This is a genomic window from Lyngbya sp. PCC 8106 (genome assembly GCF_000169095.1).
In the GTDB taxonomy this organism is placed as follows: Bacteria; Cyanobacteriota; Cyanobacteriia; order Cyanobacteriales; family Microcoleaceae; genus Capilliphycus.
Genome location: NZ_AAVU01000038.1, coordinates 1 through 57,671, shown reverse-complemented (window position 1 = coordinate 57,671; position 57,671 = coordinate 1). Strand labels below are relative to the sequence as shown.

Genomic DNA, 57,671 nt, shown 5'->3' with positions numbered 1-57,671 from the left:
ATTTTCCGATGTTTCTACCATATGGGTGATTGCATTCGCGGTTTAGTTTTATATGCTGAAAATTAGATACATAAAGCATGATTAAACTTAAATGAAATGGAAAAAATAATAATTGATAGCGACGGCGTTCAGCGCGAAAGCGAAAATCAAACGGCCAAAAATCAAACTCCCGAAAATCAAACCCCCAAAAATGAAGCAGGTGATACCGAACGTTGGGCTTCCCTGGTTGGCGGGGGCGCACTGGTATTAATGGGCTTAAAACAGCGATCGCTTCGCGGTATACTAACATCATTAGTTGGGGGCGGTTTAATCTATCAAGGTGCGAAAAATCAAAGCACCGTCAAGCAAGTTCAGCAGAAACTTGGCGAAGCAACAGAAGCGAGCAAAGACCAGCGCATCACCGCCGAAAAAACAGTAATTATCGAAAAATCACCTGAAGAACTTTACAACTATTGGCGCAATTTCGAGAATTTACCAATTTTTACAGATTATCTAGAGTCAGTCACAGTATACGACCAACAACGCTCTCATTGGGTGGCAAAAACACCCGTTGTTGATCAGGCTGTAGAATGGGATGCGATGGTTATTCAGGATCGCCCCAATGAGTTGATTGGTTGGACTTCGGCAGAAAATGCGGACATCGATCACTCGGGGTTTGTGCGGTTTCGTCCCGCAAGCGGCGGACGGGGAACCGAAGTTAAAGTTGTGATGGAATATAGTCCCCCTGGCGGTGCAATGACGGCGAATATTGCCAAGTTATTTGGTACCGAACCCGAACAACAATTGGGTCAGATGTTGAGTCGCTTCAAACAACTGATGGAAGCCGGAGAAATTGCGACAATAGAAGGGCAACCGCAAGGTTCATAGTAATATGAAATCGCCGAATTTTGCTACAGAAGATTGATGGGGAGATAGTCACCAGTCACCAGTGTTCAATGGGTAACTTTTGATTGTTGCCTATTGCCTTTTACCTTTTGTAGCATTATTTTTTCGATTTCATATAAGTTCAATGGATTGTAGACGCAACAGCGCAAAAAGATTAATCAATACTTACGGAGACAAGAGGTTATGAAAGCAGTTTGTTGGCACGGTTCCCATGATGTTCGGGTTGATACGGTTCCCGATCCTAAAATTTTAAATCCCGGTGATGCGATTATTAAAATTACTTCAACGGCGATCTGTGGTTCAGATTTACACCTTTATGATGGTTATATTCCCACAATGAAATCGGGGGATATTTTAGGCCATGAATTTATGGGAGAAGTGGTGGAAGTCGGCCCTAATGTTAAAAAGCTGAAGGTTGGCGATCGCGTTGTTGTGCCGTTTACGATTTCTTGTGGAAATTGTTTCTTTTGTAAGCGGGATTTATGGTCATTGTGTGATAATTCTAACCCGAATAGTGGGTTGGTTGAGAAAATGTACGGCCATTCTCCTTCGGGTTTATTTGGTTATTCTCATCTGTTGGGCGGCTACGCAGGTGGACAGGCTGAATATGCCCGTGTACCGTTTGCGGATGTGGGGCCGTTGAAGGTGGCTGATGGCCTCAGCGATGAACAAGTTCTGTTTTTAACGGATATCTTTCCAACAGGCTATATGGCGGCGGAAAATTGTGATATCGAACCGGGCGATACAGTAGCGGTTTGGGGATGCGGCCCGGTTGGACAGTTTGCCATTCGCAGCGCCTTCATGTTGGGGGCCGAACGGGTGATTGCTATTGATCACATTCCGGAACGATTACAATTGGCTGAAAAGGCCGGCGCCGAGATTATCAACTTTGAAGAAGTGGACGCAGGAGTTGCCTTAAAGGAAATGACAGGCGGACGTGGCCCTGATCGCTGTATTGAAGCGGTGGGTATGGAGTCGCACGGTATGGATGCGATGGGAGTCGTGGATAAGGTCAAACAGGCGGTGCGCCTCGAAACAGGACGACCCCATGCACTGCGACAGGCGATCGTGGCTTGTCGGAAGGGAGGAACGGTTTCTATTCCCGGTGTTTATGGCGGTTTTGTTGATAAAATACCGATGGGAGCGATTGTTAATAAAGCGCTTACATTAAAGTCTGGACAAACTCATGTTCATCGTTATCTGCGTCCGCTGATGGAACGGATTCAAAAGGGTGATATTGATCCCACTTTTGTGATTACCCATCGTCTCAATTTAGAACAGGCTTCTCACGGTTATGAGATTTTCAAGCATAAGAAAGATAACTGCATTAAAGTTGTTTTGAAGCCTTAGTTTAGACTTCCCGCACCTCAAAATGCGGGGATTCTTCTCAAAAAGAACGACTATTAAACCAAGTTGTATCTAAATAATCAATCCTCGCGAGTGGACTCAACGCAGCTAAGACTTGTTCTCCATAACTACGATGTAAAACCCGACTATCAAACAACGCCACAATCCCTTGACAGTCTCGCACAGGGGCAACTGCCCGTTGCAACTCATTTAAGGCTGTCGGAAGGAGATAAAGCCGAAACCAGTCGAGATGATTTTGTTTGTAATAACTCACTCGCCCCGCAACAAGTGGATGTTCTAACGAAGGTAAAGGTAAAGTGGCGATCGCTAACAAATGAGGCGGGGGAAGTTTTCCCTGATGTTGTCGCCAAAATTCCCAACCTGTGACTAAAATTCCTCGCCCATCAACTTTGGTCGTTTCGACTTGGACTCGTGAACCAAACTCTGCTGCAAACACAGCGCCGATCTGAGTTTTTAGGGGTGTATCCTCAATCAGTAACACAGTCAATCCCTCTAAGGTTGTACTCATGCAAAGTAAGCCGCGAATTTCCTCAATTAAAGCCGCTTGAAATTTGGGTGTATTCGGGAGTGGAAGGCGTGAGGGAAGATAAAGTTGAATCAGTTGAGAATTGCGATCCGGTGAAAACTTCACACCCGTAATTTCTCCGAGTCCCACTAATTGACGATAAGTAGGGGCGGCTTTCTGCAAGTCTAACGCCCCCCCAATCAAGACAACAGGTTGTAACAGCCAAATCTGACTCAAGGATGAACTCACTTCTGCCGGACTACAATACAGAGAAAAAGTACCTTGTTCTCGATTAACTTTTACCCATCGCAGTTGTTCTGACGCTTGCCATTGATGCCAAAATTGAGTCCAAGCGTCGGGAACCGCAGGAGAGACAATCTTGACTAAATCTTCGTAGAGTTGCTCTAAAATAGCTTGTTCAGCTTGATCTAATAAATGACAGTGGTAGGGATTGGCTGGACGTTGAAAAATGGCTTGGGTGAGGTTAATTTTTGCCTCGCGGATGATATCTGTGTGTTGGGGTGCTTGTTGGCGGAGTTGTGTCCAATCTTGCGGTTGAATACAGGTGGTTAATTGTTCTCGTGTCCAGGTTTCTAAGTCATCAACTCCATCAATAATTGTAGGAATATTGGGCGGAAACCGTCGGAACCTGCCTAAGCGATCACTTAACCATTCTTCGGGAGTGGTGAGTAAGATACCGTGAAAGTTGGATTCTTCGGGCCAGCGATCGCCTCGAATGATCGGTTGAGCGAGGTTTACGTCGAGTGCTTGGGATTCAAACAATTGGGGAATTTCTTCTTGTTGGAGTTCTGTTAACAACCACTGGGGAGCAACAATTAAGGCAGGTTCCGGCCAAATTAAAACGGGAATGAGATAGCTAAACCGATAAGAATGATGGTGACTCACTGGACTGACCCCAGTTTGAATCAAAGCACTGCGGCCAAGTCGCAACGCTCGCGCTACTAATCGGGCCATTGTTAAATAGTGAGGCCATGAGACTACACCTGGCGATTTTCCGACGGAAACACTCCGCGATCGCAGAAAGCTTTGTAGTAAATTATGAGCTTCTACCTCGATCAAGAGAATTAAAGCCTTAGCGAGTGGAGAACTTGGAAAATGGACAAGAGCGGACTGTTTAAGAGAGCAACAGGTGAGCGGAGCATCTAAAATAATTTCACTGAACAACTCCAACTCAATTGATCAAGCTTAACTTTTAACTAAGATAATCAAAACTATCGACAAAATCAATCACCTGTTCTCCATCAAAGAGGATGGGTTCGATCAATTTACTCGAGTGATTTTCTCGTTCTCGATCAAGAATAGAGGGTTTAAAGCGCTTACCGAAATCGCAATGGGTGTGGACAGTTAACTTTTTTTGACTGGTATTCGTTAAGATCGTTTGAGTGGGACTGTGAAAAAAGTCAGGGATTTGTTCAGAGCGAATCGATTTGACCACTTGTTTGAGATCGTGAGCTTTAGAAATCACTTCTCCCATCGCCGCTAAGACTCGGAGTTGGTTCTTATTTTTTTCGCTGCGGTCTTGCAAATTGCGAACTAAACTGACAATATTTTTTTGAGTTTTACTGGCATCATCAAAGGGAAAAATTGCCAAGCATCCCATTGAAAACAAATATTCTTCGCGATCAATCCGAAAGGTGATTACGGTGCGTCGGAGATCAGTATCAATACTGGGAGGATGTTTGAGAAGGGGATACTCTTTGGCGATGTGATGGTAGGTTTCAGCCAGAATTAGATTGGCTTCAAGATCGAGGGGAGCATCCACAATCACTTGTACAGTCGGCAGAGCTTGATTAAAAAACTTTTTGAGGGTTTCGGGGTTAAATTGATAAACCTCGCTATGATCGCCATTTGCACTGAGATCAATCCATTCACAGGTAATATCTTCGGCTTTTAAGTTAAAGCGGGGAACTTCGTAGAGTTTGGCTCCGGTTAACGTCGCGCCGGAAATATCAGCCCCCATCCAATCGGCTTTAATTAAATTCGCTTGGGTTAAATCGACATGAACCAGACTGGCTTTTGCTAAAGTCGCCCGACTGAGATTAGCCCCTGACAAGTTGGCTCCCGATAAGTTTGCCCCAGATAAATCGGCTCCCAACAAATTCGCCCCGCGCAAGTCAGCCCATCGGAGATTAGCTCCACTGAGGTTAGCTTGGCGCAAATCTGCATAGGTGAGGTTAGTTTGTCGCATCTCGGCGTGACTAAAATCGGCTTTGGGTAAATTGGCTTTCACCAAATTTGCTCGTCGTAAGTCCGCTCTTTGCAGGTTTGTTGATGCTCCCGAAACACCTCGGAGATTGGCTCCACTGAGATTCGCTTGAGAAAAGTTGGCTTGTCCGACTCTTGCTTCTCGTAAATCAGCGCCATTGAGGTTGGCTTTAGTCAGATTGGCATTATTGAGTCTGGCTCTAATCAGTTCTGAACGAATGGCTAAGGTTTCGACTAGGATGGCATCGCTCAAATCTGCTCGTACTAAATTGGCAACATTGAGGGTGGCTCGACTGAGATTTGCTCCGGTGAGATTAGCTTGACTCAATCGGCTCACATTGAGATTAGCGCGACTCAAGTTAATACCACTAAGATTTGCTCCACTTAAATTGGTCACACACAGGGACGCATCGCTTAAATTGGCTTGACTCAAGTTAATCCGACTCAAATTGGCTTCATTGAGATTAATACCCGTAAAATTCCGTTCCCCTTCTTTGTATTTTTTGACTAAGTTGTAGATTTTTACGAGTTCCTGTGCCATTATCACCCCTGCATCCTGTACGAAATGACTAAAAAGACTGAAGTGTAAGTCTCATTAGAGTTTCTCCTCAACAAATTTAGTATGACATCTCTATTTAGTCTGAGATGAACAGAAAGTCTGAGAGATTGTCTAATGAGGGAGCCATCATCTGAAAATATTTCTCTTGGGAATATCCCGAGGAGTTCATGAGTTCAGGCACATTGAGTAGGCTTCTTCCGAATTGAGGATGGCTATGAATTTTGAGGGTTCGATTGTGAAAGTTTCTCAGCGTTGTACGAGTGGGAGAGGCAAAGAAAGCTTGATAACTTTCGGGTTCGGATAGGGATTTGGTGTGTAATTTCAAGTCGGTGATCTGATCGAGTTGTTGCTTGATTTCACTCACCAATTTTCCGATTTGATGGGAGTGCCGAACGCTTAAGCCGATGAAGTTCTCTGATCCGAGCATTTGAACCAGATTCCGAATACTTTGTTGAGTAAGATCTGCATCTTTAAACGGAAGAATGACAATATAGGCGGTGGAGAACAGTTGTTCGTCTCTTTCTATCCTAAACGATAAAGTGGTTCGACGAGGACTAACCTCTATACTGGGCGGGCGATTGATGATTGAGGTCTGGCTGATGATGTCGCGGTAAGCATCGGCTAAGGCGCAGTGAGCTTCCGCATTGAGTGCCATATCAATGCTAATTTCCACCATTGGGGAGGTGGCGTTAAAAAATTGGTAGGCTTCTTGAGCGCTAAAGCGGAGAACTTTGCTCCCATCACCGTTCGGACTAACATCAACCCAATCACAGGTGATTTCGTCGGCTTTGACTTCAAATCGAGAGACGTCATAGAGTTTGGCACCAGTCAGGGCGGCTCCGGTGAGTTCGGCTCCTGTCCAGTCAGCCCCCGTCAGGTTGGCTTGGGTGAGATCAGCATGAATTAAATGGGTGTATAGTAAGCTGGCATGGCTGAGATCGGCACCATACAAACTGGCTCCACTTAATCGGGCTTGTTCGAGGTTGGCTCCTCTGAGATCGGCTCCGTTGAGATCGGCCCAACGCAAATTTGCGCCTTTGAGATTGGCACCGCTGAGATTGGCTTGGGAAAGATTTGCCTGTCGGAGTTCCGCGTTGACTAGATTCGCCCCTCGCAAATCGGCACGAGTCAGATCCGCCCCGTGTAAGTTGGTTCCTTCGAGGTTACTGGCGATCAGAACTGCGTCTCGCAGATTGGCGCTTTTGAGGTTCGCCTGTCGTAGATCAACTTGTCGTAGGGTGGCTTCTCGCAGATCGGCTTCACTGAGGTTCGCGGCGGTTAAAATGGCATGACTGAGATCCGCACGGATTAACTCCGAACGGATCGCAGAGGCATTGATCAGAGTGGCATGACTGAGATCGGCACGAATCAGATTGGCAACATTGAGAATTGCGCCCGTCAGGTTGGCTCCGCTGAGATTGGCTCCGCTGAGTTTGGCGACATTCAGTTTGGCTTGGCTGAGGTTCGTCCCTGAGAGATTTGCACCGCTGAGATTGGTAATGCTGAGGACAGCTTGAGAGAAGTTAGCACCGGAGAGATCAGTTCGACTGAGATTGGCTTCGCAAAGCAGGATCGCACTAAAATCTCTGATGCCGGATTGATAACTTTGAATCAGTTCTTCGGCATTCATGCCTTCAAGTTTTCCGAATAAAAAACAGGTTTTAATCTAATATCTACTATATCAAAATTTTTTCACTGCCTACCGGGAAATAGAGATTCTAGATTATTCTTTGATCATTTTGTTTAAACATACGTTAAATTGAACCAGATAAACTACGATGAAAGCTAAACAGTCTCACATGAATATTGGTCTAGTTGGGTTAGGTTTAATTGGGGGTTCTATCGGGTTGGATTTATGTTCAATTCAACCAAAATTGATACAATTACAAACTGAAAATAATTCCTCAAATGAGCAAACCTATCGAGTTTTAGGGGTGAGTCGTCGTCAAAGCACTTGCCAAAAGGCGATCGCAATGGGTGCTGTTGATGAGGCGAGTGTTGATTTATCTTTGATGGCGAGTGCAGATGTTGTGTTTATTTGTACACCGATTGGGGCGATTGCTTCTACACTTGAGGAGTTAATTCCTCATCTTAAACCCACTGCTATTATAACTGATGTGGGTTCAGTTAAGCAGCCTATTGTAGAAATACTTTCTCGACTTTGGCCCCATTTTGTCGGAGGGCATCCGATGGCAGGAACGGCTGAAAGTGGTATAGAAGCTGCTCAAAAAAATTTGTTTTTGGGTAAACCTTATGTGATTACTCCGACTGAAAAAACATCAGAGTTTGAAATAAAAACGGTTACTAAAATTGCTGAATTATTGCAAGCAAAAGTTTATCAATGTTCACCACAAGATCACGATCTTGCTGTGGCTTGGATTTCTCATTTACCTGTGACGGTGAGTGCGAGTTTAGTCGCCGCTTTAACCGCAGAAGAAGATGTAAAAGTTCAACAACTCGCCCAACAATTAGCAAGTTCTGGCTTTCGTGATACGAGCCGTGTGGGGGGTGGAAATCCGGAGTTAGGGGTAATGATGGCGCGATACAATCGAAAAGCTTTATTGCTATCTCTACGGGCTTATCGGAGTCGCCTTGATCAATTCATTGACATCATCGAACAAGAAGATTGGCAAACATTAGAACAGCAACTGATTCAAACTCAACAAGAACGTAAAAAGTTTAATTTTTAGCCAAAACCTGAGTTAAAAGTACAGTTAATTAATCTCAAACAATCAATTTATTTACGGTTTTTGATTTCATCTAGATGAGAGAATTAAAAGTTTTAACTCTTTTTCTCTCGTCTAGAAATCATGATTAACCATCAAAGAATAGGGTTATTTGTTGGGGAGTTCGTGAGAACCTAGATTGACAATAACTCTGATTATCTCTGATTTCCAGGCTTACTATCACCTCTTGAGGGGGCAGATTTTGGCTCTTTATTTTCTACACTTTGTATTGTGGCTGATCCTTGATTCAATACATCGAGTTGTTTGTTATCAAGTTCCAATGAATCATCAAGATGATATGCCATATTACCAATTAAAGATAAGTTTGTCATCATCATCTCAGTTTTCGGAAAAGCGACTGCTAAAATTGCAATAGTCGTCCAAGTAGATTGCTTCAAAACGTTATTCAGATTCATTGTTGACTCTCGCATTGATAGGGTTTCATCGGAGAGCGCCCTGACTTTAAAGTGATCAATAATTTGAAAGTTATTTGTTGAATTTTTCACTTTCGTTTCTATATTTATGTATAACGAATAATCTTTACAAAATGCAACATAGTAAAGGAGCTTTTACTCAATCTTCAACTTTTCTGGAGTCAGAGTTCCTTTTGTAAAGATTTAGTAAATTTTTGGGGAGACTGGAATTTAGACTCACTCACCTTGTCATAACCTCAGTTCAAGTCGTTTTGTTCAGAATAAGCTCAACAATATAAGCAGTAAGTATTGCGTTGCTGTTTGGCTTTGTAGAGAGCTTTATCTGCTCTACTCACTAATACTTCAAAGCGACTAAGGGGCTGTGGAATTATCGTTGAAATCCCAATACTAACGGTGACAAACTGACTAACCGATGAGCTAGAATGCTCAATAGCTAACTGTTGAATACTATCATGAATATCTTGTGTGATTTGTATTGCGCCTTCTGCTTTTGTATTGGGTAAAAGAATTACAAATTCTTCGCCTCCATAACGAGCAACTAAATCGCTAGAACGTTTTAGAGTTTCCTGAATCGCTTTCGCAACTCTTTGCAAACATTCATCTCCAGCTTGATGTCCGTAAGTATCATTATAAAGTTTAAAATGATCAACATCAAGTAATAACAATGATAATGAATGCTGTTCTCGTTGCGCTCGCTTCCACTCTTGATCTAAATATTGATCAAAATATCGACGGTTAGCAATTTGAGTCAAGCCATCGAGTATTGCTAATTGTTCGAGTTGTTGATAAAGTTCAGATTGTTGAATGGCAATCGCTAATTGATCAGCAACAGCACTAGCTAACTCGATTTCCCAGGTTTTCCAATCGCCATGAGAATTATTTCTCACTAACCCTAAGCTTCCCCAAACGATAGAATTTAAGTGTAAAGGAATGATTAACAAAGAACCTGGAGAAATGCCAGCATAATAGTGTTTAAATTCGTCAATACAATTATTTTTTTCCTCGATTTGAAATACTTCTAAATGTTTTAGGCGTGCTGTAATTTTATTGTTTTCATCGGTAATTTCTAAGCCCAATACACTGAATAAATCTGGAGATTGATGATAGTCAGCGACATGACGCCAGAGTTTTTCTTCACTCAAATAGCGAGCAATTACAGTTCGTTCGGCTTGAAGTAATTTACACACTTCTTCGGCTGCGGTTGAGAAGATAGTTTGTAAATCTAAAGAGGTACGAATTGCTTGAATAACTTGATTAAGAGCTTGTTCTCGTTGAGCTTGACGTCGTGTTTGTTCGTAGAGTTGACTTTGAGCAATTGCAATTCCGACTTGAGTTGCTAGTTGTTCGAGTAACTCTGTTTCATGGGTTTGCCATTGTCTCGGTTGAGTGCATTGATGAGCAATTAACAATCCCCATAAATGTTGTCCTTGTAAAATAGGAACAACGAGATTAGCCCTCACTTGAAACTGAGTTAATAAATCCACATAACATTGACTTAAACGAGCTTTTGAAATATCTTCTATGGCTCGAATTCGCCCCTGTTTATATTGCTCAATATAGGTTTGTGAAAAGCAGGGATCATAAATATTTGTATTTAAAATTGACAACTCAGGGATCACGACAGACTCTACAGATACAACACCACTCCAGTCAGCTTGAAAGCGAAAAATAACGGTTCTATCTACTTGCAAGAGTTGTCTAACTTCCCTCACTGTCGTATTCAGAGTTTGATCTAAATCAAGAGATTGACGAATTCGTTGAGCGATTGCGGCTAATAACTTTTCTCGTTCAATTTTTTGCTGTAATTTGGTTTCTATCTGTGTACGTCGGGCAATTTCCTGTTGCGCTTGTTGATAGAGTTCCGATTGTTGAATTGCAATAGCAACTTGAGTCGTGAGTTGCTTGAGGAAGCTAATTTCTAACGATTTCCACTCTCGGGAATCATTGCAGTTTTGAGCCACTAATAATCCCCATAGTTGATTATTATTAACAATAGGAATCGCTAAGTTTGCTCTGATTTTAAATTTTGCCATTAAGTCAATATAATCGGGATCAAGTTCGGCGGTATAAAGGTCAGAAATAGCTTGAATTTCTCTTTGCTGATAAAGTTGAATATAGAGTTCTTGAAAAGAGTGATTATCAATCACAAGATTGAGCATAGGGATCTCAGTTTCGCCAACAGATTCGGCAATGACAGTTCCCCCAAAATTTTGATTGAACTGATAAATAATCACACGATCACATTTGAGAAATTCTCGGACTTCAATGACGGTGGTATTGAGTCTTTCCTGAAGATCGAGTGATTGACGAATGCGATTTGTGATGGCGATGGTTAATTGTTCTTGTTCGGATTGATCTCGTAATATTTTTTCAGTATATTTAAGTTCTTCTTCTATGTTAGAAGACTTTTGTTGACGAGTAGAAGTTTTTGTGAGAATATGGTGATAGGAGAGTTTGAGTTTTTGAATTTTTTGCTTCTGGGATGTACCTCTCAATTTAGAGATTAATCGATGGATGGGATGATGTATTTTTTTTCTGGTTTTAGATTGAAAAGCTTTATTTTTGTTCATGGTTTTTAAGTTAATTGTTAAAAATAATTGCTTAAACTTGAGTTTAAAAATTTAGATTAAATTTCAAAAATAATCCTACCGATCATTTTCCTCACTTCCCCTGCTTCCCTTCGGTAGCAAATATTTAAGTATTTCATATTATTGGTACAATTTTAAAAAACGATAGCGAAAAGCAGATTAAATCTTAAAAATAGTTTCCAGTCAATGGAATAAAATATAGAGGGTTAGGTCGGAATCGAGAAAAAGATGGAAATCCTGATTTTAATTTACCAGAGTTTGAGTTGCATTAGAATATCCTATCTAGAAGAAAGTTTAACTTTTATTAAGTTTTCTTGCTAACATTTTGGCTTAATACGTTGAATAGAATGTATGGCTATCTATTAATTTGAATATGCTGATCTTCTATCATAAATTTATTTGATGAAAACTAAATCATTTCTGTTTTGAACTTAGTGATATCTTCAAGGACGACTCTTTACAGTGTAGCGCCCAGAGGCAGTCGAGTAATAGTCGGATTGATTTTGAGGCGCGAGGCGGGTGTATCTACCCAAGAAACCCCCGGCGATTGCCGAGGGCTAATGTGTTGTAGAATTTATTCAGGATTCAAAAATGATTATCGACGGAGTTTAGTCTGAACTCCCCAAACTCCAATGGCGAGCAAACCTAACACGGAAAACGGTTCAGGCACGGTTTGCGGAGGAATCTGTGTGGTAAAAGCGATCCCAATCGGACGGAGTAACTGATCATTAGTCGAAACAAAAACTGCACTGGTATTTCCCACTGAAGGCAACGCTTCTCCAGTCATACCATCGTATCGCAGAATTGCTCCAAAATTACTATTGGTAAAGTCAAAGCCAACTGAATAAAGGATGTTGTTGGGGTCAAAGGTTAAATTCCCGATAAAATTATTACTCGGGATTGTTTCTGTGTAGTTTGTGGGTAAAACACTGACTAAATTACCCGTTTCTAGATCATAGCGGCGAATATCATTGGCAAAATCACTAACAAATAAATCCCCTTCAAACCCCAACGCTAACCCCAATAAACTGACAAACCCAAAACCATCGGGTGAGGGAGTCGGTTCGGCAAATACCGTCGAGGTTTGTGTGGTAATATCAAAACGCAACACTTGACTGGGAAGACCTGCACTAAAGTCAGCCTGACCATTGATAGCAATACTCCCCTGAGTCGTCACATAAAGGCTGCCATCGGGCGCAAACAACAAATCATTAGGCCCGTTTAACCCGCCAGGGAGACCGTTACCGGATGCAAAAACATCAATAAATTCTCCAGTGCTATCAAAACGCAGAATTTCGTCACTCAAAAAACTGCTGACTTGACACACTCCCACCAGTAAACTCTTCGAGTTCTACTGGGGGATTCTAAATCTCACGACTTAGATTTACTGCTTTTACGGCACTTATCTGTTCGCTTTCGCTCACCCGACAGTACGCCAACGAGCGTCAATTTCTTGAACCACGATCTGCCCGACCGCAGCAATACCTCGATTACAAATCACTTGTGCTGCTGCAACATCGCGATTACATTCGTAGTTGCATTCAGGGCATTTATGTGTGCGCTCGGACAGGTCTTTTTTTCCTGTATGCGCCCCACAATGAGGACAAATTTGACTCGTATATCTGTAGTCAACCTTGCCAAAATAAACCCCCCGCTTCCAGCAAACCCAAGCTAATATATTGAAGAACTGACCGAACCCTGCGTCTAAGGTATGCTTGCCTAACATTCCTTTTGCCCAAGCTCTAAAGTCTAGGTCTTCAACAAATATCATTCCCGCTTGGTCGCACAAATGATGAGCTAATTTCAAGTGAAAGTCTTTTCGGGTATCTGATATTTTTTGATGAAGTCTTGCTATCTTCTGGCTAAGTTTGTGTCGATTAGCCGAACCCAGTTTCTTTAACTTTAATCTACGTTGCAGTAATTTCAACTCGCCGTGTAGCCGTGTTAAAAATTTGGGACGTTCGATCAACTCACCATCAGAGGTTGCCAAGAACTTATCAAGCCCAATGTCAATTCCTATCGGATGCCCGGAAGCTGGAGTATCTGGAATGCTTACAGGGCTTTGTAAAGATAGCATTGCAAAATACCCGCTAGCTTTTCTCACAACCCTCACCTGTTTAAGTTTAAATCCTTCTGGAATTGGGCGAGATAATCTCATCTCCAACCATCCAATCTGAGGAAGCTTTATCCAGTTATTTGAAACTGGATTGCTCTTCAACTGAGGGAACACAAAAGACCGCATTCGATACTTGTTTTTGAAGCGAGGAAAACCATAACCCTGCTCTTTCATGTTGTTGAATGCTCTTTCTAAGGTTTTGAGAACTTGTTGTAAAACTTGAGCATTGATTTTCTTGAGTTCAGGGTTGGTTTTCTTCGCTTTTGTCAAGCTAGCAGATTGTATGTTGTAGTTGGGATACGGAGCATCCGCTGGGACAATGTACTCTTGCTGCAATGAACAAGAGTTAACTGCACACTTTCTACTACTTATCCAGTCTTTTCGCTCTCTCAAGGCGTAATTCCACACCTTTCTACAGACCGCCAACATTTCTTCAATGGTGGCAATCTGTTCTTGAGAAGGAATCAACTTAAATTCGTAGGTTAGTGTTAACATTCTAAAAATATAACACAGTTCTATCTGGATTTTGTACTCGGCTAGAATTTCATCTTAAGAGGGTTGCTGTTGGTCGCAATTCATCTCGCCGTTAAGTCTTCGACTCTAACGGGAGTCAAGATTGCTTCATTTTTAGATAGAGGTTGCCATCGGGGCCAAAATTCAAGTCATCTGGAGAAACCAATCCCCCACTTCCCGGTGCGATAAATTCACCCAAAAATTCGCCCTTCTGTTCATCAAATAGGAGAATATTATTTCCTTCTGTATTCCCGACTAATAAAGCCGCTTGACTCGGTAAAGCACTCACACCTGGAAAGGCGAAAGCCCCGATAATAGCTACAATCGAAGCAATACGTGGCGTTTTTGTCATTGAGATTCTCAAGTTCTTAAGATTGAATAAATACAGTCAATACTCCCAAATCTGATTTAGAAGGGGGTTTGAGTTCGTACTGTCCCAATATAGAGAGCCTAAACCCCAGAAAACCAGTAGCTTGTGTAAAATCCAAGAGGGGTAGTTGTAAATATTGAGTAAATCTCTTGTTGTTGATTGATTATTCGTGACTTGACCCCGCGACCCGTCAAAAGATGGCTAATAAGGCTTAAAATACCAGAGAACCCTCTTGAGTCACCTTAACGGGTTAACTCGGTCTAAATTCGATCTCAACCAACTAAACCCGTGATGGTACTGCCTTAACTGTAAATTCGGCAGTCTCATTTCTTCAATTCACTGATCAACTTCACTGAAGTCTCACCCATAACTGCACCCAACTCAACTTGAACCCTGAGTTTAACCCCTCAAATCCATGAGTACCTCCATTTATCCGGGCCAAATTCTGCGAAACCATTATCACATTATGCGCCAGTTGGGGCATGGTGGTTTTGGGCGTACCTACTTAGCAGAAGATCAGCATCGGTTTAACGAACTGTGTGTGTTGAAGGAGTTCGCTCCGCAAGTTCAAGGAAGTTATGGCTTGCAAAAGTCTCAAGAACTTTTTGAACGAGAAGCCCAAATACTCTATCAACTCCAACATCCACAAATTCCTTGTTTTCGAGAACTATTCCGCGAAAAAATTAACGGTAAAGGCTATTTATTTGTTGTCCAAGATTATGTTAAAGGTTTAACCTATCGCGAACTGATCACCCAATACAAAAGCCAGGGAACCCGCTTCAGTGAACTTGAAGTCACACAACTGATGTTGCAATTGTTACCTGTGCTGGAATACATTCACTCTCATGGTGTTGTTCATCGCGATATCTCACCGGATAATGTGATTCGCCGTCAGACCGATGGATTACCCGTTTTGATTGATTTTGGCGGAGTCAAACAAATCAAAGCCAAAGTTGATTCTGAGTTGGGTGTGCGTCACCTTCCCCCGACTCCTGCAACTCGTTTGGGAAAAGTCGGTTACGCCCCGGAAGAACAAATGCAGATAGGAATTGTATCTCCTCACAGTGATTTGTATAGTTTGGCGGCGACGGTGGTGGTTTTGTTGACGGGAAAAGAACCTCAACACCTGATTGATAGCTATCATCTTACCTGGAATTGGCGATCGCAAACTTCAGTCAGTCCAAAATTAGCGGCGATTTTAGATAAAATGTTAGCCCACAAGCCGGGCGAACGCTATTCCCACGCCTCCCAAGTTCTACAAGCCCTCAATGATACCCCTGTCCTTCCTTCTATTCCCACACAAGCCCCACCAGAGATGGAAATCCGATCATCTCCTGTGTTGACACAGCCTCCTTCTGTAGAAGCCCAAATTCCAATTCCGATTGCGGCGACTCCCAATACAACACTGCAAAAAACCTCATATCCAAAGCTGAAATTTCCGGGGAATTTATCTTCAACCTGGACAACAGTATTGCTCGTGACAATTTCTATGGTTCTGATGGGGGGAGTGGGTTGGATTGGAGGGTTTTATTTTGTCAATCATCTCTCGAGATCCAATGATGGTGGATTTAGTGCGATGGGAGAACTTCAACGTCAAGAATTTATCCAAAATCGCCGTCAAGAATTGGGGGTTGATTATCAGTATTTTATTGAACTGGTTAATGAAGAATTTTATAATCGTTATCCCTCTCAAAATGGCAGAATGTTAACTCAAGATCCTGCTGATGCTTCCTGGCGTAAACGATGGGATAAAACGGCTTATGATGTCTTAAATCGGCTGACTGTCATTAGTGATGAATCTCGAAGTCAGTTAGGACAATATAGTGCTGATAATATTAAAACATGGGCGAAGGAAGTTAATGCGTTGAATTTAAGTAGTCGGGCTTTAGAAGATTTAGCCGATGCGCGATTTTTTTACTTGTTTCCTGAACAACCTCGCGGTGAAAATTTAATTGACTTGCCTATCGGTCAGATTTGGCAAGCGTTAACCGCAGATGAATTAAAGATGTTACAACAAGGGCAGAATTTAAAAGAAGTTCAATTTGATGAAAATGCCAGTAAAAAGGTGCTGCAAGGTGTCTTACAACCGGGAGAAGGGAAAGCTTATGTTGCGTGGTTAAAACGTCAGCAAAATTTACGGATTAAGTTAGAAGTTCCTCAGAAATCTACCTTTCTTTCTCTCTATACTCCGAGTCGTCGAAAAAACGCTAAAATTATTCTCGAAGATGCCCGACTTCAGAGTTGGTCAGGACAATTAGAAGATACAGGTTATTATGAAATTATTGTGGTGTCTGATGCTAAAGATCCCATAAATTATCAGTTAATTCTTGAAGTTGAATAATTTTGGAGACTCTCAAAATTATGGTCTATTCAGCGCAATACATTGGTCAAAATAGTCAATTTTTTGATCAAGATAGTAGTAGTTAGCGCGACCACTATCTAACTATAAAGCTAAATCGCTGTAACAACACTAAGTTAAGGTTTTAAGACTAATATAAAGTATCAAAAACAAAAAAATCCTCAGAACTAGAGAGTAGGAGGAATTTTAAGGTATGATTTAAAATGAATGATCAAAAGCGAAGTCTATTTTTTAAATCTGTTTTTTATTTATCGCAGACCTGAACTCTCAGGAAGATAAAGTTTGTACCAGCTTAATAAACCACATAAAATCAAGATTTGAACACTCCAATGGGTAAAAGCAAATCCCCATATCAAACAAGTTAGTCCAGTTAATCCAGCTAAAACGAACGGTATATCTTCAGATGTTTGTAGATAAACCCAGATGGAACCTAGTGTGAAAGCGAGTAGAAGTATATAAACCCCAGGCATAGTTGACACCTCCTTGGGAAGCTGTAGATAGTCATCTGGTTTTGATAGACTATCTTTACTATATATTTAAAAGTAAAGGTAAAATATCCAGAACTGATTAAATCAATCAATATTGTCACAAAACTTGATACTGAAGCTTACAAAACTTGATATTTAAGAGAAAAATTGAGATTAAAAACGATAAAAATTTAGTTATTCTATGTTCTGTGTCAAAATCATGTGGGTTGAATGGTGATGTCAAACTCTACCCCAATCTAAAATTTGAGCTACTAAATTCCCTAAATTCAGAGGATCAAAAGGTTTAGTGATCACTCCACTCACCCCTAACTCAGCAAATTTTCGGTGTTTATGAGTTTGTACTTGCGCTGTTAGTAAAATCACGGGGATCTGCTGAGTTTTGGGGTCAGCTTGAAGCTTTTGAAATGTCATCAGTCCATCCCATTCTGGCATCATTACATCAAGCAAAATCACGTCGGGTTGTTCTTCACGGGCTTTGAACAGTCCTTCCTGACCCGATGAAGCTGTAATCACTTGCCAAGTTAAAATATATTCTAAAGTAATTTGGGCAACTTCGCGAATATCGTCTTCATCATCAATGAGTAAAATGTATTTAGTCATTTTGTTCACAAGTTCTAAAATTCTATACACCGAAAGAAATAAGGTATTGACTATATCTATTGCAATCATTGGGGTTAAAAATTTTGGCATAGACCTAGTAATATTTTACAATCTTGCCTAGACCATTAACGAGAGTTGATTAGGGGTTGCAGTGGCCAGTCTAGACTGAAGTAATCATCAACAACAACGGACTAAGAGTTGTAGGTAGGCCATTACAAAGTTTACTCAAATTTGACTCGGGTGAGTCGCCCTATCCTAAAACTGCATCGATTTGATTCAAACATTCGATTATTGTCTTGAATTTTATCAACATTTCCGAGAAAATATAAATAGTCTATAGATTTGGTGCAACTGAACAAAACCACTCAGGTGTAGGAGATACAGTTTCGGCTAGAACCCTAAAAAACTGGAAAAAGTTCAAAGGGGATTTCTATACTTCAGAGGGTTATGCTCGGGGACACCATTTGAGAACGAGTCATTTCACATTCAAGGTAGGGTATGAACAGCAGAACTAAAAATCAGTCTCAAGAACTCCTCCTCAATATCAGCTATGAGGAATTTAACTTTGAACGATGGGCGCAAGCCGTAAAACCTCAGCTAATAGCAGCTTTGCGAGGAAATTTTACGACGACACTTCAATCCTGGAAGCAGATTCAGCAGAAGAAAGACTGATGGGTTTCAAACCCTTCTGCATTATAAAACTTATTTGATTTAAAAAAACGCATTAAACCATTTGGATCTTCTAGAGTGATAACGATCAATCAATATAAAATAAAGCTGATCAACTTTTTCACAGCAGAGCTTATATTTGATTACTCGTTTACAATCAACTCTGGAAGATCCCTATTTTTAAAATAAATACTTAAATTTTACCCAGTATATTCACACCTTTTTTTAAAATAACTTTTTACTAACTGATCATACAGGGTCTAAGAGATCCAAAAATTTCTGCTGAGAGATTTGCCTTCTTGAATCAAAGACCTAAGATAGATTCTAAACACCGAGAAAACGTGATATAGTTTCGTTCGTATTTTCCCTCTGTATAAATCCACACCAGCGTCAGCCCTCCTACGCGGAATTACCAGAATGACAACAACTGCAACTCAACCCCTCTCCTTTGAACAACGCCTCGACGCCTCCCCCATTACCCCTGTGATGTGGCTACTCTGGGCCTTGTCGGCAGGACTCATCGCTTTAGATGGCTTTGATTTTTTTATCATTGGTGTCGCCCTTCCCTTCCTACAGCGAGACTTTAACTTGGGTTCTGCGGAGATCGGGGCGGTAGCAGTAGCGGCGATCGCCGGGTCAATGGTGGGAGCCTTTACCCTTGGCCCAATTACCGATAAAGTCGGACGTCAACTGATGTTGATGGTGGATGTTGCCATTTTTATCTTCGCAACAGCAGGAACCGCCCTAGCCTGGGATGCCACTTCATTGATTTTCTTTCGGTTTCTCGTGGGTGTTGGAATTGGGGCGGACTATCCGATCAGCGTATCCTATATTACCGAAAATGTTCCCTCTCGGTTGCGAGGTCGGATGGTAATTGGCGCTTTTACGTTTCAAGCAGTCGGTGCGCTTTTGGGTGCTGTTACCGGATTAACAGTGATTCATATTTTTCAAATTGTTTATCCTGACTCGCCTTTACCGATGATTCAATATGCGTGGCGTTGGATGTTGGGAGTTGGATTAATTTTAGCGATCGCAGTGGGTGTTTTACGGATTAGTTTCTTACTTGAAAGTCCGCTTTATCATATCAATCGAGAAGAATACGACGAAGCCTCAAAAGCCGCCTCTACATTACTCAATGAACCGATTAATATTACCCCAGAAACTGACCCGCCCAAACAAGAATCTCATTTATCCTATTCTGCTTTATTTTCCTGGCAATATTTACGGCGAACAATACTCGCTTCTGTTCCCTGGTTTTTACAAGATATTGCCACTTATGGAATTGGGATTTTTACCCCGACTATTATTGGGGCTTTGGCGTTTGCAGGAAAAGAAAGTTTTATCGCCAGAGAAAAAGCAGCAGCAACGGGATCGGCTTTTGTTGATATCTTTTTAATTATTGGCTTTCTAATTGCTGTGCTATTAATTGAACGGGTCGGACGGATTCGACTGCAAATTATCGGCTTTATTGGAATGGCTGTCGGCTTATTAATATTGGCTGCTTCTAATACTTTTGAATTTAGTAACGGAACCAGTATTATTTTGGTTTTTGTGGGTTTCTTTGTGTTTAATTTAATGATGAATTCTGGCCCTAACTCCACTACATTTCTGTTATCGGGTGAAGTATTTCCGACTTCTATTCGGGCCAGTGGTGCGGGGTTTGCGGCTGCTTTTGCCAAAGCGGGTGCGGTCATCGGTGCGTTTACATTACCGATTTTACAACATTCTATAGGTGTTCCTGTGTTGCTGTTTTTACTCGCTTTAATTTGTCTGTTTGCAGCCGCTTTAACCTATCTCTTTCGGGTGGAAACGAGAGAAAGATATTTGGACTCTATTAATGTAGAATAGGTTAATGGTGTTCAACCAGTTCAGTTAAACTGACGATTCGGTAATTATTTTGAGTTAATTCCAAAAACAGTTTTTCCAATGCTGCAACTGTATTTTTAGATCTTCGCATTGAACCCCCATGTAGCACTAAAATAGATCCTGGAAATACAAATCGAGAAACATAACTCACTGTAAATAGCGGGTTTTCTGTTAACATATAAGTGTCCAATGGAATCATCGAAGCGAGTGCAAACTGACGATTGTATCCTTCGGTTTCAGACAGTTTTAGTAAAGATTGAAGCATGGTTGGGTTGTAACGACCTCGCCCCGGTCTAAACCATTTAATTTTGGCTTCTGTGTCTTCTGTTAATTCTTGATGGGCTTTCAACAATTCTGCTTCAAATTCTTCAGATTCTAAGTCAGCATGAGTACGGTCAAAAACACCATGATTGCCAATTTCATGCTGTTGTTCTATAATATTAATGATTGCATCTTTTTTTCCCATTAAATGACTTGTTGTGAGGAAAAATGTTGCTTTTGCTTGTTGTTCAACCGTTGTCACTTTTTGGTTGTGTTGACGAATTGCATCTAAAATTAATTGAGTTGAGGTATCCCCGACATCATCAATAGTAAGTGCAATAACAGGTTTAACCGTAGGCTGATAAAACAAAGCATCTGGGAAAGTTTGGGCGACGAAAGAGGCGAGAGGTTGAGTTAGAGAAAACATCACGAATAATGTAAGTATACAATAAAAACAGTCACAACAAGTTCAGAAAAAGAGATAGTTTAATCAAATAATCTCTCTACAACTCAGAATCATTTACTCTCACAAGTTTGTTGATACCGTCTAAGAAATATAACCAGACGAAAACAATCAATCCGTGAATAATCACAATTCCCCACAAAGAACCTGTTAGTCTGTAAACTAATGCACAAGTTAGCCCGAGAAATCCGGCTAAAATTAAAAATATCGAATTCCAAAAGGTTGGGTTTCCTTCGGGGTAAAATATTAAAGCATTTAAGGGATGGTAGATTATAAATAACCCTAAACTGAAAAGCATCCAAAATACCCAAGTTTTCAGAGAAACTGCTTCTAAAGGATGAGGAATGAGAATCACTCGAAAGACTATTTCCTCAACCAAAGCCGGGAAAAAAAACAGCTTAACAATATTACTTAACACCGTCCCAGGCGAACGCAAACAGGGGTGAAACTGCAAAAATCTTGATAAAAATCCCAGGGGAAGTGCGACTAACCCATAAACCAGTAAACTCATTAGTACAACTCGCCAATCTTGTCCAGTTAGTGGGGTTAAGATCGCCTGAATGAGTCGTTGAATAATAATCATTTTAGAGAATGGGGAATACAGAAAACTGTTTTCAATTATCGTGATCCAGTTACCTGAAATCAAAAACATGATAACCCCAAGCGGGTAAATCCAAGTATAAACCAGAGGATAATAATTCATTTCCTTGACGTTCATAATAAGCCGAACTCATTAAGTCTTTGAGTTGACAGGTTCGATTTTTTAAATCATCAAAAGGAAGTTGCAAATAACATTGTCCAGAATAAGACGAATAATTAACTGCAATTAATAAGCGTTGTTGATCACTTTGCCAAGTAAAAGCAGTGAAGTTCTTCCAAGTCCAATTATCTGTCCAAGCTGGCTGATAATCAAGCAATTGCCAGGTGCCATTCTGGACAACAGGTAAACGCAAACAAGCTAATAACTGATGATAAAATTCAGCCAAATTCGGATCGGTTAATTCTTCCAAACCCCGACCCAGATGAACCGATATTTTCTTAGCCCAACCCTGTAATTGTCCCTCGTGAAAGAAGCGTAAACCCGGACACAGATAAGTTAAAATAGCAGCCGCTTGATGAACACTAGAGGAGAAAGTTGAAGCCGCCCGAGGTTCATCATGATTTTCAAGAAACCGAACTAATTTACTTTGATAATTGACATCAGCCCACAAATGTTCGACCACAGCATCAGCTTGTTTTTCAAGTAAACGATCATAGAGTTTTTTGTCATAAGTAAAATCAAATCCTTGTTGTTGTAATCTCCATTCCATATTCCAATAAACTTCCGCCATAAACACAAAATTTTGATATTGCTTTCGCACCTGATGAATAGCTTCTGGCCAAAATAATTCGGTTGTCATTCCCCAAGTCCGTTGAAAGATTTCAGGAAGAATTAACATCGCCATATCACAGCGAACCCCATCACAAAGTTGAGCAATTTTTAATAATTCTGCTAACATGGCTTTAGGAACAGCCGGATTGTTATAATTGAGTTGTAAAGTATCCGGCCAACCGGGAAAATAGGGATCACGTCCATGAGCAAAAACTCGATTTTCTCCGGCTAAGGGAATCTGCATATAATTTAGGGGTTCTCGTTGCAGATCATTAAGAGTCGCTTCGATGTAAAAATCAGGATGTTCTTCGATCCAAGGACTATCAGGTGCGGTATGATTGGGAACAAAGTCAAGCATGAGTTTGAGTCCTCGTTGATGAAGACGCTTTTTTAACCGTAATAACGCTTCATTTCCCCCTAGAAGTTCACTCACTCGATAACGAGTAATTGCAAAACAAGATCCACAGATATCTTCTTCTTGTAAATCACTTAAAAGTTCTTCGTATTCTCTACGCCAGTCCGGGTGAGAACGAGAAACATTACGTCCTAAAATTCCCGTTTCCCAAACGCCCAAAAAGTAAACCCAATTAAACCCCAGATTGACCCATTTATCGAGTTCACTATCGGGAAAATCATCTAAAGTCGCAAAACGGCTTAATTTATTAGAAAGCTGTCTGAGTCGAACACGAGTGTTGACTTGATAGAGGGTGGGATAGGAAGGGGAGTTCATACGGAGTTCTCTGGGTTGATGTGATCGCAGTTTAACAACAAATCTCACCCCGAGCAAATCCATTCTCCCCTATATTTTAGTCTGCTATTTAACGATAAGAATTCGGTTTAACAAACTCGATCCCAAGTTTGCTTGAAATGTCATTTTGATAGCTTGGCTGGTTAAAGGTTGAGCAATACTGGGTTGACCAAAAAAGAGGAGACTTCCAACCATGATCCCAATTGCGATCAGAGACAATAAATTTTTGTGCATTTTTCACTCCTACAAATACCTAGAATTAATCTGTGATACTCTATCAAAGTATGAGGTTTAATGGGTCGGGTTGAACAAATCTAAAACCTGACGACAAAATGATTTGAGTCGCGCCGCTGATTCGGACTTCGGTTGAGTTGTACCTTCAAAACTCCACTTGTCTACCGTTGAAACTTTCCACTGTTGTCCGGTATGATCATATCCGGCTGCTTCAACTCCAATCGCTCGCCGATATCCCTCTAAAGGATCTTGATAGAAGCGAATTTGAATCAAAATAGAGCGACTCTGCATCAAACGACTTCTTCCCGGAAAATGGAAGCCAATGTCAATAGAGTCTGGGTCAACCCATTCTCGTGTATCAGGATCATTCATCCAGGGTTTGAGATCAACTCGAATATCGGGAAACTGGGCTTTGAATAAATTGACTACAGATGCAATTTTGCTCGCTACTTCAACGTTATTTGCTTGTTCGGCTGCATTCACAACATCATTCTCCTTGCGCGATCTACAATCTGACTCTATCGGGTCACTCAGTTTAATTACTCATGTTAACCATAGACTCAGGCTAAGAAAGGAGAAATCTGCTACAACTTTTCACTGATGTCAAGAAATGCTCAAAATTCCCTGAACAATTCACGGAAACAGGTGACAGGTGGACTGTGAAGACTGGGTGAGTCAAGATATAATTGCCACAAGGCATCATGCGACTGATGACCCTCTAGATTAGCTAGGTTTGTGCCTTGAGGAACTTCTTACCCTTAGAAAGACTCAAAATTACTGAGCTTGCCATCTGTTGTGAGTAGCAATAAGTTTCTCAGCTTGGAGACTGTAATTCAATGACCAAACTTTTCCGCAATCCCATCGATCTGCACATCAACTCGAAACTTCGCACATCCATCCTGGTCAGTGTTTGTTCTATGATAGCGGCGATCGCTGGAATTGTCCCCGATCTGACAATGCTACCGTTTACAACCCTGACTCAGACTGCATCGGCTCAGTCTCGTCAGGAATTCAGTGATGGGGAAATTATCAACTATGCTCGTGCGGTGCTAGCCATTGAACCCAAACGTCAACAGACATACGACGAAATTCGAGGAATTGTTGGTGATACGGTGCCGATGGTGGTTTGTAGCGAAACGCGCAGTCTCAACAGCTTGAACCAAGATGTTCGGGTGTTGGCGACCAATTACTGCTCTCACGCCAAAAAAATGATAGAAGACAATAATCTCACGGTTTCGAGATTCAACGAAATTACCCGTCAACAACAAACCAATGCTCAACTTCAACAACGAATTCAGGGAGCATTGCTGCAACTTCAACAACCCTCTGGAAACTAACCGACTTGATTTTCATCAGTTTATGTATCCATTCGCTATAGCGCATTCACTATGAATACCCACACTCAACTCTTTTCTCATTCTTTCTCTCAAGTCCTCTCAAAAGCTGTAGGCGTTAGTCTTCTTTCTATTGTTAGCTTGCTGAGTGGGTTAACTCCGACTCTGAGCGAGCAATCTCCTCACTTGGGTTTAAGTGCGGTTCATGCTCAAGCCAACCCCAATTTCACCAATGAAGAAATCACCAATTATGCTCGTGTGGTTCTTGCACTAGAATCAAGAAGACATCAGGTGTTTAATGAGATTAAAAAAGTCATGGGGGAAGTTCCTCGGATTGTTTGTGACCAACCCAGTAGTATTAACGCCCTTCCTGGAAATGCACCCCAACTTGCTGTTAGCTACTGTGATCAAGCTAAACAGATTATTGAGGGTAGGGGTTTAACGTTGACTCGATTTAATGAGATTACCCTTCGTCAACAAAGTGATCCTCAATTTAGGCAAAGAATTCAAGCTGAAATCTCTAAACTTTTAGAGTCCCCGAATCCATAATCTCACTTTGTCGCCAGTCTAGCCTAAAATTATCCAAAACCCGCTTAACTTCGGGTTCGGGTGATATCAATCTGGATTTGTCCCCCAAAATCGGGAATGGGAGGATTGGGTTTGGTCAGCTGGACTCTAACTTGTTGAACGAGAGGCTGTTGGAACAACGCTTGAGCAATTGCACTCGCCAAGCGTTCTACTAGGGAAAATTTACCGCTTTTGCTCAGTTTCTTGACAATAGCGATCGCTTCTCGATAGTCTAATGTATCTTCCATGGCATCCCTTTGTCCGGCTTTTGTTAAATCTAACCACAAGGTTAGATCGACCTCAAACTACTGACCTAGCGTTTGTTCTTCCGGTAAATAGCCCGTGTAACCATAGCAGCGAATTTGGCGAATATGAATGGCATCCATTAATTTAATCTAATATTTTGAATCTAATCTTTCTCAAGACATTGAAATTATGCTATAGTTTACAAATATATGGGTATGTAGCTCAGTGGATAGAGCATCAGATTCCGGTTCTGAGGGTCGGGGGTTCGAGTCCCTCCATGCTCGTTTTGAATAATGGCAATAATATAGAGGTTTGCAAACCACCGCCTTTCTAAGTCCAGTTCCCCATTTTACTCATATTACAAAAAAATCAACAAAACTAAAACAGAGATCCCTATGTAGCAAGGGTTTTTTCTAGTACCTACCATTAATACCAAAACTAAAGGCTTCCGAAGCATTGCTCTCGGAAACCTGATCAACTATAGCTCAACTATTATGTATGGCAGCACTAAACAATTCAACTGACTTCAGTGAATTACTTACATTATGCCGATTTGAGACAGAATACCTTGTCCAGTCAGGTATTCGGTTGCAAGTCCGATTACAAAACCTAACATAGCCAGACGGCCATTCCAAGTTTCTGCAAACTCTGTAAATCCAAATTTAGTTTCTTGGTTTTCCATGTCTAAAGACTCCTTTTTTTTGTCTCTGTCACCTATACATAACTTAACATATAGACCGAAAACCTGCAACATTCTTTTACAAAATCCAAAAATGGGAGCATCGGGACTGCGCTAAAGCCCAACCCCAAACCAGATTCCTAATTTTTGGGTCAAGAGTAACCAGTATGAACCCGCTCATCCGATAATGAACTATTGTAAAGAAGCGATAGATTGATAACCAACCATGAATATTCGGATCGGTAACGGCTATGATATCCACCGTCTGGTAGAGGGACGACCGTTAATTTTGGGTGGAGTTCATCTCAAACACGAACGCGGACTCCTCGGAAACAGCGATGCAGATGTGTTGACGCACGCTATCATGGACGCAATGTTAGGCGCACTCAGTCTCGGTGATATCGGACTCTACTTTCCGCCAACCGATGAAAAATGGACAGGTGCAGATAGTTTAGTTCTACTCGATCAAGTCCATCAAATGATTCAGCAACGGGGTTGGAAAGTGGGAAATATTGATTCTGTCGTAGTCGCCGAACGACCTAAGCTTAAACCTCACATTTCAGCAATGCGTGATCGCATTTCCCAAGTTCTTCAGATCGAACCCGAACAAGTCGGGATCAAAGCCACAACCAACGAAAAATTAGGCCCAGTAGGACGAGAAGAAGGAATAGCCGCTTATGCTGTCGCCTTGTTAGAAACTCAATTGAATTGAAGTTAGTGCAAGTTATGAAAGATCCTCTCATCCAGGTTTGGCGTCGTGGACTCAGCATCATGATCACAGTCCTTTTAGTGATCACGCTTTCCGCCTGTGGCCCGGCAAAGTCAACCCTTCCCTCTCGTTTAGTTGTTCCGACACCGAGCGGGCCTGCAACCTTTAACTACCCCCTGAATAGTTCAGCTTACAGTGTTTTTAGCTATATTTACGACTCATTATTACGAGAAAATCCCTACACAAGTGAACTCGAACCCGGACTTGCTGAATCTTGGGAAGTTTCTCCGAACGGCCAAAAAATTGTGATTACATTGCGAGACAATTTAAAGTGGTCTGATGGAGAAGATATGACCGTTGATGATATTGTTTTTACCTACAATCAAATCTATCTCAACGACAAAATTCCCAGTGGAGCGGCTGATATTTTGCGAGTGGGAGAAAGCGGTCAATTTCCCACCGTTAGAAAGCTCGATGATCGCCGGGTAGAATTTTCGGTTCCAGAACCTTTTGCACCTTTTTTGCGCTATGCAGGCGGCTTACCGATTTTACCTGCTCATGCCTTAGCTGAGTTTGTCAGTACCCTTGATGAAGACGGAAATCCTGTCTTTTTAAGTAGTTGGGGAACCGATACCGATACCGATAAAATTGTGGGAAATGGCCCCTATCGTCTTGAAAGTTATGCACCGAACCAGCGAGTTATTTTACAAAAAAATCCTTATTATTGGCGTCAAGATCAACAGGGAAATGAGCAACCTTATATTGAGCAAATTGTTTGGCAAATTATGGAAAGTACCGATACTCAACTGCTCAATTTTCGCTCTGGGGCGTTAGATAGTTTAGATGTTCAACCCGAAGCATATCCACTCTTGAAACCTGAAGAAAAACGGGGGAAATATACGATTTATACTTCGGGTCCAGATACGGGAACAGTTTCCCTGGCTTTTAATCTCAATCAAGGCCGAAATGCCAAAACGGATCAGCCCTTTGTTCAACCGACTAAATCTCGTTGGTTTAATAATAAACAATTTCGACAAGCGATTTATTATGCTATTAATCGTGAGGTGATGAAAAATAATATTTATTTGGGCTTGGGGGCGTTGAAACATTCTCCAATTCCTGTACAAAGTCCTTACTATTTATCTCCAGAAGAAGGACTAAAAACCTATGATTATAACTTAGAAAAGGCGAAAGAAATTCTCGCCCAGGAAGGATTTAAACTCAAAAATGGTCGTTTAGTGGATCAAGAAGAGAATCCCGTTCAATGGACAATAATGATTGCATCCGGCAACAAAATTAGAGCGCAAATGGCAACCCAAATTACTCAGGATTTGGCTAAACTGGGAATTAAAGTGTATACTCAGCCTTTAGAATTTAACGCCTATGTAAACCGCTTAAGAAATCGAAACTGGGAGACTTATTTGGGTGGCTTTACAGGTGGATTTGAACCTCATGGGGGTTATGTGATTTGGTCAGTTGACGGACGATTACATAGTTTCAATCAAGGCCCACAACCAGGACAGGAAGATATTGTTGGCTGGAAAGTTGCAGATTGGGAACAACAAATCGATGATCTTTATGTACAAGCTTCTCAAGAGTTAGATGAAGAAAAACGCCAAGAACTTTATGGTCAAGCCCAACAAATTATCGCCGAAGAACTGCCCTTTTTATATATGGTGAATCCGCTCTCTTTCGAGGCAATTCGCGATCGCATTGAAAATTTAGAATATACACCCTTGGGCGGTGCATTCTGGAATCTGTATGAATTGAACATACAAGAATAAGTGAACACTGAAGTAATCGCCGAAACTTTGAGATGAATCCAGAAGCTTTACAAAATTTACTCGAATCTGTCGCCAACGGTCAAATGAGTCCGACAGAAGCCTTGCAAAAAATCAAACATTTTGACTTTGAACCGGTTGGAGATTTTGCTCGAATTGATCACCATCGCAAGCTGAGAACAGGCTTTCCCGAAGTAATTTGGGGGCCAGGTAAAACCCCAGAACAAATTATCGACATTATCCAAGCCATGCGACAACATCACCTGACTGTGATGGCGACTCGCATTGAAGCCGATGTCTATGAAAAATTAACAGCGACAATTCCAGATTTAGTTTATTATCCTACCGCTCGAATTTGTGCGATCACCTCGCCAACTTCGCCCCCACGATTATCTGGAACGATTACGATTTTAACCGCCGGAACAGCCGATTTACCCGTCGCTGAAGAAGCTGCCGTCACGGCAAATTTGTGCGGCTTTCCCGTCAAACGGCTATGGGATGTCGGAGTCGCGGGAGTACACCGCTTGTTGAGTAATTGGCATTTAATTGCTGAGGCGGATGTGTTAATTGTTGTGGCGGGAATGGAGGGAGCATTACCAAGTGTGGTCGCAGGTTTAGCCGACTGTCCGGTTGTTGCTGTTCCTACCAGTGTCGGTTATGGAGCCAGTTTAAATGGTTTAGCCCCCTTGTTAACGATGTTAAACTCCTGTGCGGCCGGAGTCGGAGTCGTGAACATTGATAATGGATTTGGTGCGGCGATTTTAGCCGGCCAGATCTTACGAGTTGCCCAAAAACAACAAACTTCCCCTTAAGTCTTGAGAGTTTTCCGCATAAAGAGTCGTTTAGGCTGGCCAAAGAGCATGGAATTCCAACCTCGATCAATTTCAGCCAGCCGATAACCGGCTTTGAAATACAATCGTTTAGCCGGATGATTATCTTCTAGGACGTGTAGGTAGAGTTGAGAGTATCCCCATTGTTTGGCAATAGACTCACCGCGAGAGAGTAATTGTTGGGCGACTCCCAAGCGTCGATACTCCGGATGAACAGCGAGGTTCGACAAATAAGGGAACTGACGTGATCGCGAAGCAATCCAAACATTGGGCGATCGCAGTCCCATTTCGACCGTTCCGACTAATACATCGGTGGTGATCGGAGACTGATTGACTGAAGAACCCGTAGAATTTGAACTTACGGCAACTAGACAGACATAATAATCCGAGGAATTGGCGAGACGGTTGCGTAAATCTTCATAAATTCCTAAACGTAGGATCGGATAGACCCATCCGAGAACGCCAATGCGCGAGTGAAAGCTTTCGGCTAAAACATCTGTTAATCCCAGTAAATCAGCCGATGTAGCAACCCGGACACTCAAATGAGAAGGATTGGGAGAATATCCAGAAACAGGCGGATTTTGAGACTTTGAGGTTAAGAAGAATGGATTCACAATTCTCAGTTCATGCTATAACACTTTAACCCATCTTAGATTTACTCAATGGAATTGCACCGATCACAAAGGATAATCTAATCAAGCCATCATCTGGTTCGTCACTGTAAAATGAAGACTAAAGATACACAGTCACTCAATCAGATACTTTTTTAGTATAGAGCCAGACCGTCAACAGTTTGGAGTACACTGGGAAATTCAGGGATCTTAAAACAGATAAATGCTCCTGTTGAGGGGTTTAGAAGTCATCTGTTGTCGTGTCATACCAATAAACAAGAGATCAGAATATGATTGATCTGGGTGCATTTTAGACAAACTCCCAAAATCTCAAGAATGTTATATCTAATCTATGTAAGCCGTTATGCTGACCCAATTGCGATTCTCCGGTAACTGTGATTACTTCTCACTTGCCCCCTGTATCCAACTTTACTATTGACATCATTCGCTTTTGCAGCAGGAGAGCGGTGCATGAATTTCCTTAAGAAATCTAAACCCAAAATTCTAGTTGTTGACGACGAACCGGACAATCTAGACCTGCTCTATCGGACGTTCTATCGAGCATACAAAGTTCTCAGAGCTGACAGTGCGCCCCAAGCTTTAGAAATTTTAGCCCAAGAAGAGGATGTTGCTGTGATTATCTCTGATCAGCGAATGCCTCAAATGAGTGGGACTGAACTCTTGAGTGTGGCAGCAACTCAATACCCGGATGCGATTCGGATTTTGTTGACGGGTTATACTGACGTTGAGGATTTAGTTGAAGCGATCAACTCGGGTCAGGTGTTTAAATATGTAACTAAGCCTTGGGAAGCTGAAGAACTCAAGGTGATTGTTAACCAAGCTTTAGAAACCCACAACGTCCTCAAAACTCGTACCGAAGAACTCAAAAGAGCATTACAACAAGAATCTCTCCTCAACGCTGTTACCAGCACGATTCGTTCTGCGCTGAACTATCGGGAAATGCTGCAACGCATTGTCGAAACTGTTGGACAAATGTTTGAGGTGAGTTACTGTATTTTACAACCGTTTCAAGATGGAGAAATGGTTGAGGAATGGTTTGTCTATCAAGCGTCTCGTCTCAAAGAGTCTGACTTTGGAATTGAAAATTCTGAGTTTAAAACGCTTGTTTGGGAAACCACCGAGGTTGATATTATCCCAGATGCCCAGACTGATGAGCGAATTCAAGGTGAAAGTGAGGAATTTCTTGCCCGAAAACAAGCCTACACTGCTGCGAATATCTGCTCTAGTCTGATTGTACCGTTGTTTTATCAACAGGAACTGATGGCTGTTCTGGCTATGCACCAAGTTGATGACTTGCGAGAATGGCTCAATCATGAAGTCCAGTTGATTATTACGGTTGCAGATCAAGCCGCCCTTGCTCTGTCTCAAGCCCGAGCCTATGAACAAGTTCAAGAACTGGCTAAACGTGAAGTTCTTGTTAATACTATCACTGCTGCGATTCGTTCGAGTCTCGATCCTCAGAAGATTTTTGCGGCTATTACTCAACAACTCGGACAAGCCCTCAGCGTTGATGGTTGCGCCCTATCTTTGTGGACGAGAGAAGATGAATTTGTGCAATGTGTGGGGTTGTATGATGCTCACTATGAAACGTCTGTTGTAGGAGACTGGTCAGAAGATGAAATAGATGCAGTTGATCCAATAGACGAAACTTCTGCTGATGCTAAAAGCCCAGAAAATTTACCCCAGTCAGCCGTTCCTATTCGCGGAAATCCGGTTCTTCAACGCTTGTTAGATACTCAAAATCCTGTTGTTATTAATGATTTGACCAAAAAACCGGACTGGAACTTAATTGAGCTTCCTTTGCGATCGCCATCTAAGGCGTTAATGGTGGTTCCTTTACTTCTAGATGATCAAATTATTGGGAGTATTTCTCTGCGTCAAAATGACTCCATTCGCAAGTGGACTGAAGCGGAAGTCAATTTAGTTCAAGTGGTTGCTGCTCAAGCTGCTTTAGCTGTACAACAAGCCCGTCTTTATCAAAAAACTCGCCAACAAGCCGAAAGATTACTTGAAGTTGATCGCTTAAAAACAGAATTTTTTCAGAATATTTCTCACGAGTTTCGCACCCCGTTAACGCTGATGATCGGCCCCTTAGAAGCGGCTGTTAATCAGACCCAAGATTTACCCTATGAACAAGCTAAAATAGCCCTGCGAAATTCTCGGCGACTTTTGCGCTTAGTGAATCAATTACTTGATTTACAACGATTTGATGCTGGACGAATGCAACCGAGTTTTCGTCCTTGTGATCTCGTTGAGTTTTGTCGGCAAACGGTTGAGTCTTTTCAACCCTATTGTGAGAAAAAAGGAATTAAACTTGAAATTAGTTTACAACTTTGTGAATCTATTTATTTAGACTTAGAACGGTTTGATAAAGTTCTTTATAATCTCTTGTCTAATGCCATGAAGTTTACGCCAGAAAATGGTGTTATTTATATAAGTTTAGAACCCTCTGGAAGTTATTGTCGTTTACAAGTCAAAGATACCGGAATAGGGATTCATCGCGAACAAATCCCCCATCTATTTGAACGTTTTCGTCAAGCCGAAGGTTCAACGAATCGCTCCTATGAAGGCAGTGGTTTAGGATTAGCTTTAGTCAAAGAGTTGGTCGATTTACATCATGGTCAAGTTTCTGTAGACTCGGTTTATGGCGAAGGTACAACATTTACGGTTTGGCTACAAACAGGAACTGCTCATTTACCGGCAGATCAGGTGTTAGAAGTTCCCGCCGAGTTGAATCCTAGACGAGCGGCGGTAGAATTATCAGATGTGGAAGTTGAATTGAGTGAGGATGAAGTCTCTAATCCAACAGAGGAAAGTTTGGTCGATGAGCATCTGATTGCAACTTCTGAACCTTTAGAAAATACGATTTTAGTTGTTGATGATAACCCCGATTTGCGCCGCTATTTATCTAATATTTTAAAACCGGCTAAGTTTCATGTTGTTATGGCTCGTAATGGCGCAGAAGGATTTGAACAAGCTAAAACTTATCGTCCCGAAGTGATTATTACTGATTTAATGATGCCTGTTGTGTCGGGGTTGGATTTAATTCGTATGATTCGCGAAGATGTTCAGTTAAGAGGAACTCCGATTATTTTATTAACTGCAAAAGCTGATGAGGATACCCGCATCGAAGGCGTTGAACGAGGTGCTGATGCTTATGTTTCTAAGCCGTTTAATGATCGAGAATTACTTGCTGAAGTCCGCAACTTGCGAGCGCTGAAAGAAAATGAACGTCGGGTGGCGGAATTAAATCGATATTTGACAGAATCGGTTTTGAAGCGGTTTTTACCGCCTCCGATGGTCGAACGAGCCGCAGCCGGGGATTTGGTGTTAGATTTAAACCCAGAACCCCGTTTAGTAACGATTTTATTTACGGATATTGTTGGGTTTACACGGATGTCAAATCAACTTCAGTCTCGCCGGATTGCTCAAGTGTTAAATGAATATTTAGCCGCAATGACTCAAGCGGTATTTGAAAATGGCGGAACGGTTGATAAGTTTATCGGGGATGCGGTGATGGCGTTGTACGGGGCGCCCCAAGAGTTACCCCCAGACGAACAGGTGAGGCGAGCATTGGCTTCTGCGCGGGCGATGTTGCGGGCTTTAGACAAGTTAAATCTCAGTTGGCAAGAACGAAGCTTAGTCGGTCACAATGGTGTTGAACCGATTCGTTTTCGCTGCGGGATTCATCAGGGAATGGCAGTTGTCGGAATGTTTGGGTCCAAAGAGCGATCAGATTACACGGCGATTGGCCCTTCGGTGAATATTGCGGCTCGTTTACAGGAAGTGGCTTGTCCCAATCATATTTTAGTCTCAGCAGAAGTCGCACAATACCTCGACCAACGGGAAATTCTCTCGGAGGAAATGCAGTCGTTGAAGGGGATAGATGAACCTGTATCCACCTTTATGATTGCTTCTGAGCCGATTGCTGAGTAATCTCAAAATTTTTGCTCAAAAATTGCTCAATTTTTCAAAACTTGTGCTATTATAATAGAACTGCAATCTTGCGGGTGTAGTTTAGTGGTAAAACCTTAGCCTTCCAAGCTAATGATGGGGGTTCGATTCCCCCCACCCGCTTTTAGCCTGTTGCCTTGATGTAACGTGATTTCAGCTTTTAACCTAGCTTAAGTTATTAGCTTTTTACCCAGTTATTACCCAATCGACTAAAGCATAACTAGAAAAATGGGTAACTGTCCATCACATACTTGATAGGATTTATTCGTCAACAAGCACATTACTGTAATCCTGTCAAATCAATTATTCACTCTGTTTTTACTACTTACCCCCAACCTGAACTCTTAAGCCTACTACAGACGCTCTATCTGTCAAGGTCAGGCCTTCGGTGCTAGGAGCAACCTTGACATCTATCGCTTGCCTGTAGTGCTTAGAGTTTTGTCAGGTTTAGGGGGAAGGTGTGTTAGGGAAGATTTTTGCTCAGGCAAACTAGCAAGGATACAAATTTTGTATCCGTCTTAGCTGATTGAGTTAAGGTTTTAACAAACCAGATATCACGTTATCGATGTGAAGGTTATATAAGATTAGTTATGTAGGATTGTACTCAAGAAGTCTTGGTCATTTGCTTGTAACGTAGTTGTCGTTTGCTACCATGTTTGTACGTTTATGTCAATAGTCTAACTTTATACAGTCTGTTGTCCTTACCTTGGGGTAGAGTTGCAGAATTCTAGTTGTATAATTTGCACTGAAATTAAAGTCTGAAAGCCTTACTGCACAAGGCTTGTAATATTGAACGAACTTACCCCCTAGAACGATTAATAAGTTGGGGTCTATTTACGGAAAAGATTGAAACTACTGCCAGATAAAGGCTCTATCTTGTTGATTCAAACTTCAATTCAAAGATTTGATACTAGGGCTATAAAAATTTCTGATAAACGCTTGACAAATATCGCGATTTGTAGATTTTATTGATGTTTTAATCATATTAAAATAATTTATAAGTATTGACACTAGCAACTTAATAAGCTTACTATTTTTTTAATGCCTGGTAGGTGTTGGTAGCACCTACCAAGCTTGTCCACTGATAGATTGGTATCAATGAACAAATCAATTATAGGGCTTTTTGCAGGCTCTAAAATAGTCGTTTCAATCTTTTTTAAGGTTGTCTATCTTCCCCTTATGCACATCACAAGAGGGGGTAATAATGGCAACTGAATTAATTAGTTTTCGCCTATCCGGTGACGACCTGGATTGGATTAAGTCTCAATGTTTACCAGGTGAGTCTTTCAACCTTGCAGCTAAAAGACTGTTACTCTCTGTTGATAAAGGTGTTAACACTGTAGACACTTCTGTAGACACATCAGAAAACGAGTCTAAGTTAAGCGAGTTGGAGTCTCGTTTGAATAAACGCTTAACAGAGATTGAACAAAGACTAGAATCACTCCCTCAGGCGAATGGGTCTGTAGACACTTCTGTAAACACCTGTATACACCTGGAGAAATGGTTGTCTGATACATTACCCAAGCTTAATCAATCGCCTGGTTATAAGGATAAATCAGCACGTTCATTAATCAAGTCTATTCAAGACTTAGGCAATTCTTAACGACACATCAAAACATAGAACCATGAACATTGCATTGAATATTCCCACACTCCCATTAAAGCACTGGAGTAAGTTCCGTTATAATAGCAAAAGTGGCTACAAACTCTTAGTTCCATCAATTGAGATGGTAACAAACCAGCGTTTTTTTAAAGTGTTTTATCACGCACAACAGAGCAAAGAAGCTTACGTTCTCGTTCGCTATGATGCTGACTACGTTCGTTATTACTACGGCAAAGAAACGATAGAAGTTAACGGTAAGGTGACGGTTAAATGTGAAGATGATGAACTGATAGAAATCATTAAAGCTGAGTCTCAAAAGGTTGAAAACTGGCTTGATATTATCAGGGAACTGAGAAGACGTGAAACACTCACTTGTGAGGAATTTGGGAGTGAATCAGGTTTTGTCAGACAACAGATGTACAAACTAAGACAGCTAACACTACAAGGTGAATCAGTGGGAATAAAAGCTTGATCTCCTCTTGTCATTTATTCATACAAGAAAGGTCACGCAGACCTGACAAGAGTAGCATCAACCTTAGAACCTTTCACTGAGCTTGCCAGTGCTTTTATAGCTACTGCAACTTGATAGAGATTACAAAAAGCAAGACAGAGGGAACTAACATTCTTTAGTTCCTTTTTTTTTATTTTATTATTATTATTATTACATTTTATTATTATTATTATTATTACTCTACTCTACTCTACTAGGAGTTACTTTATCCTTGTACAAAGTAACTCCTGTGAAAGTTAAACGCTACCTTTTATTGTTGTTAGGGTTGTGATACAGCTTGTAAATCTCTCTCATAAAATCAATAAACTCATCTTCTGTTAAACTACTTAACAAGCCTTCTAGTTGATTTATTGATTTTTGAGTTGCCCAAGCTTTATCGAAAATAACTTGTCTCATTTTTGACGGACATTCAGAATTTTTTTTAGCTTCTCCTATCAATTTACATTTTGTAAGCCTTCGTACCCCTGACTCATTCTTGATTGCCTCTCCAAAAAGCTTATGAGCTGAGTAAGGGTTGGTTTGTAATTTAGTCCAGTGAATAGTTACCATATTTCCATCCTCGTCTAAGTCTAGTTCAACATCAGAATCACGCTTAGGAGTTACTTGTCGTTTAATGAATGCAACGTCCTCCTGGATGTCCTTGATTCTATTGTCGTTATCAGATACCATTGGTTTATTCCTCAAAAGCTACTTAAGCCCGTGGTGCCGTTATTAACCGCGGGTAATTTACGTCTATAGTTTTACGTCGTAATTACGACGTAACTATGCTGTAAACCCTATAATACCGTAACGAGATTATTAAATCTATGGTCTACAGGTGTAGACAGATGTATACAGGCACAAGTAGAAATGTGTAGACACTGTAGACAGTAGTGTAGACAGGTCTTAAAGTCTTATCTGCAAAGTGAAAATGCGCTAATATTAGAGCATTTTATTCTCGTAAATTAGTTATACCAAAGCTTATTAAGTTGCTAGTGTCAATACTTATAAATTATTTTAATATGATTAAAACATCAATAAAATCTACAAATCGCGATATTTGTCAAGCGTTTATCAGAAATTTTTATAGCCCTAGTATCAAATCTTTGAATTGAAGTTTGAATCAACAAGATAGAGCCTTTATCTGGCAGTAGTTTCAATCTTTTCCGTAAATAGACCCCAACTTATTAATCGTTCTAGGGGGTAAGTTCGTTCAATATTACAAGCCTTGTGCAGTAAGGCTTTCAGACTTTAATTTCAGTGCAAATTATACAACTAGAATTCTGCAACTCTACCCCAAGGTAAGGACAACAGACTGTATAAAGTTAGACTATTGACATAAACGTACAAACATGGTAGCAAACGACAACTACGTTACAAGCAAATGACCAAGACTTCTTGAGTACAATCCTACATAACTAATCTTATATAACCTTCACATCGATAACGTGATATCTGGTTTGTTAAAACCTTAACTCAATCAGCTAAGACGGATACAAAATTTGTATCCTTGCTAGTTTGCCTGAGCAAAAATCTTCCCTAACACACCTTCCCCCTAAACCTGACAAAACTCTAAGCACTACAGGCAAGCGATAGATGTCAAGGATGCGTTAGCACCGAATGGCTTGTCCTTGACAGATAGAGCGTCTGTAGTAGGCTTAAGAGTTCAGGTTGGGGGTAAGTAGTAGAAACAGAGTGAATAATTGATTTGACAGGATTACAGTAATGTGCTTGTTGACGAATAAATCCTATCAAGTATGTGATGGACAGTTACCCATTTTTCTAGTTATGCTTTAGTCGATTGGGTAATAACTGGGTAAAAAGCTAATAACTTAAGCTAGGTTAAAAGCTGAAATCACGTTACATCAAGGCAACAGGCTAAATGTACATTAACTAATTATCTGTCGTCTTAACAAATTAGTGTCATCGAAACATCAAATCACTGTAATCCCCCTAAAATAAAGGTTATAGCGATTTTTTTCTGGGTTTTATGAAGCGATAGCGATCGCAGGAGTTTAACAAATTAGATGTCATTTACCCGAGGTTTAACAAATAGTGTCCCAACTGTAAGGCGAGGTTTAAGGTTCCGGCGTTGTGGGTGGATGGATGGTGTCAAAGGTGTTTTCTGCCCTTTGCAGAGATGGTAGAAGATCAGAAGGGTATTTGAGTAAGTTTTAAATTTATTCAATCGAAGATATATTATTAGTATCTGTAGAATTAGCATCTGTAGCAGTTATTTTTAATAGTAAATGGTGACAGCGAAATTCAGCAGGATATGATTTTCCCGGAGGAACTACTCGCTGGTGATCCGAGGTTTTATGATCACGAGTTAGAAAATCTAGATGATCATTTAATGTGCATGGTACTTTAGCTTGAATATTGCTAAAAGCTTTGTTTGAATCACCAGAAAAAAGATAACCCAACATTCCTCCTTGACTAGAAAATGGTGCATATCTACAAGTCATAAAGTTTTCATTTATCTCTTTTATATACTCACTTACTGCGCCATCTGTTTTTAACACTTTAGCTTCTAAAGGCCATATAATCCTTCTATTCTTCCTAAGAATAAATGCAATGTCATACTCTTTTGGTTGTGCTGGTGCAACTTGACGGGTCTCCCTTTCATAAGAACCATGTTGAACATAATATGGCTCATCCCCTGTCATAACGCTGCGAATTTCTGGCTCAAGCAGTTGAGTGATATCTCTTTCAATATCATCTTCAGCTTGACTACAATCAATTTATGAGAATACCTCCTTTACTAATAAATCATACCCTTTCCAAACAAAAGTAAGTATATTGATTGATGCTGTTTCACACCAATCCTTAGAAATTGCCATGAATTCATCCGTCTCTGGCCATCTTAATTCTGAAATTGTCTGCCGTCTTCTAATCAAAATTTAACTCCTGTACTACTAATATTTTGCATTTAAATTTAGTTAATTAATCTCAGATATATATCTAAGCATAATATCTGCGGCTACTTTATCAGCATCTCTTAAAGCCATAGAACGAGTCCAATAACGAATTTTGTCAGGTTTGATTAAATAAATAGTAGGAATTTTCACCCCATTCAAATCTACTGAATCATAAATCCTGGCAACACGCTGATAAAAGATGCCACCATCTTCTATACTTCCTCTTTCTAGATACAACTTATTTAAGTTTTCCAAGCGTTCCATTAAATCAGGAGAGTCAATAGGTTTAATATGAACACCTTTAGAATCAGGCTTATTAAGATAAATAGCCACTAAGCGAATAGGAAGAAGAGTCTTAGTTTGTTCCTGAAATATGGTGGCACAAACTTGTTTATCTTGTCCAAATCCTGCCTTAAGAACTCGCAAAAAATACTCACAATATGCAGTAAGTTCAGGTTCAGTATTATTCTGAGATTGACTATTATCTATACGGTGAGTTCTTTTACGTCCTGGAGAAGCACCATCTCCTTTAAAGTCTGGCAGAGTGTAATTAAATAGATCATTAATGATTACCCATTCACTATCTTTAAATGAGAATGCAATCCTTACACATTCGTCAACATCGTCAAATGTTTTAATATTATTTAATGGTATAGGGCGTGATTCAGGAATGGGAACACGTAACAAGTCTTCTACATTAGTTTCTGGTCTATAAGAAGCAAAACAACCACTTGACAAAAGTAAATAATATACAGCTAGTTTACTATTATAAGTCAAACAAGCAGTTTCCAAAACAGAACCATATTGACCAGAAATATGCACACTGACATAACTTTTAGAACAAAGAACGCCTCGATTATTATCATCAGAGACAGTAATAGCTGCTTGAAATCGTTTACTACTTATCTGCCAACCTTGCTTTAAAATCATTTGTGGCATTTCAAATGCGGAAAAATCTGTAGAGTCTCGCGAGTGGGTATATGGATCATTGTTAACAGGTAGACTTTTAGCTTCTAGGAAAAGAAATGTAGAATCAGGAAATTTTTTGGACTCCAAAATCTGTTTACCTATGATATTTTTCTGTTGTTTACTTCTATCAGAGCGAATTATCCCTTGACGTGTTTTGACAATTCCACGATTCTTAAGTTTTTCAATACTTGATTCCTGATTCAATCTTCTTAACAAGGATAGATCACGTCTCCCTCCCCACATTAAAGCTGTCCAAACTAATGGGTTTGCGATCGCCTCTTGTGGGTAAATTGTATTAACATCGTGTGGCTCAATTACTATATGATAGTCATCCTCATTTGTCATAACGGGCTTGGGACAAATGTATGTAAAAGGTTCACCGTCAGGCAGTATTGCTGACATTGTAATAATACAAGCTGGAGAAATAGCATCTTTGAACAGTCCAAAACGCAATGCTGACAAATTAACTATCTCTTCAATTTTGAACTCTGAAAAAAGCCTAGCTCGAAATTCTTGAGCAGTGCCAACCTGATTAAAAATCAAAGCCAGTGCAGGTTGCATCATTGCTACTTGTCCACCAGGTTTGGTTAAAGCAGCAGCTTTTGGTAGAAAAAGTGGGCCAATATTACCGTAGGTTATTGTCCAAACATCTCCAGCCCAAGATTTAGCTGCCGGAGTGACAGTGTTTCTTCCCCAGGGTGCATTACCAACAACTAAATCATATTTAGCAGCATCTTGAACAGAACGAAAACCTTCTTTATCTTCTTTAAAAAAATCAGCAGCGACTAATTGACGTTCGCGTAATCTAGGAAAGCGAAACTCATTTTCCCAATAATATTGAGGTTCTACTTTATCAAGCATGGTCAAATATAGACTAAAAGATGCTACTCTTACTGCTTGAGCATCTACATCAACACCAAATAAATTATTTTCTAGTAAATATTTTAAATCACTTGGCTGAATTGTTCTTGGATGAGCTTGTTCCCATCTATAAATTAAACGCTGGAATGCTTTAACCAGAAAAATTCCTGAACCACAAGCAGGATCAAGAATCTTGATATCCCATTCTTGACTATCCCAAGGTAAAACACCATCTAGTACAAAATCAACTATATGTTCTGGTGTGTAATGAACCCCTGTACCAGATTTTTTACTAACAAACTCCTCATATATACTGCTAATAAACTCCAAAGGTATAACGTCAAAATGGTAGTATGGCCATAGACTTAATTGTCCAGTTTCAATGTCTACATCACCACTAACAAAATCAGCAAGTATATTTAGATGAGCTTGTTTAACTTTTTGTTCTTCTGTTTGCCATTCAGCTTCACGTTCTTCTTCAGTAGCACCTTTACCTGGGAATAAATCACCATTGAACTCGCCGTTGAGCCAACGGAAAAATTGGTAAGTATCTCTATGATTTATTAATATGTCAGCTAACTGGGAGTATCTAGCCGATAATTTATTAGTTCGATATAAATCACCCAGTAAATTTTCATTTAAATCAGGATTACCTTCAGATTTTTGACGATCAAAAAGGAATTGAATTAAAATAATTCTTGCTAATAAATCATGAATTGTATCATCATCAAGTTCATTTTTTTGAAGTCTTTTCCGAACACTTTTCAGATTTTTCAATAGCATCTGGTCAGCGGCTTGTTTTCGTTGAAATCGCTGGCTATGTTCTTGAAAAAATTGACCTGATACTAAATCAGCCCAGTGTAACCGCAAAGTTTCAGCAGCTTGACCTGAAAGAGATACCTGATTAAATGACTCAATTTCCCGTTTGGAAACATTAATTACGGGCTTGATAATATCATCTTCTTTTGGAGGTTCTTCGTAGCACGTCCAAATTCTTAAGCGATTAGGTTCTGTTGTAATTAGTGATGGTGTACGAGAAAAACTCCAAGCAAGTTGATAAGTTTTTCTCAGTGTGTCTTCTGAAACTTCTGTGGGAAAGTCGCACACCAGAGCAATGGGTGTTTCTGTCGAGTCACCTTGAGGATTTGCCGACAGCACGCCTATTTGCACACCATGACCATCTGAAAGTTTGCTGATAGTTCTACTTAGTTTTTCCCTAGCAATTCGTGCATAAACACTAGGACCTGCACCAGATGGCTCCAAAATTTCTTGTGGAGTCGGCCAGTGAAGCTTTTCATGTGCTAGTTCAAGTAGTCCAGACTGTGACATTCCGTTTTTTAAACTGCCTTAATTAATAAGGTATAGTTCCACTTTTAAACAATCGCATTGTTAAAAATTGATTAACATTATTCAATAGTACATTAGTATGATCATCAATGGAACAATATTTAACTATAGTTGACAAAATCCTTATTGAATGCAAACACAATTTTATGAGACCCGAGCGATGCACACAACATACAACATAATATCTTGCAACTTCAGTTTTAATCAGCCAATCTAATAGTCACCTGCTGATGAATCTGATCCAACCATACAGGAATCACAGGCTCAAAAGAGAGTATTTTAGATGCTTATTGAAGTGGATTGAAAGCAAGTCCCACCGCCCCCTGCATAATTTATGGAAGGTTTAGGGAGATAAGCGATTGACATACTCCCCACGAATAAATTCGGGGGATTCTTAGCTATTGCTAATTCTTGGTTCATCGACACGACTTATTAAATCGGATTTCTCCTCATTAACAGAGGTCGAAGTCTCCCCAAGCTTTCCCTCAAATGAGGCAGCTTCCCAATGCCCTTGGGTACTCTCTTGGTGCGCTTCCTCAAGTGCGGGTTCCCCGCACGAGGTCGCACCGCTGTATTGTTGAAACTCAGTCCCTAAAATACTCATGCCCTTCTTTAAAACATTCAGTGCTGCGTTTGTATCGCGACAAATTTCTGTCTTACATTTAGGACATTTGTGGGTGCGGGAAAGAAGTGTTTTTTTGACCCGAAATCCACAATTAGAACAATCTTGAGAGGTGAAATGTGGGCTAACAGAAACAACTGTTTTACCCCAAATTTTTCCAAAATAGTCTAACCATTGGGTGAATTGATACCAACTCGCATCGGAAATCGACTTAGCTAGATGATGATTTTTGACCATGTTTTGTATCTTGAGGTCTTCGTACACCACAACATCGTTAGATGTCACTACGCACCGGGCTAACTTCACAGCCCAGTCTTTACGTTGGCGTTGAACCTTCAAATGGCATTTACCCAGTCTTTTTCGAGCTTTGTGGTAGTTATTTGATTGGGGTTGAACTCCTTTTACAAACTTCCTAGATAGTCGTCGCTGTAGCTTTTGAATTCGCTTTTCAGATGACCTCAGATACTTGGGATAGATGGCTGCATTGTTATTAGTGTCTTTGTAGAAATAGTTTAAACCGAGGTCTAAACCGACTACTTTTCCCGTATATTCTCCGGGTTCAGAGCGTAAGCCATCAAAGCAGAATTGTGCATAATATCCATCGGCTCGTCTGACTACTCTGACTCGATTAATCTTCAAGGTGAATAAATCTTCTCTAACAGCTTTATTGCAGAATAGAGAGAATTTACCTGCTTTAAACCCATCTGTGAAGTTAATTGATTTACGGTCGTCTGATAGTTTCCAGCCTGTTGTTTTGTATTCAACCGAACGACTATGTTTCTTGAATTGAGGGTATCCTTTTTTCTTGACTCCCTGACGACAATTGCGATAGAAGCTAGATATTGAATTCCAAGCTCTTTCACCCGAGGCTTGACGTGCCATTGAGTTGAGTTTTTTGGCAAAAGGGAATTCTTTCGCCAACTCTTTACAGAGTCGAGAGATACGAGATTGATTGACATCCCGTTCATCTCGCCATAGTCTAACTGCTTTGTTGTCGGGTAGGAGAGCATACGTCACCGCATCTCTCCCCCCTAAGAACCGGACTTGACAGTTTCCCATCATCCGGCTCAAGCCTCCAGAGTCTCAGAACCTTTACCCGTATGTACGTGCTTGTGGCAGGTGAGGTGTAGGTGGACTAGGTTGTCTTCCCTGTTAGTACCCCCATCTTTTACTTGCACTTTATGGTGGGTGTGTAGCTTTTCTCCATTAAACAGGTGTTCACCGCATATTGGGCATTTCCAGTTTTGGTTTTGGGCTACTTTAAATAGCTTTGAACCTCTTGAAAAGTATGTTTTCCCGTAGTTGGTTCTACGTTTTTCCCAGTATTCGGTTAGTTTGGGGTCGTCGGGGGATGCTGTTCCCTTTATTTTGACGTGACGGGTTATTGGTAAGTCTCCGAGCTTCGTTAGGATTAGGTTTTTCCTCTTCCCACTTCTATCTTCGATTATTGCGTGAAAGCTCCATTTCCTGCCGTTAGCGGTGATGAAATACTTTCCTGCTACCCACTTTTTCCCCTTGTTTGGGTGTCTGCTTAGTGACCATCTCCAGATTGCCTGGAAAATTTGGTGGTCAACATAGCTGAACACTTCGCTACTTACCCCGTGTTTATAGTAGTTTCCCCACCCCCTGATTCGGGGGTTTAGGTATTGGATAACTGTTTCAGGACTGGCGTGTTTGTTAGTTTTGAGCCATTCCCGTATTTCTCTAAGGAATAGTTTTACTTTTTCCTTTTGAGGTTTTACTAGACAGCTTCCCTGGAAGTGGCGGACATTGAACCCCAAAAAATTGAATCCTTGTTCTACATGAACAATATTGGTTTTGTCCTCATTTAACTCCAGTCCTCTTGTTTTGAGGAGTTCCTTTACCGAGGGAATTATTTCCTCAATATCCATGAGAGTTTCGGCGGTGATGATGAAGTCGTCAGCGTATCTGACGAACCCATATTTAGGCGCTCTAGGCGATTTGTTCTTCCCTTGCCTTTTCTTGAATTGACTTAGGAATTGCTCGATTCCATCCAGCGCTATGTTAGCTAATAGGGGCGAGATTATTCCCCCTTGTGGTGTTCCGCTTTCCGTTTCATGGAATATTTCGGATTCTACATAACCTGCTTTCAGCCATTGTTTAATTAACTCTCTGCCTGGTATTTCTCCAATGGTTTTGAGTATGAAGTTGTGGCTGATGTTGTCGAATGCGCCTTTGATATCTGCGTCTAATACCCACCTGTCATTTCCCTGTTTATTAAGGCGTGTCCAGGTGTGTTGTATGGCATCGTGACAGCTTCTACCTGGTCTGAAACCGTAGCTACTGCCCGACATTCGGGATTCCCAGCTAGGTTCCAGTGCATTCTTGATTATTGCTTGTGCTATGCGGTTTTTGACTGTTGGAATCCCTAATGGTCTTTGTTTTCCATTGGCTTTTGGAATGTATACCCTTCTAGCGGGTTGAGCTTGACCTATAGTGTAATCCTTCATTTCTTTGATGAGTTTTACTCTTAAAGCGGGGGTGGTTGCCGTCTGACCATCGATGCCGGCCGTACTTTTCCCCTCGTTTTCTTGAGTTACTCTTCGCACAGACAATAGTAGGTTGGAGTAGCTTCTTATCATCAGCTTCATAAGGCTACGAACCTTATTCCACTGTCCGTTCTGAGTTGCTCGATAAATTCTCTGTCTTAGGTTTTTAATCCGTTTATTCACGAGTTTCCAATTAATGGATTCCCATGTCCTTAACGGTTCCTTCGTTCCGATGTCATTGCTGACCCTATCTTTCACGTCGGTTCAATTCCTTTACTTTGATTTATCGCTGAAGACCCGCCAGAAGTCTGCCACCTTTCGGTGTGAGGCAAATTTTGAACCCCTATTCAAGGCATTACCCTTGACTTTCGCTTTCTCTGGCATCCTTTACCCCCTCAGCATCTCCGTCTTCCTTGCGGTTAACCTACTTGGGTTTTCGACCTAGCCCAAGAGCCAGTGGGGTTTACCGTGTTTCGCGTGTGTAATATTCAGTCGGATTGGGTTCCATCTATATTCCGGCAGGGGTTCTACTCCTTCGTCATTGACATCAGAACTTCAACGACTTACCTGCTTACCTTTTGGTCAGGCGTATCAACTCGTTTCGCCTGTTACAGTTCACGGAACTTATGATGGTTCACTTTCGTTAACCCTTTCAGACTTTTCCTTTGCGGGGTATATCAACTGAGTTGTCCGTATACTCCGCTTCTGTGCCTTGCATTCCTTGTGGTTTCATTGCTTACTCCCAAAGTAGGCGGGGTACGTGACCCTTTTACATAGGAATATAGGGAAGGAGTCCTCTAGAGGAGCGGTTCCTCAATTACTTAGCGCTGATGCGCCTTACACGCGACTTTCACGTCGCACCCTGATGAACTGTGCAGTTCTTATGGCTTCCTCCAGTCTTGCATATTGAGACTTGGAACCGTTTAATAGTTTAGCTTCTCTGACAATCATGAAGTCATCTTACCACAAACAAACTCAGATAACATTAATTGTTCGTCTTCGGCTCACGGCTATCCATCCCCATACCTAAAGGCAGGGGCTTTTCGCCATTTTCGGTAAAACAAAACTAAGAAACATCGGGACAACTTCCACTCAGATTGGGTACTAAGAAAACGTATAGTCCCAGGAGTTTAACGACATTTAATATGTTAAGAAGACACGAATCTGTTACCGATGACAAATAATTAGTTAATGTACATTGGGTTAAAAACTTAAAACAGCGTGTCTATAAGGCTTTAAAGTAAGTGGGGGCGGTGGGACTTGAACCCACACGACCGTTTAAGGTCAACGGATTTTCATCCTCTCGCAGCTTTCGCTACTGCTGTTGAACATCTGTCCAGCTAGCTTTGAGAATTGGACTCTCCCTTTACCCTCGGCTTGACGTTAGGGTAGCTCCCGTCGAGTCTCTGCACCTTCCTAGTCCAATCAATAAACTAGGCTTGGCTCAGGATTGCCTTGTCTGTGTTCAGATTTAGGTTTCCCTGAATTTGAGAGCAGTCACTTGAGAGATTTCTCGCCTCAAGGCTCAGTTTTCTAAGTCCGTAGCGTCTACCATTCCGCCACGCCCCCAAGTTTTCACGGTTCTATTCTGTCTTTCAAAGACAGTGTTCTCTACGATAGCACAACCAATTGAATTTATGCAAGCTTTTTGATCGACCGTTGAACTGATGATCTCAAAAGCCATGAAGATCACGATTCAAGACAGCGATCGGGTGTAATAATGGTTCAATGTGCAAAGATGACATCACATCTATTTTCATCTGTTGTTGAATCTGCGAGCAACTATGTCTATCACCTCTCCGATCGCCATTACTTTGATTCTGTATGCGGCTCTAGCGGGTGCCTATCTTTTAGTGGTTCCAGCCGCAGTGTACGCCTATCTCAACAGTCGTTGGTATGTGGCTAGCTCTTTTGAACGGGCTTTCATGTACTTTCTGATGTTCTTCTTCCTACCGGGAATGATTGTTCTCGCCCCCTTCCTCAACTTTCGTCCCAAACCTCGACAGATTGAGAGCTAATGCGACGAATTGATGCGATTGGAATCGGAATCGGAGTCTTTGCAGCCGGGGGTATCGCTTACCTAATCTTACAAGCGATTGGACTAGAAAGCGTCAATGCTGGAATCTGGAGTCAAGTTTTATTAGTCGCCAGTTTAGTCGGTTGGTTATTGAGTTATCTGTTTCGGGTTTTCACCCAAAGCATGACCTATAACCAACAAATCCAAGATTACGAAGATGCGGTTTTGCAGAAACGCTTGGAAGAAATGACTCCCGAGGAGTTAGCCCAACTCCAAACCGAAGTCGAACAAGAAAATCTTAGCCGTCAGAAAACGACAGAAAACTAAAACTTTCCTCATTCCTCCGTTGTTCACACCCGATTCCTTCCTACCCCAAACGATAAACTATGATCTCTGTTTCTGAAAAATTCGAGTCGTTGCGACACTCGCAGTCTACGGACTCAACACAGCGACACTGTGCAATAATTCCCTTTATTACCGCAGGTGATCCTAATCTCGAAACAACCGCTCAAGCCTTGCAAGTATTGGATCAAAATGGGGCGGATTTAATTGAATTAGGGGTTCCCTATTCTGATCCTTTAGCTGATGGGCCAGTGATTCAAGCCGCAGCGACTCGTGCTTTACAACGGGGAACTCGTTTAGAAGCTGTCTTGGAAATGCTCCAAACGGTTAGTCCGAGTTTAAAAGTACCGATTATTTTATTTACCTATTACAATCCGATTTTACATCGAGGAATTGAACCGTTTTTGCAGCAAATTTATAATGCTGGGGCGCGAGGCTTAGTGGTTCCAGATTTACCCTTAGAAGAAGCTCCCAGTTTGTTAAAACCTGCGAGTGAAATGGGGATTGAAGTAACATTATTAGTGGCGCCAACTTCTCCAAAAGAACGGATTGAACGGATCGCTTGTCAGTCTCAAGGGTTTATTTATTTAGTCAGTGTTACCGGAGTGACAGGAATGCGAACCCAAGTTCAAACCCGAGTTCAAGATTTACTTCAACTGATGCGAACGGTTACAGATAAACCCATTGGGGTTGGGTTCGGCATTTCTCAACCCGAACAAGCGCGCTCCTTGCGTGACTGGGGCGCTGATGCGGTGATTGTCGGGAGTGCGGTTGTCAAACGTTTAGCTGAAGGAACACCTTCAGAGGGGCTAGAGGCGATCGCTGAATTTTGTTCAAGTCTAAAAAAGGCAGTCTCTTGAGCAAGTGGTATAAATACAACAATAATCACCCCAAAAAATTGGGGTGAGCCGATTAGATGACCCTGATGTTATATCTTTATATAGATGACCCCGATCAATTAACCCTCTAATCAACTAGCTGATGAATAGACTCGATCACAAATATTTGAAGTCTTGTCTATTCAATAAAAAAAGAACGCTGGAAGTTTAGTGCTCCCATAAACACATCGCTTCCAGCTCCTTGAAACCCTCGTAATGTGCCTTTCTATATTTAATTATTACAGGCAGTTTTTGAGATTACAAGAGGTCTTTTGCAATCACCCACTTTTATAGTGCTTGCTCTGAGCTGAATACCCTGAAATGCCCTGTCTATAAAGCTTCTCATTCTGTAACGACTTTGTATTTTGCTGATCTTGTTTGGATCTATCTGTCCCCTAAACGCCTTTGTTGACAAAATCTTTGGGCTGTGATATGGAAAAAAATAATCTCAGAAATATAACATCTGTTAAAAAGAAATTGAGGGGTAATACCCATCTTTAATATATCGAATTCCTGATCACCCGTAAACTGATTCGTCCGATTTCTCCTTTTAACTAAACCGTTGATCAACCCCATGGGTTAAATTTTCTCGCTTAATATAGTCATAGATCCAACTCACGCACTTTTCACAATATCTCACTTGATCTACAAAATCTTGATCATCTTCAGCAAGAACCTAATTGGCTAACATATTTTGTAGATTTCTCCAATGAGGTTACCGTTGTAAAAATTGCTATAATCCCTTTTTAGTCAAGGTTTCGTTGTATTTATTGATTATTCAACACTCCTGTTCACATCATGGAATGATAAAAAATGCAGATTACTTTTTTAGGAACGAGTTCCGGTGTACCAACGCGATCGCGTAATGTGTCCAGCATAGCCCTACGTTTATCGCAACGGGCGGAACTGTGGCTGTTTGACTGTGGTGAAGGAACCCAACATCAATTTCTGCGTAGTGATCTCAAAATCAGCCAAATTAGTCGCATTTTCGTCACTCATATGCACGGCGATCATGTGTTTGGGTTGACGGGACTGCTTGCGAGTTGTGGTTTAGCAGGAAATGTCAAACGAATTGATTTGTACGGGCCACCGGGACTACAAGAGTACCTGCAAGCCAGTCTGCGTTTCTCACAAACTCATATTTCTTATCCGTTTACAGTTCATCCTGTTCAGCCGGGAGTGGTTTATGAAGATGATGAATATATTGTCAGTTGTCAGCCTTTAAAACATCGCGTCACAGCGTTTGGTTATCGAATTACAGAAAAGGATAAGCCCGGACGGTTTAATGTTGATAAAGCGAAGGCACTCGGAATTCCACCAGGGCCAATTTATGCAAAACTGAAACAGGGAGGGGTTGTCACCTTAGCCGATGGTCGCAAAATTAACGGTTCTCAATTCTGTGGTGAACCCATCGCCGGACGGAAATTTGTTTATTGCACTGATACGGTTTTTTGTGACAGCGCCGTAGAACTCGCAAAAGATGCAGATGTTTTGGTTCACGAAGCCACTTTTGCTCATCAAGATGCAGAACTCGCCTTTCAACGCCTACATTCTACCTCCACAATGGCGGCACAAGTGGCGTTGATGGCGGGAGTCAAAAAGTTAATTATGACTCATTTTAGCCCCCGTTACGCGCCAGGAAATGCGATTTTATTGGACGATTTGTTAACAGAAGCAAAAGCGATTTTTCCGAATACAGATTTAGCTTATGATTTTTTCAGTTATGAAATTCCGAAACTTGAAGAAACGGTTGCGGCTTAAAGGGTTTCAAGGTGGAGATTTTGACTGATAATTTATCATCAACAGAATGGATAGTTTATTGTAAAATGACAGTTTAATAGCCCAGAGTATGCCAGCAAAAGATCTTTACCATGATGCCGTTAAAAAAGCCTTAATCAAAGACGGTTGGGTAATTACGGATGATCCTTATTTTATCAAGTATGAGGATGCTGAACTCTATGCAGATCTAGCTGCCGAAAAACCAATAGCGGCAGAACGACAAGGATAAAAAATTGTTGTTGAAGTAAAAAGTTTTGTTGGCAAGTCTTTAATGTATGACTTTCACGGCGCATTAGGACAATATATTGTCTATCGTAACCTCATTCAACTCACCGAACCTGAATATACACTTTATTTGGCAATTGATGATCTGGTTTATGAAGGATTTTTTCAACGAAAATCTATACAAGCCATCGTCAATACTAATCAGCTTCTTTTAATCGTCGTTGATATCGGCAAGGAGGAAATTGTTGAATGGAAAACCTAGAAAAATATCGCAATATTATCAAAAAAATCTTAACAAAATATTATCAGATGACGGCTTCCCAAGTCAAGAATCCAAAGAAATTTGAGGTCAGTGATCGCCTTGCTTTTGATGAAATTCGAGATCAATATCTTTGGTTTCGCAATGGAATTGAAAGATAAGAAGCTAGTACAACATATGATCATCTATATTTGTATTAAAGATGGCAAAGTTTGGGTTGAAGAAGATTCAACAGATTTATGTGTTATTGATGATTTGCTGTCTGAAGGAATACCTGAAAATCATATAGTTTTAGGTTTTCATCATCCAAGTAAAAGGGGTTTCACAGAATTTGCTGCGACTTAATTTGAACTCAATTCATCATTCATAATTCAATCAACTTGTTCAATCAAATCATGTAAAATCCCTAAAACTTGACCTAAATTACTGAGATAATATTCGTGCAAATCTATTTCTATTCTCTGATCAATCAGTTGTAGAAACTTCCAGTTTGTCCCGGTTGTTACACAGCCGTAAATGGTTTTGATTTCCTGTTGACGACGTTGGTTAAACAGTTGTGCGGCTAACATTTCAGCCATACATTGACCTAAAGCAGCAGGGATATTATCATTTTTGGCTTCAACGAATACGATAAAAGGAACTTCAATGGTGAGAGGATCGGAAGAATAACTAATTAAAAAATCACAGTTTCCACTTAACCCCTTTTCTAGATCTACTGTAAACTCTTGACCTGAAAATAGACTAATTTGAGTCTGAAGTTGGCTTTTGAGTTCAAATAATATCGGAGCGGTGATATATTCAGCTCGAGATTTTTGGCTATCAATTTCTAAGGCTAAAGGAACAAATTTTTCTAAAACTTGGGTTAAAAAAGGACTATACTCAACTTCTGAAATATTGGCAAAGATACCAAATTTTTCGCGAATTTCTATGCCAAAGTTCAACTTAATTTGTTCAATACTAAACTGGTTATAGGGCATACATCAATCACTCGCTGCAAAACTAAAATCCTTTCGGTGAAAACTAGAGACATTGACTCTGATCATAACGCGATCCCATGATCACGGTTAAAATCAGCGCGCGGGACACGACCTCACGACTCAACAATTGTGATCGCCATCTTTGAACTTGTTTGGATGTAACAATGATCTCAGATTATCCTTCACTAAAGCAGATGTAATTGGAATCAGTCCCCATCAATTGTAAAATAAACTTTAAATTGATTCAATGACTGTAAAATTGTTAGGGTATAAAATATGACAGTAGCCGCATCAAAACCCACATCAGCTACACCGGAGTTTTGTGAAGGAATTCAGCATTTTAGTGATAACTTTCCTGAATTTGACACCTATGGGAAAACTCCCATAATTGCCGAAGGCAGTGTATCCATTAGTGATCCCACCGATCCGGCTGCCGCTTATCAGACGTTATTATTCGCCGATGCACTGCGTTACCTGATCCTACAAGTCACCGCCAGTAAAGCCTCTGGACATCCAGGCGGTTTTGCTAGCCAAGTCGAAGCCTACGCTTCCCTGGTGATGTTAGGTCACAAAAACATTATGACCGAAGTTGGGCATCATGCACCGGGATTTTATAGCGCGATGTTTATTGATCGCTCTTTAGAAGACATGGACATTTTCACCGTCCAACAAATGCGCGATCGCTTCCGAGAAATGCACGGACTCCTCGGCCACCTTTCCGGCTACATTCCGGGCTTACTCAACCCCGCAGGCCCTCTCGGACAAGGACAACATTTTGCAATGTCGGCGGCGAAGTTACACCGTGACAAGCTGTTTCCTTTCACTTTGGGAGATGGGGGAATGGGTGAACCCTACCCCGTTAGCAGTATCGCTCACTTCAACACCGCCTACCCAGAAGTCACAAACTTCTTACCTGTATTGGTGTGGAATGGCTACAGCCAGGAGCATCATAGCATGGTCTCCACCAAAACCAGCGAGGAAATGATCGCCTATTGGAAAGGCAACGGTTTCGCCGAAGTGGTGTTAGTCAATGCCAAAGACTTTGATGATCAAAACCAACCCGGAGATTACGTTGATAGTACGGCTTTTTCTTTTGCAAAGCGCATGGAATTCACCCAAGCCGTGTTAACGGGAATGGATCGGGCGGCGAAGTTGGCAATGGGCGGTAAACTCACCATCTTTATTATCAAACAACTCAAAGGCGCCGGGGTTCACGCACGGGGTTCTAAGTCTCACAACCTCTATCCTAAAGACACTCTCGATAGTCCCCATATCATCGAAACCTTGAAACAACGCGCCCTTCCTCCTGAAGTTTGGGAACTGGTGCGAACCAATGCTGTTCGGGCGTCGGGTGGGCCAGCTTCAAAAACGGTTGTCACGGAGTTTGAATATCCTTTACCCGAATTATTGGATGTTCCCTTAAACGAGTTTGCCGTCGGTGGAGATAAACAAGTAGCAACCACTGCGATGGGAGAGTTAGTCGCCTACGTTGGACAAAAAGATCCAAAATTTGTGATCACTAACGCTGATGGAAATGCCGCATCCGGGATCAATAACATTAATATTGCCCTAAAAATTGTTCACCCGACAACCGATGATCTTTATTTCCAAGGGCCAAACGGTCAGGTTTATGAACCCCTGAGTGAAGATGCTTGCGCGGGGTTAGCCGCCGGGTTAGCGTTAATGGGAAGCAGAACGCTGTGGTGTTCCTACGAGTCTTTTGCGATCAACGGTTTACCCATCTGGCAAACGGTAACACAAGCAATGGCTGAGTTACGCCGTCAGACCCCTTCGACAATTACTTTATTCACCGCAGGGGCGTTAGAACAAGGGCGCAACGGTTGGACACATCAACGCCCGGAAATTGAGGCTTATTTTGCGGCGATGATGCGGAATGGCAATATCTTCCCCTTATTCCCCACCGATGCCAACAGTATTCAGGTGTGTTATGACTGGGCGTTAACGACCAAAAATAAAGGCGTTACCATCACTGCGAGTAAGTCACCGTTACCCATCCGTACAACCTTTGAACAAACTCGTCAAGCCTTGGAAAATGGGGCGGTTGTGTTGCAGGAAATAGCGGGCGATAAAACGGTTGTATTTGCGGTGGTTGGCGACATGACGTTAATTCCAGCCTATGAAGCGGCAGAACAATTGCAATCTCAAGGGATTGGGTCTAAGATTGTTTCGGTTATTAATCCTCGTCGTTTGTACCGTCCGAGTGATGTGGCTTGGGAGAGTTGTTCTCAACCAGATGGGGAGTTTATGAGTGATGAAGCGTTTGAAAAGATGTTTGGCGGCGATGCGTTAATTGGGGTAACAGGTGGCGCAAGTTTGATGTTAGAACCGATGATGTTACGCAGCACAACAAAACGAGATACTTTTGCTTGGAAACGAGGCGAAACTACTTCGAGTGCGGGTCAGTTGATGGCGTTTAACAATATTACCGCAGAGGCGTTGGTAAAACGGGCGGTTGAGTTCGTTGGCTAAGTCTCAACTCTAAAATCGGGTTAATTGATTTCCTCCCCTATCTAATTTATTTAGGTAGGGGCTTGTTATAGTAAACAGGGGAGATGGGTTAAACGGATGAGAGCCATTGACGATGAGTATAAAATGGTGTTTATTTGGTCAATGCTGACCCCCAAAGATATTGAAGTTTTTGGCTAATGGATCAAATTCATGCTAGTTGGCCCCTCCGCATTTTTACAATGGTTGAAGCAGAAAGCAGGTCATGTTTCTCTGCGAACCGTTTTGATTGTTCCGTTGATTACACAGGTTGTTACAACTGTTGGTTTAGTTGGCTATTTTTCCTATTATAATGCCCAACAAGCGGTAAATGATTTAGCCTCTCAACTGCGAAATGAACTGACGGCGAGGATTGATCAAAGATTACAAATCTATATTAAAACACCTCATGCGATTAATCGCCTCAATGCGGATGCTTTAGCTCAAGATGAAATTGATTTTGTTTATGGTGAGGGGGTTAATCAGTTTTTACAACAAATCAAAATTACACCCTATGTTAATGGAGTATACTGCGGCGAAGAACGAACCGGAAGTTTTATTGGAGTGAGTCGCAGTCCTCAAGGTAGTTATTATCAGTTGATGATTAGTAACGCATCCACAAACTATCAAATGCAGCTTTATAGTTTAGATGTTAGAGCAGAGCGAATGTATTTTCTCAAAGAACTCAAACCTTTTGATCCGCGTATTCGTCCTTGGTATCGAGCCGCTAAATCTGTAGGTCAAGCAACTTGGAGTGAAGTTTATTTAGACTTTACGACAAAGTTACCGACTCTAACCGCCAGTATACCTTCTTATAGCAGAAATGGCAATTCTTTTTTAGGGGTTTGTGGAGCAGATGTATTGTTATCGGAGGAATTACGTCAATTTCTGAAAAGATTAGAGATTGGTAATTCTGGACAAGCATTTATTATGGAACGTTCGGGTAAACTGGTTTCGAGTTCAACTGATGATCCGTTAACGGTAACAAATGGTGATCGACTTAACGCCTCAGAAAGTCGCAATATATTAGTACAGGAAACCGCACAATATTTGCAGCAACATTATGGTGAATTGAGAAATATCCGATTTTACCAACACTTCAATTTCAAAATCAAAGATGAACGTCATTTTGTAGAAGTTTTACCCTTCAAAGATGGTCGAGGTTTGGATTGGTTAATTGTGTTAGTTGTACCGGAAGATGATTTTATGGGTCGTATTCATGCCAACAACCGCACAACTTTTTTGCTTTGTATTGTTGCTATTATTATCACAACAATTTTAGGTTTAATTACAGCCCGGTGGATTAGTTTTCCAATTTCACGCTTGAGCCAAGCCAGTCAAGCCATCGCTCACGGCGATTTCAATCAATCGATTCCACCCGAAAATATTAAAGAACTGCGAATTTTATCTCAATCTTTTAAGACTATGAATCGACAGCTTCAAGAATATTTTACCGCCTTAGAAAAAACGAATGAAGAACTTGAAAAAAGAGTGGAAGAACGAACTTATGAGTTGCGTTATGAAAAAGAAAAATCTGAACAATTACTCTTGAATATTCTCCCGAAAGCGATTGCAGATCAGCTTAAAACCGGAGAAACAACTATCGCTTCAGCAATGGAAGAAGTGACTATTTTGTTTGCAGATATTGTTGGGTTTACTCCCTTATCGGCGAAAGTTCCACCGATACAATTAGTCGGTTTACTCAATAAGCTATTTTCCAGTTTTGATCATTTAGCCGAACAGTACAAACTAGAAAAAATTAAAACTATTGGTGATGCTTATATGGTGGTTGGCGGTTTACCCCTTCCTCAAGAAGATCACGCCGAAGCAATAGCAGAAATGGCGCTAGAAATGCAAGCCGTGATGGATAATTTTCAAGCTGAAACGATTTTAGGAGAGAGTGAAGACTGCGAACGGTTTCAAATTAGAATTGGTATTAACACGGGTTCGGTTGTTGCTGGAGTAATTGGAATTAAAAAGTTTATTTATGATTTGTGGGGAGATGCGGTGAATATTGCGTCTCGCATGGAGTCATCGGGAGAACCTGGAAGAATTCAAGTTACAGAAGCGACTTATGAACGATTAAAAGATAATTATTATTTGGAATTTAGAGGAATGACTTCTGTTAAAGGACGAGGTAAAATGAAAACTTATTGGTTAATCGGGAAGAAAGATAAAATTATCTAAATCTAATCTAAAACAATTTTCTTTGTCCATCTTGTGATTTTTCGTTTAGATAAATTTGTTTAGAGCCGTTAGGTATGTAAATCCAGTCTAAGTCTTGAAGGCGGTTAGTTAAGTTAGAGATAGTAACACCCAGGCTTTCTCTCATTGCATATAAGTGAGACCATTGTGTTAAGTCTCGTCCTTTTCGTTTTTCTTCTAAAATATAACGAGGCATTAACAAGCAGCTAGCAAAATACTGAGCTTGCCATTCAATCCAGTCAGCTTGCGTTTTCTGATAATTTTTATTAATTTTATCAGTCGTGTTTTTACATAAAAATGGTTGATGATTTTCAACAATATTCCAGGGCAATTCTAGCTGCTCTGAAAGACCATCAGCTTCGTCATGGTTAACATGAAGTATCCAATGACCTACTTCGTGAGCGATTGTAGATTCTAAAAATCCGGGATTCTCTTTCAGTTCAGGAATATCTTCATTAATTTCTATCAGACGTTCAGTTGGATAAATTCTTGCAGCTACACATTGACCATTAGATATAGAAATTTTATCCCAAACAATATCTAATTTTAAAAAATTAACAGCACGTTCCGCTACATCTGGCCATTTAGGAAAATTAGTTGTAGACTGCATTTTGAGGAGAAGATGATTAGCTTCTTTCTCAATTTCAGCTTTAGATAAGCGTCGATAAGATTTAGTTACACCCAACGTTAACTCTCCTCTATTTCGGTTTGATTAGCTTCTTGAATAAATTTTTGCGCTAGTTCAGGATTATCCCGCATTTGACGAAAAAATACTGGCATTTGGGTTGGATACTTTTGATAAAGCTCCTTAACAACTTGGGTGTCTTCTGGAGTAATCCGACCTGCTAAATCTCGTAGTTCCTCCACATCCAATCCTAAATGGTGAGCTAATAATTGAATAATCTCCTCTTTAGGAGGATAGTCAGCTCGACTATTTTCTAACTTCGACAAGTAGGTATAGCTTACATCCACTAGCTTTGCTAGATCGCGTTGACTGAAACCTTTACCTTGCCGAGCCTCACGGATCAGACGACCAAAAGTTTTACTCATGGTTTTTCCCTACTTACCAATATATAGTAGCA

General features: G+C 41.0%; 47 protein-coding genes, 2 tRNA genes and 2 pseudogenes. 25 read left to right on the top strand and 26 right to left on the bottom strand.

Going from position 1 to position 57,671, the window contains the following annotated elements; all coding sequences use genetic code 11:
• The first annotated feature begins 96 nt into the window (after window positions 1–96).
• Together L8106_RS21660 and L8106_RS21655 are read left to right on the top strand one after the other, a co-directional pair.
• Entirely contained in the window at window positions 97–867 is a 771-nt protein-coding gene (locus L8106_RS21660) for an SRPBCC family protein (RefSeq protein ID WP_009786595.1), read from the top strand.
• A gap of 201 nt (window positions 868–1,068) precedes the next feature.
• Window positions 1,069–2,235 carry a zinc-dependent alcohol dehydrogenase gene (locus tag L8106_RS21655; protein ID WP_009786594.1) on the top strand — a complete coding sequence of 389 codons (1,167 nt, stop codon included), beginning with the start codon at window positions 1,069–1,071 and terminating at the stop codon, window positions 2,233–2,235.
• A gap of 37 nt (window positions 2,236–2,272) precedes the next feature.
• Here the strand turns inward: L8106_RS21655 and L8106_RS21650 are convergent, their stop codons facing one another.
• From L8106_RS21650 to L8106_RS21640, 3 genes are all read right to left on the bottom strand, one after another.
• A complete protein-coding gene (locus L8106_RS21650) occupies window positions 2,273–3,838 on the bottom strand; it encodes a helicase (protein ID WP_039896935.1) in 1,566 nt (521 codons plus the stop codon).
• Between the two features lie 133 nt (window positions 3,839–3,971).
• Complete coding sequence (locus L8106_RS21645) at window positions 3,972–5,525, bottom strand: pentapeptide repeat-containing protein (RefSeq protein WP_009786592.1); 1,554 nt, start codon at window positions 5,523–5,525, stop codon at window positions 3,972–3,974.
• 94 nt (window positions 5,526–5,619) lie between these two features.
• Complete coding sequence (locus L8106_RS21640) at window positions 5,620–7,173, bottom strand: pentapeptide repeat-containing protein (protein ID WP_009786591.1); 1,554 nt, start codon at window positions 7,171–7,173, stop codon at window positions 5,620–5,622.
• A gap of 169 nt (window positions 7,174–7,342) precedes the next feature.
• Here L8106_RS21640 and L8106_RS21635 point away from each other — a divergent pair, with 169 nt between their 5' ends.
• Window positions 7,343–8,233 (top strand): prephenate/arogenate dehydrogenase, encoded by an 891-nt coding sequence (locus L8106_RS21635; protein ID WP_039896918.1) that lies wholly within the window; start codon window positions 7,343–7,345, stop codon window positions 8,231–8,233.
• A 191-nt stretch (window positions 8,234–8,424) separates the two neighbouring features.
• Here the strand turns inward: L8106_RS21635 and L8106_RS21630 are convergent, their stop codons facing one another.
• The 5 genes from L8106_RS21630 to L8106_RS21610 all read right to left on the bottom strand — a co-directional run bounded on the left by L8106_RS21630 (window position 8,425) and on the right by L8106_RS21610 (window position 14,272).
• Window positions 8,425–8,775, bottom strand: a complete 351-nt coding sequence (locus tag L8106_RS21630) for a hypothetical protein (RefSeq protein ID WP_009786589.1) — start codon at window positions 8,773–8,775, stop codon at window positions 8,425–8,427.
• A 194-nt stretch (window positions 8,776–8,969) separates the two neighbouring features.
• Window positions 8,970–11,273, bottom strand: a complete 2,304-nt coding sequence (locus tag L8106_RS21625; RefSeq protein WP_009786588.1) for a GAF domain-containing protein — start codon at window positions 11,271–11,273, stop codon at window positions 8,970–8,972.
• Between the two features lie 613 nt (window positions 11,274–11,886).
• Entirely contained in the window at window positions 11,887–12,624 is a 738-nt protein-coding gene (locus L8106_RS21620) for a hypothetical protein (protein ID WP_009786587.1), read from the bottom strand.
• Window positions 12,625–12,711: 87 nt separating this feature from the next.
• Window positions 12,712–13,902, bottom strand: a complete 1,191-nt coding sequence (locus L8106_RS21615) for an RNA-guided endonuclease TnpB family protein (RefSeq protein ID WP_009786586.1) — start codon at window positions 13,900–13,902, stop codon at window positions 12,712–12,714.
• A gap of 115 nt (window positions 13,903–14,017) precedes the next feature.
• Window positions 14,018–14,272: a hypothetical protein gene (locus L8106_RS21610; RefSeq protein ID WP_009786585.1), complete on the bottom strand. Its 255-nt coding sequence runs from the start codon at window positions 14,270–14,272 to the stop codon at window positions 14,018–14,020.
• Between the two features lie 433 nt (window positions 14,273–14,705).
• Between L8106_RS21610 and L8106_RS21605 the strand changes: the two genes are divergently transcribed.
• Window positions 14,706–16,631, top strand: a complete 1,926-nt coding sequence (locus L8106_RS21605; protein WP_039896916.1) for a serine/threonine-protein kinase — start codon at window positions 14,706–14,708, stop codon at window positions 16,629–16,631.
• A gap of 266 nt (window positions 16,632–16,897) precedes the next feature.
• Here L8106_RS21605 and L8106_RS21600 read toward each other — a convergent pair whose 3' ends face one another.
• Window positions 16,898–17,119, bottom strand: a complete 222-nt coding sequence (locus L8106_RS21600) for a hypothetical protein (RefSeq protein ID WP_039896914.1) — start codon at window positions 17,117–17,119, stop codon at window positions 16,898–16,900.
• Between the two features lie 237 nt (window positions 17,120–17,356).
• On the bottom strand, window positions 17,357–17,737 hold the full coding sequence (locus tag L8106_RS21595) for a response regulator (RefSeq protein ID WP_039896932.1): 381 nt from the start codon (window positions 17,735–17,737) through the stop codon (window positions 17,357–17,359).
• A gap of 498 nt (window positions 17,738–18,235) precedes the next feature.
• On the opposite strand from L8106_RS21595, the gene L8106_RS32485 reads away from it, so the two are divergent.
• Both L8106_RS32485 and L8106_RS21590 read left to right on the top strand, forming a co-directional pair.
• Window positions 18,236–18,409, top strand: coding sequence for a hypothetical protein (locus L8106_RS32485; RefSeq protein ID WP_009786582.1), 174 nt, complete (start codon window positions 18,236–18,238; stop codon window positions 18,407–18,409).
• A gap of 414 nt (window positions 18,410–18,823) precedes the next feature.
• A complete protein-coding gene (locus L8106_RS21590; protein WP_009786581.1) occupies window positions 18,824–20,254 on the top strand; it encodes an MFS transporter in 1,431 nt (476 codons plus the stop codon).
• Between the two features lies 1 nt (window position 20,255).
• On the opposite strand, the gene L8106_RS21585 is transcribed toward L8106_RS21590, so the two are convergent.
• The 5 genes from L8106_RS21585 to L8106_RS21570 form a co-directional block, all read right to left on the bottom strand.
• A complete protein-coding gene (locus L8106_RS21585; RefSeq protein WP_009786580.1) occupies window positions 20,256–20,960 on the bottom strand; it encodes a polysaccharide deacetylase family protein in 705 nt (234 codons plus the stop codon).
• A 76-nt stretch (window positions 20,961–21,036) separates the two neighbouring features.
• Entirely contained in the window at window positions 21,037–21,579 is a 543-nt protein-coding gene (locus tag L8106_RS21580; RefSeq protein ID WP_039896931.1) for a type II CAAX prenyl endopeptidase Rce1 family protein, read from the bottom strand.
• 49 nt (window positions 21,580–21,628) lie between these two features.
• Complete coding sequence (locus tag L8106_RS21575; protein ID WP_039896929.1) at window positions 21,629–23,098, bottom strand: alpha-amylase family glycosyl hydrolase; 1,470 nt, start codon at window positions 23,096–23,098, stop codon at window positions 21,629–21,631.
• Window positions 23,099–23,182: 84 nt separating this feature from the next.
• Complete coding sequence (locus L8106_RS32480) at window positions 23,183–23,350, bottom strand: hypothetical protein (protein ID WP_009786577.1); 168 nt, start codon at window positions 23,348–23,350, stop codon at window positions 23,183–23,185.
• 57 nt (window positions 23,351–23,407) lie between these two features.
• Complete coding sequence (locus L8106_RS21570; protein WP_009786576.1) at window positions 23,408–23,833, bottom strand: hypothetical protein; 426 nt, start codon at window positions 23,831–23,833, stop codon at window positions 23,408–23,410.
• Between the two features lie 353 nt (window positions 23,834–24,186).
• On the opposite strand from L8106_RS21570, the gene L8106_RS21565 reads away from it, so the two are divergent.
• The gene (locus tag L8106_RS21565) at window positions 24,187–24,687 is read left to right on the top strand and encodes a DUF4168 domain-containing protein (protein ID WP_009786575.1); all 501 of its coding nucleotides are present in this window, start codon (window positions 24,187–24,189) and stop codon (window positions 24,685–24,687) included.
• A gap of 51 nt (window positions 24,688–24,738) precedes the next feature.
• Window positions 24,739–25,233, top strand: coding sequence for a DUF4168 domain-containing protein (locus tag L8106_RS21560; protein ID WP_009786574.1), 495 nt, complete (start codon window positions 24,739–24,741; stop codon window positions 25,231–25,233).
• Between the two features lie 44 nt (window positions 25,234–25,277).
• Here L8106_RS21560 and folB read toward each other — a convergent pair.
• Window positions 25,278–25,637: pseudogene (gene folB, locus L8106_RS21555) on the bottom strand (dihydroneopterin aldolase).
• 71 nt (window positions 25,638–25,708) lie between these two features.
• Here folB and L8106_RS21550 point away from each other — a divergent pair.
• Window positions 25,709–25,781, top strand: a tRNA-Arg gene (locus L8106_RS21550).
• Between the two features lie 254 nt (window positions 25,782–26,035).
• Here L8106_RS21550 and L8106_RS21545 read toward each other — a convergent pair.
• Complete coding sequence (locus tag L8106_RS21545; RefSeq protein ID WP_039896928.1) at window positions 26,036–26,179, bottom strand: chlorophyll a/b-binding protein; 144 nt, start codon at window positions 26,177–26,179, stop codon at window positions 26,036–26,038.
• Window positions 26,180–26,402: 223 nt separating this feature from the next.
• Here L8106_RS21545 and ispF point away from each other — a divergent pair, with 223 nt between their 5' ends.
• From ispF to larB, 3 genes are read left to right on the top strand one after another with little or no spacing between them, the layout of a single operon-like run.
• The gene (gene ispF, locus L8106_RS21540; protein ID WP_009786570.1) at window positions 26,403–26,888 is read left to right on the top strand and encodes a 2-C-methyl-D-erythritol 2,4-cyclodiphosphate synthase; all 486 of its coding nucleotides are present in this window, start codon (window positions 26,403–26,405) and stop codon (window positions 26,886–26,888) included.
• A 59-nt stretch (window positions 26,889–26,947) separates the two neighbouring features.
• Window positions 26,948–28,669 carry an ABC transporter substrate-binding protein gene (locus tag L8106_RS21535; protein ID WP_232228551.1) on the top strand — a complete coding sequence of 574 codons (1,722 nt, stop codon included), beginning with the start codon at window positions 26,948–26,950 and terminating at the stop codon, window positions 28,667–28,669.
• A 32-nt stretch (window positions 28,670–28,701) separates the two neighbouring features.
• Complete coding sequence (larB, locus tag L8106_RS21530) at window positions 28,702–29,478, top strand: nickel pincer cofactor biosynthesis protein LarB (RefSeq protein WP_009786568.1); 777 nt, start codon at window positions 28,702–28,704, stop codon at window positions 29,476–29,478.
• Here larB and L8106_RS21525 read toward each other — a convergent pair.
• Window positions 29,475–30,110: a GNAT family N-acetyltransferase gene (locus tag L8106_RS21525; protein WP_009786567.1), complete on the bottom strand. Its 636-nt coding sequence runs from the start codon at window positions 30,108–30,110 to the stop codon at window positions 29,475–29,477. The genes larB and L8106_RS21525 overlap by 4 nt on opposite strands.
• Window positions 30,111–30,578: 468 nt before the next feature.
• On the opposite strand from L8106_RS21525, the gene L8106_RS21520 reads away from it, so the two are divergent.
• The 4 genes from L8106_RS21520 (at window position 30,579) to L8106_RS21505 (ending at window position 36,157) form a co-directional block, all read left to right on the top strand.
• Complete coding sequence (locus L8106_RS21520; RefSeq protein WP_009786566.1) at window positions 30,579–34,064, top strand: response regulator; 3,486 nt, start codon at window positions 30,579–30,581, stop codon at window positions 34,062–34,064.
• Window positions 34,065–34,134: 70 nt separating this feature from the next.
• Window positions 34,135–34,205 (top strand) — tRNA-Gly (locus L8106_RS21515).
• Window positions 34,206–35,286: 1,081 nt separating this feature from the next.
• Window positions 35,287–35,685 carry a hypothetical protein gene (locus L8106_RS21510; RefSeq protein ID WP_009786565.1) on the top strand — a complete coding sequence of 133 codons (399 nt, stop codon included), beginning with the start codon at window positions 35,287–35,289 and terminating at the stop codon, window positions 35,683–35,685.
• Between the two features lie 22 nt (window positions 35,686–35,707).
• Window positions 35,708–36,157: a hypothetical protein gene (locus L8106_RS21505; protein WP_009786564.1), complete on the top strand. Its 450-nt coding sequence runs from the start codon at window positions 35,708–35,710 to the stop codon at window positions 36,155–36,157.
• Window positions 36,158–36,439: 282 nt separating this feature from the next.
• On the opposite strand, the gene L8106_RS21500 is transcribed toward L8106_RS21505, so the two are convergent.
• The 5 genes from L8106_RS21500 to ltrA form a co-directional block, all read right to left on the bottom strand.
• Window positions 36,440–36,865 carry a hypothetical protein gene (locus tag L8106_RS21500; protein WP_009786563.1) on the bottom strand — a complete coding sequence of 142 codons (426 nt, stop codon included), beginning with the start codon at window positions 36,863–36,865 and terminating at the stop codon, window positions 36,440–36,442.
• A gap of 1,490 nt (window positions 36,866–38,355) precedes the next feature.
• The gene (locus L8106_RS21495) at window positions 38,356–38,841 is read right to left on the bottom strand and encodes a hypothetical protein (RefSeq protein WP_009786562.1); all 486 of its coding nucleotides are present in this window, start codon (window positions 38,839–38,841) and stop codon (window positions 38,356–38,358) included.
• Window positions 38,842–39,114: 273 nt separating this feature from the next.
• Window positions 39,115–42,252: a class I SAM-dependent DNA methyltransferase gene (locus L8106_RS21490; RefSeq protein WP_009786561.1), complete on the bottom strand. Its 3,138-nt coding sequence runs from the start codon at window positions 42,250–42,252 to the stop codon at window positions 39,115–39,117.
• A gap of 412 nt (window positions 42,253–42,664) precedes the next feature.
• Complete coding sequence (locus L8106_RS21485; RefSeq protein ID WP_009786560.1) at window positions 42,665–43,951, bottom strand: RNA-guided endonuclease TnpB family protein; 1,287 nt, start codon at window positions 43,949–43,951, stop codon at window positions 42,665–42,667.
• Window positions 43,952–43,959: 8 nt separating this feature from the next.
• Entirely contained in the window at window positions 43,960–45,660 is a 1,701-nt protein-coding gene (gene ltrA, locus L8106_RS21480) for a group II intron reverse transcriptase/maturase (protein WP_009784645.1), read from the bottom strand.
• Between the two features lie 1,526 nt (window positions 45,661–47,186).
• On the opposite strand from ltrA, the gene ndhL reads away from it, so the two are divergent.
• From ndhL to L8106_RS33885, 7 genes and pseudogenes are all read left to right on the top strand, one after another.
• On the top strand, window positions 47,187–47,420 hold the full coding sequence (gene ndhL, locus L8106_RS21475; protein ID WP_009786559.1) for an NAD(P)H-quinone oxidoreductase subunit L: 234 nt from the start codon (window positions 47,187–47,189) through the stop codon (window positions 47,418–47,420).
• A complete protein-coding gene (locus L8106_RS21470; RefSeq protein ID WP_009786558.1) occupies window positions 47,420–47,746 on the top strand; it encodes a DUF3007 family protein in 327 nt (108 codons plus the stop codon). The genes ndhL and L8106_RS21470 overlap by 1 nt, the downstream gene beginning before the upstream one ends.
• Window positions 47,747–47,805: 59 nt before the next feature.
• A complete protein-coding gene (trpA, locus tag L8106_RS21465) occupies window positions 47,806–48,621 on the top strand; it encodes a tryptophan synthase subunit alpha (protein ID WP_009786557.1) in 816 nt (271 codons plus the stop codon).
• An 831-nt stretch (window positions 48,622–49,452) separates the two neighbouring features.
• Window positions 49,453–50,400: a ribonuclease Z gene (locus L8106_RS21460; RefSeq protein ID WP_009786556.1), complete on the top strand. Its 948-nt coding sequence runs from the start codon at window positions 49,453–49,455 to the stop codon at window positions 50,398–50,400.
• Between the two features lie 88 nt (window positions 50,401–50,488).
• Window positions 50,489–50,905 (top strand): annotated as a pseudogene (locus L8106_RS21455) (XisH family protein).
• Window positions 50,893–51,063 carry an element excision factor XisI family protein gene (locus L8106_RS33890; protein ID WP_009786553.1) on the top strand — a complete coding sequence of 57 codons (171 nt, stop codon included), beginning with the start codon at window positions 50,893–50,895 and terminating at the stop codon, window positions 51,061–51,063. Before L8106_RS21455 ends, L8106_RS33890 begins: the two are co-directional and overlap by 13 nt.
• On the top strand, window positions 51,047–51,247 hold the full coding sequence (locus tag L8106_RS33885) for an element excision factor XisI family protein (RefSeq protein ID WP_009786552.1): 201 nt from the start codon (window positions 51,047–51,049) through the stop codon (window positions 51,245–51,247). Before L8106_RS33890 ends, L8106_RS33885 begins: the two co-directional genes overlap by 17 nt.
• Before the next feature lie 26 nt (window positions 51,248–51,273).
• On the opposite strand, the gene L8106_RS21445 is transcribed toward L8106_RS33885, so the two are convergent.
• Window positions 51,274–51,879, bottom strand: coding sequence for a hypothetical protein (locus tag L8106_RS21445; RefSeq protein WP_009786551.1), 606 nt, complete (start codon window positions 51,877–51,879; stop codon window positions 51,274–51,276).
• Window positions 51,880–52,155: 276 nt separating this feature from the next.
• Here L8106_RS21445 and L8106_RS21440 point away from each other — a divergent pair, with 276 nt between their 5' ends.
• Both L8106_RS21440 and L8106_RS21435 read left to right on the top strand, forming a co-directional pair.
• Window positions 52,156–54,369, top strand: coding sequence for a transketolase (locus tag L8106_RS21440; protein WP_009786550.1), 2,214 nt, complete (start codon window positions 52,156–52,158; stop codon window positions 54,367–54,369).
• Between the two features lie 189 nt (window positions 54,370–54,558).
• Window positions 54,559–56,571: an adenylate/guanylate cyclase domain-containing protein gene (locus L8106_RS21435; RefSeq protein WP_009786549.1), complete on the top strand. Its 2,013-nt coding sequence runs from the start codon at window positions 54,559–54,561 to the stop codon at window positions 56,569–56,571.
• A 7-nt stretch (window positions 56,572–56,578) separates the two neighbouring features.
• Here L8106_RS21435 and L8106_RS21430 read toward each other — a convergent pair whose 3' ends face one another.
• Both L8106_RS21430 and L8106_RS21425 read right to left on the bottom strand, forming a co-directional pair.
• Window positions 56,579–57,274 carry an ImmA/IrrE family metallo-endopeptidase gene (locus tag L8106_RS21430; protein WP_009786548.1) on the bottom strand — a complete coding sequence of 232 codons (696 nt, stop codon included), beginning with the start codon at window positions 57,272–57,274 and terminating at the stop codon, window positions 56,579–56,581.
• Between the two features lie 2 nt (window positions 57,275–57,276).
• Entirely contained in the window at window positions 57,277–57,639 is a 363-nt protein-coding gene (locus L8106_RS21425) for a helix-turn-helix transcriptional regulator (RefSeq protein WP_009786547.1), read from the bottom strand.
• Window positions 57,640–57,671 lie beyond the last annotated feature (32 nt).

What these genes read in the sequence shown, in the direction of transcription:
- L8106_RS21660 (WP_009786595.1), top strand. Translation starts at nt 97, where the DNA reads ATGGAAAAAATAATAATTGATAGCGACGGCGTTCAGCGCGAAAGCGAA.
- L8106_RS21655 (WP_009786594.1), top strand. Translation starts at nt 1,069, where the DNA reads ATGAAAGCAGTTTGTTGGCACGGTTCCCATGATGTTCGGGTTGATACG.
- L8106_RS21645 (WP_009786592.1), bottom strand. Translation starts at nt 5,525, where the DNA reads ATGGCACAGGAACTCGTAAAAATCTACAACTTAGTCAAAAAATACAAA.
- L8106_RS21640 (WP_009786591.1), bottom strand. Translation starts at nt 7,173, where the DNA reads ATGAATGCCGAAGAACTGATTCAAAGTTATCAATCCGGCATCAGAGAT.
- L8106_RS21635 (WP_039896918.1), top strand. Translation starts at nt 7,343, where the DNA reads ATGAATATTGGTCTAGTTGGGTTAGGTTTAATTGGGGGTTCTATCGGG.
- L8106_RS21625 (WP_009786588.1), bottom strand. Translation starts at nt 11,273, where the DNA reads ATGAACAAAAATAAAGCTTTTCAATCTAAAACCAGAAAAAAAATACAT.
- L8106_RS21615 (WP_009786586.1), bottom strand. Translation starts at nt 13,902, where the DNA reads ATGTTAACACTAACCTACGAATTTAAGTTGATTCCTTCTCAAGAACAG.
- L8106_RS21610 (WP_009786585.1), bottom strand. Translation starts at nt 14,272, where the DNA reads ATGACAAAAACGCCACGTATTGCTTCGATTGTAGCTATTATCGGGGCT.
- L8106_RS21605 (WP_039896916.1), top strand. Translation starts at nt 14,706, where the DNA reads ATGAGTACCTCCATTTATCCGGGCCAAATTCTGCGAAACCATTATCAC.
- L8106_RS21600 (WP_039896914.1), bottom strand. Translation starts at nt 17,119, where the DNA reads ATGCCTGGGGTTTATATACTTCTACTCGCTTTCACACTAGGTTCCATC.
- L8106_RS21595 (WP_039896932.1), bottom strand. Translation starts at nt 17,737, where the DNA reads ATGACTAAATACATTTTACTCATTGATGATGAAGACGATATTCGCGAA.
- L8106_RS32485 (WP_009786582.1), top strand. Translation starts at nt 18,236, where the DNA reads ATGAACAGCAGAACTAAAAATCAGTCTCAAGAACTCCTCCTCAATATC.
- L8106_RS21590 (WP_009786581.1), top strand. Translation starts at nt 18,824, where the DNA reads ATGACAACAACTGCAACTCAACCCCTCTCCTTTGAACAACGCCTCGAC.
- L8106_RS21585 (WP_009786580.1), bottom strand. Translation starts at nt 20,960, where the DNA reads ATGTTTTCTCTAACTCAACCTCTCGCCTCTTTCGTCGCCCAAACTTTC.
- L8106_RS21580 (WP_039896931.1), bottom strand. Translation starts at nt 21,579, where the DNA reads ATGATTATTATTCAACGACTCATTCAGGCGATCTTAACCCCACTAACT.
- L8106_RS21575 (WP_039896929.1), bottom strand. Translation starts at nt 23,098, where the DNA reads ATGAACTCCCCTTCCTATCCCACCCTCTATCAAGTCAACACTCGTGTT.
- L8106_RS32480 (WP_009786577.1), bottom strand. Translation starts at nt 23,350, where the DNA reads ATGCACAAAAATTTATTGTCTCTGATCGCAATTGGGATCATGGTTGGA.
- L8106_RS21565 (WP_009786575.1), top strand. Translation starts at nt 24,187, where the DNA reads ATGACCAAACTTTTCCGCAATCCCATCGATCTGCACATCAACTCGAAA.
- L8106_RS21560 (WP_009786574.1), top strand. Translation starts at nt 24,739, where the DNA reads ATGAATACCCACACTCAACTCTTTTCTCATTCTTTCTCTCAAGTCCTC.
- L8106_RS21545 (WP_039896928.1), bottom strand. Translation starts at nt 26,179, where the DNA reads ATGGAAAACCAAGAAACTAAATTTGGATTTACAGAGTTTGCAGAAACT.
- ispF (WP_009786570.1), top strand. Translation starts at nt 26,403, where the DNA reads ATGAATATTCGGATCGGTAACGGCTATGATATCCACCGTCTGGTAGAG.
- L8106_RS21535 (WP_232228551.1), top strand. Translation starts at nt 26,948, where the DNA reads ATGATCACAGTCCTTTTAGTGATCACGCTTTCCGCCTGTGGCCCGGCA.
- larB (WP_009786568.1), top strand. Translation starts at nt 28,702, where the DNA reads ATGAATCCAGAAGCTTTACAAAATTTACTCGAATCTGTCGCCAACGGT.
- L8106_RS21520 (WP_009786566.1), top strand. Translation starts at nt 30,579, where the DNA reads ATGAATTTCCTTAAGAAATCTAAACCCAAAATTCTAGTTGTTGACGAC.
- L8106_RS21510 (WP_009786565.1), top strand. Translation starts at nt 35,287, where the DNA reads ATGGCAACTGAATTAATTAGTTTTCGCCTATCCGGTGACGACCTGGAT.
- L8106_RS21505 (WP_009786564.1), top strand. Translation starts at nt 35,708, where the DNA reads ATGAACATTGCATTGAATATTCCCACACTCCCATTAAAGCACTGGAGT.
- L8106_RS21500 (WP_009786563.1), bottom strand. Translation starts at nt 36,865, where the DNA reads ATGGTATCTGATAACGACAATAGAATCAAGGACATCCAGGAGGACGTT.
- L8106_RS21495 (WP_009786562.1), bottom strand. Translation starts at nt 38,841, where the DNA reads ATGACAGGGGATGAGCCATATTATGTTCAACATGGTTCTTATGAAAGG.
- L8106_RS21490 (WP_009786561.1), bottom strand. Translation starts at nt 42,252, where the DNA reads ATGTCACAGTCTGGACTACTTGAACTAGCACATGAAAAGCTTCACTGG.
- L8106_RS21485 (WP_009786560.1), bottom strand. Translation starts at nt 43,951, where the DNA reads ATGGGAAACTGTCAAGTCCGGTTCTTAGGGGGGAGAGATGCGGTGACG.
- ndhL (WP_009786559.1), top strand. Translation starts at nt 47,187, where the DNA reads ATGTCTATCACCTCTCCGATCGCCATTACTTTGATTCTGTATGCGGCT.
- L8106_RS21470 (WP_009786558.1), top strand. Translation starts at nt 47,420, where the DNA reads ATGCGACGAATTGATGCGATTGGAATCGGAATCGGAGTCTTTGCAGCC.
- trpA (WP_009786557.1), top strand. Translation starts at nt 47,806, where the DNA reads ATGATCTCTGTTTCTGAAAAATTCGAGTCGTTGCGACACTCGCAGTCT.
- L8106_RS21460 (WP_009786556.1), top strand. Translation starts at nt 49,453, where the DNA reads ATGCAGATTACTTTTTTAGGAACGAGTTCCGGTGTACCAACGCGATCG.
- L8106_RS33890 (WP_009786553.1), top strand. Translation starts at nt 50,893, where the DNA reads ATGGAAAACCTAGAAAAATATCGCAATATTATCAAAAAAATCTTAACA.
- L8106_RS33885 (WP_009786552.1), top strand. Translation starts at nt 51,047, where the DNA reads ATGGAATTGAAAGATAAGAAGCTAGTACAACATATGATCATCTATATT.
- L8106_RS21445 (WP_009786551.1), bottom strand. Translation starts at nt 51,879, where the DNA reads ATGCCCTATAACCAGTTTAGTATTGAACAAATTAAGTTGAACTTTGGC.
- L8106_RS21440 (WP_009786550.1), top strand. Translation starts at nt 52,156, where the DNA reads ATGACAGTAGCCGCATCAAAACCCACATCAGCTACACCGGAGTTTTGT.
- L8106_RS21435 (WP_009786549.1), top strand. Translation starts at nt 54,559, where the DNA reads ATGCTAGTTGGCCCCTCCGCATTTTTACAATGGTTGAAGCAGAAAGCA.
- L8106_RS21425 (WP_009786547.1), bottom strand. Translation starts at nt 57,639, where the DNA reads ATGAGTAAAACTTTTGGTCGTCTGATCCGTGAGGCTCGGCAAGGTAAA.